Annotated in this window: 60 protein-coding genes and 2 tRNA genes (2 of these 62 only partly in view); 35 read left to right on the forward strand and 27 right to left on the reverse strand. The window is 70.0% G+C overall.

The genetic code is table 11. The features are described 5' to 3' along the window. The 12 genes from VNG13_09765 to VNG13_09820 form a co-directional block, all read right to left on the reverse strand. Positions 1-1,945: the 5' portion of a glucosidase gene (locus VNG13_09765; GenBank protein HVA60803.1), read on the reverse strand. It extends 746 nt beyond the left edge of the window; 1,945 of the gene's 2,691 nt are visible here — the first part of the coding sequence; its start codon is at positions 1,943-1,945; the stop codon falls past the left edge of the window. Between the two features lie 10 nt (positions 1,946-1,955). Next, positions 1,956-2,840, reverse strand: coding sequence for a site-2 protease family protein (locus VNG13_09770; protein HVA60804.1), 885 nt, complete (start codon positions 2,838-2,840; stop codon positions 1,956-1,958). Positions 2,841-2,900: 60 nt separating this feature from the next. Continuing rightward, positions 2,901-4,274, reverse strand: a complete 1,374-nt coding sequence (gene dnaB / locus VNG13_09775; protein HVA60805.1) for a replicative DNA helicase — start codon at positions 4,272-4,274, stop codon at positions 2,901-2,903. Between the two features lie 347 nt (positions 4,275-4,621). Further along, entirely contained in the window at positions 4,622-5,071 is a 450-nt protein-coding gene (rplI, locus tag VNG13_09780; GenBank protein ID HVA60806.1) for a 50S ribosomal protein L9, read from the reverse strand. An 11-nt stretch (positions 5,072-5,082) separates the two neighbouring features. Continuing rightward, positions 5,083-5,319 (reverse strand): 30S ribosomal protein S18, encoded by a 237-nt coding sequence (gene rpsR / locus VNG13_09785; protein ID HVA60807.1) that lies wholly within the window; start codon positions 5,317-5,319, stop codon positions 5,083-5,085. 44 nt (positions 5,320-5,363) lie between these two features. After that, the gene (locus VNG13_09790; protein HVA60808.1) at positions 5,364-5,870 is read right to left on the reverse strand and encodes a single-stranded DNA-binding protein; all 507 of its coding nucleotides are present in this window, start codon (positions 5,868-5,870) and stop codon (positions 5,364-5,366) included. Positions 5,871-5,883: 13 nt separating this feature from the next. After that, on the reverse strand, positions 5,884-6,174 hold the full coding sequence (rpsF, locus tag VNG13_09795) for a 30S ribosomal protein S6 (protein ID HVA60809.1): 291 nt from the start codon (positions 6,172-6,174) through the stop codon (positions 5,884-5,886). Positions 6,175-6,253: 79 nt separating this feature from the next. Beyond that, a complete protein-coding gene (locus VNG13_09800) occupies positions 6,254-7,003 on the reverse strand; it encodes a hypothetical protein (GenBank protein ID HVA60810.1) in 750 nt (249 codons plus the stop codon). A 73-nt stretch (positions 7,004-7,076) separates the two neighbouring features. Beyond that, positions 7,077-8,261 (reverse strand): hypothetical protein, encoded by a 1,185-nt coding sequence (locus VNG13_09805; GenBank protein ID HVA60811.1) that lies wholly within the window; start codon positions 8,259-8,261, stop codon positions 7,077-7,079. Then, on the reverse strand, positions 8,252-9,604 hold the full coding sequence (locus VNG13_09810; protein HVA60812.1) for a glycosyltransferase 87 family protein: 1,353 nt from the start codon (positions 9,602-9,604) through the stop codon (positions 8,252-8,254). Before VNG13_09810 ends, VNG13_09805 begins: the two co-directional genes overlap by 10 nt. A gap of 45 nt (positions 9,605-9,649) precedes the next feature. After that, on the reverse strand, positions 9,650-11,806 hold the full coding sequence (locus VNG13_09815) for a transglycosylase domain-containing protein (protein ID HVA60813.1): 2,157 nt from the start codon (positions 11,804-11,806) through the stop codon (positions 9,650-9,652). Between the two features lie 43 nt (positions 11,807-11,849). After that, positions 11,850-12,272 (reverse strand): DUF5318 family protein, encoded by a 423-nt coding sequence (locus tag VNG13_09820; protein ID HVA60814.1) that lies wholly within the window; start codon positions 12,270-12,272, stop codon positions 11,850-11,852. A 328-nt stretch (positions 12,273-12,600) separates the two neighbouring features. Between VNG13_09820 and VNG13_09825 the strand changes: the two genes are divergently transcribed. The 3 genes from VNG13_09825 to VNG13_09835 all read left to right on the forward strand — a co-directional run bounded on the left by VNG13_09825 (position 12,601) and on the right by VNG13_09835 (position 15,738). Continuing rightward, a complete protein-coding gene (locus VNG13_09825; protein ID HVA60815.1) occupies positions 12,601-13,161 on the forward strand; it encodes a PadR family transcriptional regulator in 561 nt (186 codons plus the stop codon). 50 nt (positions 13,162-13,211) lie between these two features. After that, complete coding sequence (locus tag VNG13_09830; GenBank protein ID HVA60816.1) at positions 13,212-14,279, forward strand: inositol-3-phosphate synthase; 1,068 nt, start codon at positions 13,212-13,214, stop codon at positions 14,277-14,279. A gap of 76 nt (positions 14,280-14,355) precedes the next feature. After that, positions 14,356-15,738, forward strand: coding sequence for an MFS transporter (locus tag VNG13_09835; GenBank protein ID HVA60817.1), 1,383 nt, complete (start codon positions 14,356-14,358; stop codon positions 15,736-15,738). Here VNG13_09835 and VNG13_09840 read toward each other — a convergent pair. Further along, positions 15,668-16,858 (reverse strand): hypothetical protein, encoded by a 1,191-nt coding sequence (locus VNG13_09840; GenBank protein HVA60818.1) that lies wholly within the window; start codon positions 16,856-16,858, stop codon positions 15,668-15,670. The genes VNG13_09835 and VNG13_09840 overlap by 71 nt on opposite strands. Positions 16,859-16,906: 48 nt before the next feature. After that, positions 16,907-18,346: a CCA tRNA nucleotidyltransferase gene (locus tag VNG13_09845; GenBank protein ID HVA60819.1), complete on the reverse strand. Its 1,440-nt coding sequence runs from the start codon at positions 18,344-18,346 to the stop codon at positions 16,907-16,909. A 174-nt stretch (positions 18,347-18,520) separates the two neighbouring features. Here VNG13_09845 and VNG13_09850 point away from each other — a divergent pair, with 174 nt between their 5' ends. From VNG13_09850 to VNG13_09890, 9 genes are all read left to right on the forward strand, one after another. Beyond that, positions 18,521-19,072 carry a YbaK/EbsC family protein gene (locus VNG13_09850; protein ID HVA60820.1) on the forward strand — a complete coding sequence of 184 codons (552 nt, stop codon included), beginning with the start codon at positions 18,521-18,523 and terminating at the stop codon, positions 19,070-19,072. A 60-nt stretch (positions 19,073-19,132) separates the two neighbouring features. Then, positions 19,133-19,600, forward strand: a complete 468-nt coding sequence (locus VNG13_09855; protein HVA60821.1) for an NUDIX hydrolase — start codon at positions 19,133-19,135, stop codon at positions 19,598-19,600. Continuing rightward, positions 19,597-21,837 carry a DUF6049 family protein gene (locus tag VNG13_09860; GenBank protein HVA60822.1) on the forward strand — a complete coding sequence of 747 codons (2,241 nt, stop codon included), beginning with the start codon at positions 19,597-19,599 and terminating at the stop codon, positions 21,835-21,837. Before VNG13_09855 ends, VNG13_09860 begins: the two co-directional genes overlap by 4 nt. Positions 21,838-21,844: 7 nt before the next feature. Further along, positions 21,845-23,458: a murein biosynthesis integral membrane protein MurJ gene (gene murJ / locus VNG13_09865; protein ID HVA60823.1), complete on the forward strand. Its 1,614-nt coding sequence runs from the start codon at positions 21,845-21,847 to the stop codon at positions 23,456-23,458. A gap of 78 nt (positions 23,459-23,536) precedes the next feature. Then, a complete protein-coding gene (locus VNG13_09870) occupies positions 23,537-23,926 on the forward strand; it encodes a hypothetical protein (protein HVA60824.1) in 390 nt (129 codons plus the stop codon). Beyond that, complete coding sequence (locus VNG13_09875; protein ID HVA60825.1) at positions 23,926-25,092, forward strand: NlpC/P60 family protein; 1,167 nt, start codon at positions 23,926-23,928, stop codon at positions 25,090-25,092. Before VNG13_09870 ends, VNG13_09875 begins: the two co-directional genes overlap by 1 nt. 194 nt (positions 25,093-25,286) lie before the next feature. After that, positions 25,287-26,765, forward strand: a complete 1,479-nt coding sequence (locus VNG13_09880) for a protein kinase family protein (protein HVA60826.1) — start codon at positions 25,287-25,289, stop codon at positions 26,763-26,765. A gap of 17 nt (positions 26,766-26,782) precedes the next feature. Beyond that, positions 26,783-27,439: an RNA polymerase sigma factor SigM gene (sigM, locus tag VNG13_09885; protein ID HVA60827.1), complete on the forward strand. Its 657-nt coding sequence runs from the start codon at positions 26,783-26,785 to the stop codon at positions 27,437-27,439. Continuing rightward, positions 27,426-28,325 (forward strand): hypothetical protein, encoded by a 900-nt coding sequence (locus VNG13_09890; protein ID HVA60828.1) that lies wholly within the window; start codon positions 27,426-27,428, stop codon positions 28,323-28,325. Before sigM ends, VNG13_09890 begins: the two co-directional genes overlap by 14 nt. Here the strand turns inward: VNG13_09890 and VNG13_09895 are convergent. Beyond that, a complete protein-coding gene (locus tag VNG13_09895; protein HVA60829.1) occupies positions 28,289-28,891 on the reverse strand; it encodes a hypothetical protein in 603 nt (200 codons plus the stop codon). The genes VNG13_09890 and VNG13_09895 overlap by 37 nt on opposite strands. 75 nt (positions 28,892-28,966) lie before the next feature. Here VNG13_09895 and trxB point away from each other — a divergent pair, with 75 nt between their 5' ends. The 3 genes from trxB to VNG13_09910 all read left to right on the forward strand — a co-directional run bounded on the left by trxB (position 28,967) and on the right by VNG13_09910 (position 31,594). After that, on the forward strand, positions 28,967-29,899 hold the full coding sequence (gene trxB / locus VNG13_09900) for a thioredoxin-disulfide reductase (protein HVA60830.1): 933 nt from the start codon (positions 28,967-28,969) through the stop codon (positions 29,897-29,899). A gap of 84 nt (positions 29,900-29,983) precedes the next feature. Next, entirely contained in the window at positions 29,984-30,289 is a 306-nt protein-coding gene (gene trxA, locus VNG13_09905) for a thioredoxin (protein ID HVA60831.1), read from the forward strand. A gap of 195 nt (positions 30,290-30,484) precedes the next feature. Next, positions 30,485-31,594: an N-acetylmuramoyl-L-alanine amidase gene (locus VNG13_09910; GenBank protein ID HVA60832.1), complete on the forward strand. Its 1,110-nt coding sequence runs from the start codon at positions 30,485-30,487 to the stop codon at positions 31,592-31,594. Between the two features lie 39 nt (positions 31,595-31,633). Here VNG13_09910 and VNG13_09915 read toward each other — a convergent pair whose 3' ends face one another. Beyond that, positions 31,634-32,254: a GNAT family N-acetyltransferase gene (locus tag VNG13_09915; GenBank protein HVA60833.1), complete on the reverse strand. Its 621-nt coding sequence runs from the start codon at positions 32,252-32,254 to the stop codon at positions 31,634-31,636. Positions 32,255-32,435: 181 nt separating this feature from the next. On the opposite strand from VNG13_09915, the gene VNG13_09920 reads away from it, so the two are divergent. Continuing rightward, the gene (locus VNG13_09920) at positions 32,436-33,749 is read left to right on the forward strand and encodes a PLP-dependent aminotransferase family protein (protein ID HVA60834.1); all 1,314 of its coding nucleotides are present in this window, start codon (positions 32,436-32,438) and stop codon (positions 33,747-33,749) included. Between the two features lie 47 nt (positions 33,750-33,796). Next, on the forward strand, positions 33,797-34,744 hold the full coding sequence (locus VNG13_09925; GenBank protein ID HVA60835.1) for a D-alanine--D-alanine ligase: 948 nt from the start codon (positions 33,797-33,799) through the stop codon (positions 34,742-34,744). An 11-nt stretch (positions 34,745-34,755) separates the two neighbouring features. On the opposite strand, the gene VNG13_09930 is transcribed toward VNG13_09925, so the two are convergent. From VNG13_09930 to rpmH, 8 genes are all read right to left on the reverse strand, one after another. Further along, positions 34,756-35,658 (reverse strand): ParB/RepB/Spo0J family partition protein, encoded by a 903-nt coding sequence (locus VNG13_09930; GenBank protein ID HVA60836.1) that lies wholly within the window; start codon positions 35,656-35,658, stop codon positions 34,756-34,758. Further along, positions 35,655-36,458, reverse strand: a complete 804-nt coding sequence (locus VNG13_09935) for a ParA family protein (protein ID HVA60837.1) — start codon at positions 36,456-36,458, stop codon at positions 35,655-35,657. Before VNG13_09935 ends, VNG13_09930 begins: the two co-directional genes overlap by 4 nt. Positions 36,459-37,035: 577 nt before the next feature. Then, positions 37,036-37,665 carry a 16S rRNA (guanine(527)-N(7))-methyltransferase RsmG gene (gene rsmG / locus VNG13_09940; GenBank protein HVA60838.1) on the reverse strand — a complete coding sequence of 210 codons (630 nt, stop codon included), beginning with the start codon at positions 37,663-37,665 and terminating at the stop codon, positions 37,036-37,038. A gap of 128 nt (positions 37,666-37,793) precedes the next feature. Beyond that, positions 37,794-38,246, reverse strand: a complete 453-nt coding sequence (locus VNG13_09945; protein HVA60839.1) for a R3H domain-containing nucleic acid-binding protein — start codon at positions 38,244-38,246, stop codon at positions 37,794-37,796. Positions 38,247-38,448: 202 nt separating this feature from the next. Then, positions 38,449-39,465 carry a membrane protein insertase YidC gene (gene yidC, locus VNG13_09950; protein HVA60840.1) on the reverse strand — a complete coding sequence of 339 codons (1,017 nt, stop codon included), beginning with the start codon at positions 39,463-39,465 and terminating at the stop codon, positions 38,449-38,451. Beyond that, positions 39,459-39,776: a membrane protein insertion efficiency factor YidD gene (yidD, locus tag VNG13_09955; GenBank protein HVA60841.1), complete on the reverse strand. Its 318-nt coding sequence runs from the start codon at positions 39,774-39,776 to the stop codon at positions 39,459-39,461. The genes yidC and yidD overlap by 7 nt, the downstream gene beginning before the upstream one ends. Then, positions 39,773-40,114, reverse strand: coding sequence for a ribonuclease P protein component (gene rnpA / locus VNG13_09960; GenBank protein HVA60842.1), 342 nt, complete (start codon positions 40,112-40,114; stop codon positions 39,773-39,775). The genes yidD and rnpA overlap by 4 nt, the downstream gene beginning before the upstream one ends. Positions 40,115-40,130: 16 nt before the next feature. Further along, entirely contained in the window at positions 40,131-40,268 is a 138-nt protein-coding gene (gene rpmH, locus VNG13_09965; protein HVA60843.1) for a 50S ribosomal protein L34, read from the reverse strand. Positions 40,269-40,456: 188 nt separating this feature from the next. On the opposite strand from rpmH, the gene dnaA reads away from it, so the two are divergent. The 12 genes from dnaA to VNG13_10025 all read left to right on the forward strand — a co-directional run bounded on the left by dnaA (position 40,457) and on the right by VNG13_10025 (position 53,033). Further along, entirely contained in the window at positions 40,457-42,082 is a 1,626-nt protein-coding gene (dnaA, locus tag VNG13_09970) for a chromosomal replication initiator protein DnaA (protein HVA60844.1), read from the forward strand. Positions 42,083-42,385: 303 nt separating this feature from the next. Then, the gene (gene dnaN / locus VNG13_09975) at positions 42,386-43,504 is read left to right on the forward strand and encodes a DNA polymerase III subunit beta (GenBank protein ID HVA60845.1); all 1,119 of its coding nucleotides are present in this window, start codon (positions 42,386-42,388) and stop codon (positions 43,502-43,504) included. Positions 43,505-43,517: 13 nt separating this feature from the next. After that, positions 43,518-44,645, forward strand: a complete 1,128-nt coding sequence (recF, locus tag VNG13_09980; protein HVA60846.1) for a DNA replication/repair protein RecF — start codon at positions 43,518-43,520, stop codon at positions 44,643-44,645. After that, positions 44,635-45,156: a DciA family protein gene (locus tag VNG13_09985; GenBank protein ID HVA60847.1), complete on the forward strand. Its 522-nt coding sequence runs from the start codon at positions 44,635-44,637 to the stop codon at positions 45,154-45,156. Before recF ends, VNG13_09985 begins: the two co-directional genes overlap by 11 nt. Positions 45,157-45,433: 277 nt before the next feature. Continuing rightward, positions 45,434-47,362, forward strand: a complete 1,929-nt coding sequence (gyrB, locus tag VNG13_09990) for a DNA topoisomerase (ATP-hydrolyzing) subunit B (protein HVA60848.1) — start codon at positions 45,434-45,436, stop codon at positions 47,360-47,362. 28 nt (positions 47,363-47,390) lie between these two features. Continuing rightward, positions 47,391-49,871, forward strand: a complete 2,481-nt coding sequence (gene gyrA, locus VNG13_09995; GenBank protein HVA60849.1) for a DNA gyrase subunit A — start codon at positions 47,391-47,393, stop codon at positions 49,869-49,871. Positions 49,872-50,070: 199 nt separating this feature from the next. Further along, the gene (locus tag VNG13_10000) at positions 50,071-50,559 is read left to right on the forward strand and encodes a DUF3566 domain-containing protein (GenBank protein HVA60850.1); all 489 of its coding nucleotides are present in this window, start codon (positions 50,071-50,073) and stop codon (positions 50,557-50,559) included. 66 nt (positions 50,560-50,625) lie between these two features. Then, a tRNA-Ile gene (locus tag VNG13_10005) sits at positions 50,626-50,699 on the forward strand. A 26-nt stretch (positions 50,700-50,725) separates the two neighbouring features. Next, positions 50,726-50,845 carry a DLW-39 family protein gene (locus VNG13_10010; protein ID HVA60851.1) on the forward strand — a complete coding sequence of 40 codons (120 nt, stop codon included), beginning with the start codon at positions 50,726-50,728 and terminating at the stop codon, positions 50,843-50,845. Between the two features lie 24 nt (positions 50,846-50,869). Then, positions 50,870-50,943: transfer RNA gene (locus VNG13_10015), tRNA-Ala, on the forward strand. A gap of 1,404 nt (positions 50,944-52,347) precedes the next feature. Next, positions 52,348-52,599, forward strand: coding sequence for a ribbon-helix-helix protein, CopG family (locus VNG13_10020; GenBank protein ID HVA60852.1), 252 nt, complete (start codon positions 52,348-52,350; stop codon positions 52,597-52,599). Next, positions 52,596-53,033 carry a type II toxin-antitoxin system VapC family toxin gene (locus VNG13_10025; protein ID HVA60853.1) on the forward strand — a complete coding sequence of 146 codons (438 nt, stop codon included), beginning with the start codon at positions 52,596-52,598 and terminating at the stop codon, positions 53,031-53,033. The genes VNG13_10020 and VNG13_10025 overlap by 4 nt, the downstream gene beginning before the upstream one ends. Positions 53,034-53,118: 85 nt before the next feature. Here VNG13_10025 and VNG13_10030 read toward each other — a convergent pair whose 3' ends face one another. Then, the gene (locus tag VNG13_10030; protein ID HVA60854.1) at positions 53,119-53,643 is read right to left on the reverse strand and encodes a hypothetical protein; all 525 of its coding nucleotides are present in this window, start codon (positions 53,641-53,643) and stop codon (positions 53,119-53,121) included. Between the two features lie 89 nt (positions 53,644-53,732). Between VNG13_10030 and VNG13_10035 the strand changes: the two genes are divergently transcribed. Further along, positions 53,733-54,263: a peptidylprolyl isomerase gene (locus tag VNG13_10035; GenBank protein HVA60855.1), complete on the forward strand. Its 531-nt coding sequence runs from the start codon at positions 53,733-53,735 to the stop codon at positions 54,261-54,263. Positions 54,264-54,291: 28 nt separating this feature from the next. Further along, positions 54,292-55,269 (forward strand): rhomboid family intramembrane serine protease, encoded by a 978-nt coding sequence (locus VNG13_10040; protein ID HVA60856.1) that lies wholly within the window; start codon positions 54,292-54,294, stop codon positions 55,267-55,269. On the opposite strand, the gene VNG13_10045 is transcribed toward VNG13_10040, so the two are convergent. Beyond that, complete coding sequence (locus tag VNG13_10045) at positions 55,203-55,625, reverse strand: hypothetical protein (protein HVA60857.1); 423 nt, start codon at positions 55,623-55,625, stop codon at positions 55,203-55,205. The two genes, VNG13_10040 and VNG13_10045, sit on opposite strands and share 67 nt — an antisense overlap. Positions 55,626-55,683: 58 nt before the next feature. Continuing rightward, entirely contained in the window at positions 55,684-55,935 is a 252-nt protein-coding gene (locus tag VNG13_10050) for a cell division protein CrgA (protein ID HVA60858.1), read from the reverse strand. 94 nt (positions 55,936-56,029) lie between these two features. On the opposite strand from VNG13_10050, the gene VNG13_10055 reads away from it, so the two are divergent. The 4 genes in view from VNG13_10055 to VNG13_10070 are tightly spaced (at most 8 nt apart) and all read left to right on the forward strand, a layout consistent with a single transcriptional unit that may run on beyond the window. Beyond that, positions 56,030-56,779 (forward strand): DUF881 domain-containing protein, encoded by a 750-nt coding sequence (locus VNG13_10055; GenBank protein ID HVA60859.1) that lies wholly within the window; start codon positions 56,030-56,032, stop codon positions 56,777-56,779. Further along, positions 56,776-57,441, forward strand: a complete 666-nt coding sequence (locus tag VNG13_10060) for a class E sortase (protein HVA60860.1) — start codon at positions 56,776-56,778, stop codon at positions 57,439-57,441. The genes VNG13_10055 and VNG13_10060 overlap by 4 nt, the downstream gene beginning before the upstream one ends. A 4-nt stretch (positions 57,442-57,445) precedes the next feature. Continuing rightward, a complete protein-coding gene (locus tag VNG13_10065) occupies positions 57,446-57,658 on the forward strand; it encodes a hypothetical protein (protein ID HVA60861.1) in 213 nt (70 codons plus the stop codon). An 8-nt stretch (positions 57,659-57,666) separates the two neighbouring features. Next, a protein-coding gene (locus VNG13_10070; GenBank protein HVA60862.1) for a hypothetical protein crosses the window boundary here: on the forward strand, positions 57,667-57,671 show its start. It continues 244 nt past the right edge of the window; only the first 5 of its 249 coding nucleotides appear in the window; the start codon lies at positions 57,667-57,669; the stop codon falls past the right edge of the window.

Consider the following 57,671-nt stretch of genomic DNA (forward strand, 5'->3'; position numbering starts at 1 on the left):
CGCATACCGGGATTAGCCCGACCATCGATCGCGCTCGCAGGGCCACCGACTCCCCGTCGGGGGTATGTAGAACGTCGTAGTAGAACCCGTCCTCCTCGTCCCACAGCCCGGCCTGGTCCAGCGCAGTGGCGATGTAGCAGTAATGCTCGAAGAATTTGGTGGCCACGTCGCTATAGGTCGGATCCTGGATCGCGAGTTCCAGGGCCATCTCGAGCATCTCGAGGCAGAACATCGCCATCCACGCGGTGCCGTCGCTCTGCTCGAGGTGCCCAGCCACCGGCAGCATCGAGCGGTCGAAGGGGCCGATGTTGTCGAGACCGAGGAACCCGCCCTGGAACAAGTTGTTGCCCTCGACGTCCTTTCGGTTGACCCACCAAGTGAAGTTGATCATCAGCTTGTGGAACATCCGCTCGAGGAAGTCGTAGTCGCGACCGCCGTCGGTGTGGAATACCCGCAGCGCGGCCCATGCGTGCACCGGCGGGTTGACGTCGGAGAAGTTCCACTCATACGCAGGGAGCTGTCCGTCCGGATGCATGTACCACTCCCGGCAAAGCAACAGCAGCTGCTCCTTCGCCAGCGCCGGGTCTACATGCGCCGCGACGGTCGCGTGGAAGGCCAGGTCCCAGGCGGCGAACCAGGGGTACTCCCACGTGTCCGGCATGAGGATGATCTCGTGGGCGTTGACGTGCGGCCAGCCGTTGTTCCGCCCGTCGAGCCGACTCTGCGGCGGCGGGGCAGCTGACGGGTCACCGCTCAGCCATCTTTCGACGTCGTACGGGTAGAACTGCTTGCTCCAGAGCAGACCGGCGATCGCCTGCCGGACGATGAGTTCCTCGTCCGTGGACGCGTCCGCTGGAAGCAACCCGGCATAGAACTCGTCGGCTTCACGCCGTCGATCGGTTAGAACCTGGGCCCATCCGGCGCCGAGATCTGACGGCGCATCGTCGAGCGTGAGCCGAAGTCGGATCTCCCGGGTCTCCCCCGCGGCCAGCTCGAATCGGTACCACAGGGAGCCTTTGGTTCCGACCTGGTCGGGATTGACCGTCGAGGTCCCGGCGACCACGTGGTCGCCGATCCCGTCCTTGGGGTAGCGGGACCGGCCGGCATGGCCGTCGAGCAGCTCCGAGTTGGTCTCGTTGTCGCAGAGCAGCGGTGTGGGGTCACCGTCTCCGGCCAGGACCAGCCGGCCGAGCCGGTGGTGGTCCCCGACCAGGCGCGGTCCATCCCCCCGGAGCTCCGGTGGTGGGACCGTCGCCGGGCCCCAGGCCCAAGTGTTGCGGAACCACAGCGTGGGGAGCACGTCGAGTCGCGCTGGGTCGGGGCCGCGGTTGGTCACCGTGAGCCGAATGCAGTAGTCGGTCGGATCGGCCTTGGCGTAGTCGACGTCGACGACGAAATAGCGGTGCTCGTCGAAGACCCCGCTGTCGACCAGCTCCCATTCCGGATCGTCTCGGCCGAGCGAGGCGTTGACCGAGCGGAGCTCGTTATAGGGAAATGCCGCCTGCGGGTAGTGATAACGCCAGCGCATCCAGGAGTGGGTAGGTGTCGAGTCGAGAAACCACCAGTAATCCTTGACGTCCTCGCCGTGGTTGCCTTCCCCGTTGGTCAGCCCGAAGGCGCGTTCCTTGAGCTCGCGGTCGTTGCCGTTCCAGAAGGCGAACGAGAGGCAGAACGACTGATCGACGTCGCAGAGCCCGCCGAGCCCGTCCTCGTTCCATCGGTAGGCGCGCGACCTGGCGTGTTCGTAGGGGAAGTAGCTCCACGCGTCCCCGTCCGCGCTGTAGTCCTCGCGAACCGTGCCCCAGGCCCGTTCGGCAAGGTAGGGCCCCCACGCCCGCCAGGGCGCGGTCCCCGCGTCAGCCTCAGCTAACCGGCGGGATTCCGCGATCGGCTCGGATGCCCGTGCAGAACGGCGGCGCGGCGGCCCACCTTTGCCTTGGCCCATCCGTCGGCGCTCAGAAATGCCGCGGCACGTAGGCCGCGTGCAGCCCGAGGAGCAGAACGAGCACGAGCCCGAGATAGCCGGCGGCGACCGTAGCCCGCTGGCGGCCGGACAGCGCGTGGTAACTCTGTTCGGCGGGGGTGTTCCGGCGGCGCCAGCGCCGGTAGAGCTCGAAGCCGCCGAGCAGGAGCAGGATCGGGATGACCGGGCTCGGCCGGTAGATCTCGAAGCCGAGCAGCCCCAGCAGACCGGCCAGCCAAAGAGCCGGATGCAACGCTCCGGCGGCCCGGCCCCCGTCCAGGGGCAGCGCCGGCATGAGGTTGAACAGGTTGATGAAGAAGCCGGCGAATGCCAGGGCCCGGATCAAGGGGGATCCGGTGGCGTGCGCCCAGTACAGCAAAGCGAGCGAACAGAGCGCCCCGGCGAGCGGCCCGGCCAACGCGGTCTCCGCCTCCTCGTACACGCTGCGCGGACGCGACTTCATCGAGACAAAGGCGCCGAGGAAGGGCAGGAACACCGGCGCGCCGGCCTTGATCCCACGCAGGCGGAGCGCCACCACGTGACCCATCTCGTGGACGAAGATCATGAGGACCAGGCCGACCGCGAACTGCCAGCCGAAAAGCGTCGCGTAGGCGGCGATCGAAATGAACATCGTGCCAACCACGACAAGCACCTTGAGCTTGATCAGGATGGCGCCGTACTTGACGATCGCGACCCCGGCGGCGGCCAGTGGGCCCAGGACCCGCTGGCCCCGGCGTCGGGGTGGCGTCGCAGCGGGCGGCTGTGGAGCGAGCCCGGGCGGGTCGGGGTAGGTCGGGTGGACCCCGGTCGGGGCGAGCCCGGGCACCGCGCGCTCCCACGGCGCTGGTGCCGGGGGCATGGGCATCTCGTCACTCACCCGTCCATCATCGGGCATGCTCGTCGCAGCGCACTCCCGGACGTCGGTTTGCACGGCCGGTCAGCCGGATGGCGCCAGGTCGACGAACCGGCTGTAATGGCCCTGGAACGCCACGGTGATCTTGCCGGTCGGACCGTTGCGGTGCTTAGCGACGATCAGGTCACCCTCCCCGGCCCGCGGCGACTCCGGCTCGTAGAGCTCCTCCCGGTGCAGCAGGATGACGATGTCGGCGTCCATCTCGATCGCCCCGGACTCCCGGAGGTCGGAGAGCTGCGGGCGCTTGTCCTGACGCTGCTCGGGGTTGCGGTTGAGCTGGCTGATCGCGACGACGGGCACCCCGAGTTCCTTCGCGAGCAGCTTGAGCGACCTAGACATCTCGGCCACCTCCTGCTGGCGGCTCTCGACCCGGCGGGCCGAGCTCATGAGTTGCATGTAGTCCACGACGACGAGCCGGAGGTCGTGTCGTTGCTTGAGCCGACGGGCCTTGGCCCTGATCTCCATCATGGTGAGGTTCGGGGAGTCGTCGATGAACAGCGGCGCCTCGGCCACCTCGCCCATTCGCCGGGCCAACCGGGTCCAGTCCTCGTCGCGCATCGTCCCTGAGCGCATGTTCTGCAGGGGCACGCGGGCCTCCGCCGACAGCAACCGCATCGTGATCTCACTGCGGCTCATCTCCAGCGAGAAGACCACCGAGGTCATGCCGTGCTTGATCGAAGCGCTGCGCGCGAAATCCAGGCCCAAGGTGCTCTTTCCGACCGCCGGGCGGGCGGCCACGATCACCATCTGCCCGGGGTGCAGGCCGTTCGTCAGATCGTCGAGATCGCGGAATCCGGTCGGCACGCCGACGAGCGCACCGCCGCGGCTGCCGATGGCCTCGATCTCGTTGAGCGTCTCCTGGAGAATGTCCTCGAGGCGCGCGTAGTCCTCGCTGGTCCGGCGCTCGGTGACGTCGTAGACCGCGGCCTGCGCCCGGTCGACGACGTCGTCGACCTCGCCGCCGGCGCCGCTCGCCGCGCCGTAGCCGAGCTGCACGATCCGGGTACCCGCCTCGATGAGCCGGCGCAGAACGGCCCGCTCGCTGACGATCCGCGCGTAGTACCCGGCGTTGGCCGCGGTCGGGACCGAGGACACCAGGGTGTGTAGGTACGGAGCGCCGCCGAGCCGGCCGAGTTCGCCGCGCCGGGTCAGCTCGTCGGCAACGGTCACCGGGTCCACGGGGACGCCCCGGCCGTACAGCTCGAGCACGGTGTCGTAGATGGTCTGGTGCGCTGGGCGGTAGAAGTCCCCTGGCCGAAGGGCCTCGACGACGTCGGCGATGGCGTCCTTGGACAGCATCATCCCGCCGAGCACGCACTGTTCGGCGAGGATGTCCTGCGGCGGCTGCCGCTCGTACTCGGGGCCGGCGGTAACCGGGGCGATGTCAGCGACGCTCACGTCTGCACACCCCTCTGGTGGACCGTCCGGCTGCCATAGCGCTGTCTAGCCGATGGGACCGACAATTTCGTCGCCGGGCGTGACCCTAGGCGCCCTGCGCCGGCCCGGCTATCGGACGCGAGGTGTCGATCTCCGGGCCGGTGGACAGCTGTGGGGACGCGGTGTGGGCAACTCCGCCAGGCCGGTGCACAGCGTGTGGATGACCTGTGGAGGCCGCGCGCTCCCGGCCGCCGGCGACCCAGGTGAGCAGGGACGACCCGGCATCGGGGTTGTGGAGACAAAATAATCCGGTCCGAGCCCGGCCCGGGGTCCTCCCAGCCGGGCCCCTGACCGTCGCCGGCCGGGTATCAGCTGGCGGCGACGACGTCGATGCTCAGCTGGACGGTGACCTGCGGGTGCAGGCGCACCTCGACGGTGTGCGAGCCCACCGTCTTGATCGGACTGGCGATATCGATGCGACGCTTGTCGAGCACCGGTCCACCGGCCGACTGGACCGCCTGGACGATGTCGGCCGCCGTCACCGAACCGAACAGCCGGCCGCCCTGACCCGCCCGGGTCGGCAAGCTCACCTCGAGGGCCGCCAATCCGTCCGCCACCGCCTGGGCTTGACCGCGATCCGCGATCTCACGGACCTCCCGGCCCCGCCGAATGCTCGACACCTGGGTCTCCGCACCGCGGGTCCAGAGCATGGCGTCGCCCCGGGGCACCAGGAAGTTGCGGCCGTACCCGTCGCGAACCTCGACGATGTCGCCGGGCGCGCCGACTCCCGGCACGTCACGGGTGAGGATCAGCTTCACGAAGAACCCTCCTACCGCGCGGTGCTCGTGTAGGGGAGCATGGCCATCTCGCGGCTGTTCTTGACCGCAGTCGCCACGTCACGCTGATGCTGGCTGCAGTTGCCCGTCACCCGACGGGCCCGGATCTTGCCGCGGTCGGAAACGTATTTGCGCAGCAGCCCCGTGTCCTTGTAGTCGACATACGTGACCTTGTCCTTGCAGAACACACAGACCTTCTTCTTCGGCTTGCGGGCCGGGGGCTTGGCCATCGAAGTGCTCCTCAACTGATGTCCTGTGGCTCGTGACACGGCGGCTAGAACGGCGGTTCGTCGGAGAGCCCACCGGCGGTGGACGCCCAAGGGTCGTCGCCACCCGGTGTGCGCGCCGGAGCCGTCCAGGCGTCGTCGCCGCCCGGGGCGGCGCCCGGCCCCGTGCCGCCGGCCCCCCCGCCGGAGCGGCTGGTCCGGTTCACCTTGGCGGTCGCGCTGCGCAATGACGGGCCGACCTCGTCGACCTCGATTTCGAAGACCGTGCGCTTCTCGCCTTCCTTGGTCTCGTAGGAGCGCGACTTGAGCCGGCCCTGAACGATGACGCGAGTGCCGCGATGCAGCGACTCGGCCACGTTCTCCGCCGCCTGTCGCCACACATTGCATGACAAGAAGAGGCTTTCGCCGTCCTTCCACTCGTTGGTCTGACGGTCCATGTAGCGGGGCGTCGAGGCGATCCGGAACTTCGCAACCGCGGCGCCACTCGGCGTGAACCGCAACTCCGGGTCGTCGACGAGGTTTCCGACGATCGTGATCTGGGTGTCACCAGCCATGACAGCGCCTCCCTTACCGGGCGTCCGGACGGATGAGTTTGGTCCGCAGCACCGACTCATTCAGGTTGAGCTGGCGGTCGAGCTCCTTGACGGTGTCCGGCTCGGCGGTGAGGTCGATCACCGCGTAGATGCCCTCCACCTTGTGCGTGATCTCAAAGGCGAGCCGACGCCGGCCCCAGATGTCGATCTTCTCGACACTGCCCCCGCCCTGGCGGACCACGCTGAGAAACTGCTCGAGGGACGGGGCGATCGTGCGTTCCTCTAGATCAGGATCGAGGATGACCATCAACTCGTAGTGACGCATGCGTAACCCCACCTCCTCTGGACTCGGCGGCCACGGGCATTCCGTGACAGGAGGGATCTCGCGTCGCGAGGGGGACAGGCTATCGCACCGGCGGCACTGTGGGTTCGGCGAGCAACACCCGGACCTGACCGACGGCCAGCCCGGCGAGCAGCACGGCGGCGACGACGGCCGCGAGGCCGAGCGCGCGGGGCTGCGGCTGCTCGGTCGACGCGGCCGGGCCCGCTGCATTGGGTACCGCGCCCCCGGAACTGGGCGCGCCGAGCACCGGCGGGCTGCCCGGACCGTTCGGTGCGACGGACGTTCCCGGCGGCCCGGGAATGAGCCCGGGGAACGACGGCTCGGGGCTGGTCGGCGCCAGACTCGGCGGGACGGAGTTGGCGGGGCTGGTCGATGCTCGCGGCGTGACCGTTGGCGTCGGCGTGACCGCGGACCGGCTGGGAGCAGGCGTCGGCGACGCCGACGCCGGGTCGGCCTCGATGCTCATCGAGACCGTGTTGTCGATGAGCGAGGTCCCGGTCACCCGGTGCGTGCCGGCCAGCGGCCGGTAGTCGGTGGGCGAGGTCCCTCCGGTTGGGATCGAGCCGCTGCTGTAGCCCTGGGCGGTGACCGTGTAGCTGAAGCTGGTGTGGTTGGCGAACATCACCGTGGTGCCCACGGGGACCCGCAGCAGCTTGGTGTCGAACGTCGCCGGGTTGACTCCACTCTGCTCGATCGTGACCGTCTTCGACTGGGGCGCCGATGCGTGTGCAACACCCAGGCCGGCCACCGCGAGGCAGCAAAGGACGCCCCCCAGCGCAGTCGCGATCGTCCGAACCCGGTGTAGCGGCACAGGTCATCGTCGCATCCGTGCCGCGGTCGGGCGGCCCGAGGCGGCCGGTGATCGGGCCGTTCAGAGCGGAAGTTCAGCCCACCCAGTGGCCCTGGGTGAACGCGATGACGAGCACCGCCCCAAGCGGGGCGGCGAGCGCCAGGTAGGTAACGTGCACGGCCGGTCTACGCAGGGCGGCGCCCGCCAACATGACCCAGAGTGGCCACCACAGCAAGGTGGCCCGACCGACCGAGAGGTAGAAGCTCGAGGTGGCGAAGGCGGCAACCTGGGCCCCCACGTAGCCGGCCTCACCCCAACGTCTCCGGTACAGCAACACGAGGCTGAGCACCACGCCCAGCGCGACGGCCAGCAGCTCTGTGCGAAACGACCACGCGTACGCGGCCCCTTGATTCGGGTTCCACGCGGCATGCCACGTGGTCAGGAACGACTGCCACGGGCTGGTGAACGACCGGCCCCAGCCGAGCGCCTGGGCGTGTTGCCAGGCCAGCCAGTCGCCGGTCCGCGCCCGCAGATAGCCGAAGTAGCCGCCGACCGCCAGCCAGGGGGCGAGCAGCCAGCCGGCCCCGGCATCCACCGGACGAGGGCGCGAGCGACGGGTTGCCAAATACTCGATCGCAAGGGCCAGCGCCAGGAACACTCCGGTGATCCGGACCAGGCTCGCCCCGGCGGCAAGCAGCCCCGCCGAACGCCAGCGAGCGTGCCGCCCGGCGAGCCACGCCGGCAGCGCGAACGCCAGGAACAGCGACTCCGAGTACCCGGCGAAAAGAAAGACCGCGAACGGCGAAGCGACGAGGTAGAGCACGCTTCGTCGGCCCTGCTCGGGGCCGCCCTCGATGGCCGCGATCCGGGCCAACGCCACCGCCGCAACCGCTCCGGCCACCGCGGAGATGGCCAGCCCCGCGAGGATCCAGCTGGGGATCACTACGTGTACCGCCCGGAGCAGCAAGGGCTCGCCCGGGAAGAACGCCGCGACCCCCTGGTCGGGATAGTGCCGGGGATAGCCGAAATACCCCCAACGGGCGATCTTGTCGAAGAGCCCGACGTCCCACCGGTTCCACAGCGCCGAGAACGAGGGCATCCGCCCGGCCGATACGTCGCCCACGGTCCAGGCACCGGCAACTGCGAGAACGGCGACCGATGCCCGGCTGGCGATCCAGACGGTGAGCGCGTCGCGGGTCAGCCGGGGCCCACCGGCCGCGGGTCGAGGGGAGCGCCGCGTGCTCCGCCGGACGCCGGCACCGGTCTCGGTCAGGCCCACGACGCCAGGGGGCCGGCCATCGGGTCGTCGACCTCGGCGGTCCGGACGACGTCGAGCTCAGGGTGCAGGATCTCCCGGACCACGAGTCCGGCAAGAACCAGCAGGACGGCGTCACGGGCCAGGACCGACCAGAGGAACACCCATTCGGGCACGCCCTGCCCCGCCTTGTCGTTGCCGACGAAGAAGTAGAAGCGGGTGAACAACAGCCAGACCTCGCTGGCTTGCCAGAGCAGGAAGGTCCCCCACCGAGGCCGGGCGAGGACTGCGAGCGGGAGCAGCCACAGGCTGTACTGCGGTGACCAGACCTTGTTGCCCAGCAGGAAAGCCAGCAGCACGAGGAACGCAACCTGGGCGACCCGCGGCCGGGTTGGCGCCGCCAGGGTGAGCGCCAGCACCGCACCGACGAGGACGACGAGCAGAACGGCGACGGAGATCGAGAACGCGGTTCCGGTCCAGGGTGTGTTCTGTCGGCCGACTGCGTACTGCAATCCGAACCAGAGGGAATCCCAGTCGGCGAGCCGGTGGAGGTTCCCGGAGTAGAACCGTCCGAACGACGCCGGATAGAGCAGCCAGATCGGCAGGTCGACGACGAGCCACGCCACGGCCGCGGAGCGGAGCGCCGCGAGTGCGGGACCCAGCCGGCGTGACCGCAGGGCCAGCGGAGGAAGCACCAGCACGAGGATGAGCAGCGGGTAGAGCTTCGCCGCGACCCCGAGGCCCAGGGCCGCCCCGGCCCAGCCGGGGCGGTTACGGCTCCAGGCCCACAGCCCGGCACCGGTCAGCGCGACCGCCAGCAGGTCCCAGTTGGTGAACGCCTGGAGCACGAGGACCGGGGCGACCGCGACCATCATGGCGTCCCACGGCCGTCGCCGTCCGGCGAGTCGAACCGTGGAGGCGACCAGGACCAATGCGCAGAGCGTCAGCAAGATCGCAGTGACGTCGAAGAACCCTTGCGGGCGGTCGCCGGGCGGAAACAGCCGGGCACCCTCCATGGCCACCGCCATCACCCCGCCGGTGAGGACCGGGTACTCGACGGCGTGATCCCGGTAAGGCAGCTGACCCTGATCGAGACGCTCGGCGTAATAGAGCGCGACGACGTCGGAGTAGCACATCGTCGTGTACTGGCGCTCGTGCACCCAGTTGGACGGGTCGCGACAGTAGTACTTCTGCGCCCAGCCCAGGGCGCAAGCCGCCACCGTGACCAGCAGCAGGATTCGGACCGGCCACCAGAACCGCTGCCGGGGGCGGGTCGCGTGTCGACCCCAGGGACCACCGATGAGCTCGCTCATCCCGTGCGCGAACGGGTCGGACCGGGTCGGCGCGACCTCGGACGGGGTGGTCACGGGGCCCATGGTGCCGCATCACCTGGGCCGCTACGCCAAGCACTCCTAGGGCGGCGCCGGGGTGCTCCCCGCGCCGCCGGCCGGGGCAGCCGTCGGCGGGGGCGTCGAGCTCGACGGTGTGGGACTGGAACTCGGGTTGAGCGACGGGGTCACGGACGGACCCACGCTGACCGTAACCCTCGGGGTCGGGGGTGGGGAGGGCAGCGTGGCCGAAGCGGTCGGGGTAGGGGTCGGGGAACGCGTTTTCGAGGGCGTCGGACTCGCGCTAGCCGGGGTGGGAGTGCCGATCGCGCTGGGTGCGGGGAACTGCACGATCGGCGCTTTCGCGAGTGCCAGGTTCATGAAGGTCTGCCACGCCGCGGCCGGCGGTCCGCCGCCGAACACCTCACCGTTGCCGCCGGTGGGAAGCGGCGAGCCGTTGAGGTTCCCGAGCCAAACGGCACCGCAAAGCTGAGGGGTGTAGCCAACGAACCAGGCGTCCCGGTTCGCGTTGTTGTTGCCGCTGGAGGTCCCGGTCTTCCCGGCGGCCGGCCGGCCGTTGGCCAACGACTTCCCATAGGCGGTTCCGAGCGGGTTGTCGAGCACCTGCTCCAGTGCGTACGTGGCGTCGGCGGCGACCTTCGGGTCGATGACCTGGTGGACCTTCGGGTGGGCCGTGTAGACCACCTGCCCGGCCTGGGTCGTCACCTTCGCGACGAGGTAGGGGGACGCCTCCACCCCTTGCGCCGCGATGGTCGCGTACCCAACCGCTTGGTCCAGGGGTCGGACGTCGTAAACACCGAGTGCGATCCCCGCACTGGTATAGCCGTTCGGATCCGCCAGCACGTCGGTGGCGGGAATCCCCGCGGCGTGTGCGGTCGCGGCAATCTTGTCCGGGCCGACCTGGATGGCGAGCGGAACGTAGACCGTGTTGATCGATCGGGCGGTCGCATCGATCAGGCTGCACCGAGGGCACTGCTCGCCCCCGGCGTTGGACAGGCCACCCGGATACCCAGGGATCGCCTTGGGCGAGGTCCCGTCGAAGACCTGGTCAAGGCTGACCCCCTGGGCGAGCGCGGTCATCAGCACGTAGGGCTTGAAGCTCGACCCGGGCTGGGTCTTCGCCTGAACCAGGTCGTCGAAGGCCCCGGGAATCTTGGGATCGCCGAAATTCGCACCGCCGTAGTAGGCCCGGACCGCCCCGTCGCCGGGCTGGACCGCGACCAGGGCGCTGACCGGCCCGGGCACTGCCGCATGCAGCTGGTTCTCGGCGGTGACAGCCGCCCGCTGGTCGCGGGCGTCGATCGTGGTCGTGATCCGGTAGCCGCCCGCCTCCAGCTGGGCGCCGGAGATCCCGTGCGCCGCGAGCTCGGCCCTGACGGCGGCCACGATGAACCCGCCTGGGCCCTGTCCGACGGCCGCTGAATGCGGCTGGAGGACCGGCGGGTAGCGCAGCAGCGCGGCCTTGTCGGCCGGTAGCCAGCCTTTGATCACCATGCCGTGGATTACGTAGTGCCACCGATTCACAGCGGCGGTGCGGTCCTCGGCCGGATCGAAGATCGCCGGCGCGTCGATAACCGCCGCGAGGACCGCGCCCTGCGCAACATTGAGCGCGCCGACGTCGACCCCGAAGTACGCGCGGGCCGCGGCCTCGATCCCGTAGGCCCCCCGGCCGAAGTAGATCGTGTTCAGGTAGTCCTCGAGGACGGTGTTCTTCGACCTGGTGCGGTCGATTTTGATCGCCAGGAAGACCTCACGGATCTTGCGGGAAAAGGTCCGGGCCTGGGTGAGATAGGCGTTTTTCGCATATTGCTGAGTGATCGTGGAGCCGCCCTGCTGACTACCCCCGGTGATGTCCACGAACATCGCGCGGGCGATCCCAGGGATCGAGATGCCCGGCTCCGAGTAGTAGTTCCGGTCCTCGGCCGCGAGCACCGCGAACCGCACCGCCGCCGGGACCCGGGAGAGCGGGACGTCCACCCGGTCGACGCTGCCCAGGCGGCCCAGCACGGTGTGCCCGTCGGAGGCATACACGTAGGTGGTCTGCGCGCTGGCCACCGCGCTCGGGTTCGGAATCGTCGTGGTGGCATAGCCGACGGCCACGAGCGCGATGACCAGCCCAACCGCGCCGAGCAGACCAACCAGCACCTGCCGGCGGGTCGGGACGGCCCGGCGCCAGCCGCGGGCGACCGACCGGCGGCGCCCGGCCGCGACTTTTCCCACGGCTGCACTGTGCCCCCTGACCGGGGGCGATCAAACCGGGGGGTTACTCCTCGGCCGCGCGGCGGGTCCGACCGGACCGGCGCCCACGGCCCGGCTCGGCTCGGCCGGTCCCCAGGACGTAGGAGGTCGTGAGGTGATTCCAGCCACAGGACCGACACACCTCGACGACATAAACGGTGAACTCCGGAAGTTCGCGGGCCAGTTCCGCGAGGTCCCCCCGCACGCGAACCCGGCCGTTCGTCTCACCCTTGAAACAGTCGCCGTAGGTGTAGGTGACGTGGATCAGCCGTTCTTTCCGGCAGACCGGGCACGAAGTGTCCGTGGGCTCGCCGTGGTACTTCGCGGCCCGCTTCAGGTATGGGTGGGCGTCGCAGACGTCGAGCACCGAGGCCCGGCCGGCGAAAAGGTCGGCGAGCACCGCCCGGCGCGCGAGCGAGTAGTCGATCACCGACCTAGGGGACAGCACGCGCACCAGGGTACGCCCGATGTCCGGTATCGCGCGGGGCAAGAGTTGGGCCGGCCGCTTCCCGCTTCCCTGCGAGTGTGCAATTTTCGACGCGGTCCCCGCGTGCCTCATGTCGGAAATTGCACACTCGCCGATCTGACCGGACCGGCAGCCAGCCGGACGGCACCCCACGGTGGCACTGCCTGCCCAGGCTTGCGACCGCAACGACACTGAGGTATCTTCCCGATGTATCGCGACGATACATCGGGAATCGCGTCAGGGGCACCGGAAAGGTCTCGGGCCCACGCGCGGAGAGAACTCGGAGGCAGGGGTGAGCAACCGTACCGGCGTGCTGGAGCTCGCCGTACTCGGGCTCCTGCACGAGACCCCACAGCACGGCTACGAACTGCGCAAGCGGCTGGCCACGCAGCTCGGCCCGTTCCGGGCCATCTCCTACGGCTCCCTGTACCCCTGCCTCAAAAGCCTGCTGATCCGGGGCTGGATCTGCGAAGACGGGCCGGCGGCGCCGAGACCTGCCCTGACCGGTCGCCGGAGCAAGATCGTGTACAAGCTCACCGCCGAAGGCAAGGAGAGGCTTCAGGAGCTGCTCGCCGAAAGCGGTCCGGCTGCCTGGGAGGACGAAACGTTCGGCGTGCACTTCGCTCTGTTCGCGCACACCGACGCTGACGTGCGACTCAAGATCCTCGAAGGGCGGCGTACCAGGCTCGAGGAACGCCGCGAGGGGGTCCGCTCGACCCTGGGCCGGGCCCGGGAACGGCTCGACCGGTACACGCTCGAACTGCAACAGCACGGCCTCGAGTCGGTCGACCGCGAGGTCCGCTGGCTCAACGAGCTCATCGCCACCGAGCGGGGCGGGCCAACCGGGCAACCCCACTCGAGCGCACCGTGAGCCCGCACATCCCACCGTTCGAACATCAAACGAGACAAGGAGTGGCCGGAATGGGTTCGGTCCGCGTAGCCATCGTCGGGGTTGGAAACTGCGCCGCCTCATTGGTCCAGGGCGTCGAGTACTACCGCCACGCCGACCCATCGGCCCGGGTCCCCGGCCTGATGCACGTCCAGCTCGGGGACTACCACGTCAGCGACATCGAATTCGTCGCAGCGTTCGACGTCGACGGCAAGAAGGTGAACCGGGACCTCTCCGAGGCGATCTTCGCTAGCGAGAACAACACGATCAAGATCGCGGACGTGCCGCCGCTCGGGATCACGGTCCAGCGTGGCCCCACGCTCGACGGGCTGGGGCGCTACTACCGCGAAATGATCCAGGAGTCCTCCGAGGAGCCGGTAGACGTCGTCGGGGCGCTGCGCGAGGCCCGGGCAGACGTGCTCGTCTGCTACCTGCCGGTGGGCTCCGAAGACGCCGCCCGGTTTTATGCAGACTGTGCCATCGAAGCTGGCGTCGGCTTCGTCAACTGCCTTCCGGTGTTCATCGCCGGGACCCCGGAGTGGGCGGCCCGCTTCGCGGCGGCGAACGTTCCGATCATCGGTGACGACATCAAGAGCCAGGTCGGGGCGACGATCACCCATCGGGTGCTCGCCAAGCTGTTCGAGGACCGTGGCGTGGTCCTGGACCGGACGATGCAGCTGAACGTCGGCGGCAACATGGACTTCATGAACATGCTCGAGCGGGAGCGGCTCGAGTCCAAGAAGATCTCGAAGACGCAGGCGGTGACCTCCCAGCTTTCGCACGAGATCGGCAAGAAGAACGTGCACATCGGACCGTCCGACTACGTCGGCTGGCTCGACGACCGCAAGTGGGCCTATGTACGCCTTGAAGGCAGGGCCTTCGGTGATGTGCCGCTCAACCTCGAGTACAAGCTCGAGGTGTGGGATTCCCCCAATTCGGCCGGCGTGGTCATCGATGCCGTTCGCTGCATCAAGATCGCCCAAGACCGGGGGGTCGGCGGACCGCTGCTGGGCGCGTCCTCGTACTTCATGAAGTCGCCGCCCGAGCAGTACCGCGATGACGAGGCCCGTCGTGCGGTGGAGGACTTCATCGCCGGCTGAGATCGCCGGCTGAGCCGAACCCGGGCCGGTGGATAACCGGTCCGGCTGCCGTGGAACGCGGCCGTACGCTGGTCCGGTGTCCGTCCTCGGCGAGTTGCGGGGGTTGCTGCGCAACCGCCGGTTCGCCCGTCTCTATGCGGTGCGGCTCACGTCACAAGCCGCCGATGGCGTCTTCCAGGCCAGCCTCGCGGCCGCTGTTCTGTTCAACCCCGATCGGCAAACCGATGCGACGGCAGCGGCGATCAGCTTCGTAATCGTGCTCCTTCCGTACAGCCTGGTCGGACCGTTCGTCGGGGTGTTCATCGACCGCTGGAGCCGACAGCGGGTCCTCGTCCGGGCCAACCTCATCCGGGCCGGCCTGCTCGTGTTCCTTGCGGCCTTCGTCGGCTGGCACGGCCCCACCGGGCCGCTGTTCTACCTCACGGCGCTCTGCGCGCTCAGCGTCAACCGCTTCCTCCTGGCGGCGCTGTCCGCGGCGCTGCCACATGTCGTGGAGGTCGGGCAGCTAGTGACCGCCAACAGCGTCTCCACCACATCGGGCAGCGTCGCGACGGCGGCCGGCGCCGCGCTGGCCCTGGGGCTGCGGTCTCTCGCCGGCCGAGGGGATCGAGGCAGCGCGCTAACCGCGCTCGCCGCCGCCGTCGTCTACGTGGTCTCGGCCGGATTGGCCCGCGCCTTCGACCGGCGGTTGCTCGGCCCGGACGCCCAGACCCTCGCGCCCGCCGTTCGCCATGCCTTCGCCGCGGTGCTCGTCGGCTTCACGGAAGGCGCCCGGCATCTGCGGCGGCGGCGGGATGCCACCGCCGCCATGCTGGCGGTCACCTCGCACCGGCTCTACTACGGGCTCTCGACGGTGGCGACCCTGCTGTTGTACCGCAACTACTTCCACGATCACGGCTTCTACCGGGCCGGCCTCGGTGGGCTTGCGCAGGTCGTGGTCGCCATCGCGATCGGCACCATCGCGGCGGCGGTCCTGACCCCGCCTCTGGTGGCTCGGATCGGTAAGCCGGCCTGCATCGTCAGCGTGTTCGCGATGGCCTCCGGCGTCGAACTCGCCTTCGGGCTGCCCTACACTCAGCCGAGCTTCCTGATCGCCGGCGTCTTCCTGGGCCTGGCTGCCCAGGCGTCCAAGATCTGCGTCGACACGATCCTTCAGGAACGCATCGACGACCGATTCCGCGGCCGGGTCTTCTCGCTCTACGACATGGCTTTCAACGCCGCCTTCGTCCTCGCCGCGGTGATCGGAGCATTCACACTTCCGCGCAGCGGGAAGTCCTATCCCGTCCTGGGCGGGATCGCCGCGGGGTACGCCCTCACGGCCCTCGGCTACGGCTGGTTCGTGCGCCGGGAGTCGGTCCGGGGCGGTGCGGGCCCCGACCACGCCGAGGTTACGGCAGCCCGAGCGGCAACGTCGGCGCCGGCGTCGGCAACGCCGGGAGCAATCCGGTCACCGTCGTGATCAGCTGATTGACCGAACCGGTCGGGCTCGGGCTCGGATGCGGGCTGGAAGCCGGCCCCGGTCCGGACGACGACGAGGGCGAGGGCGAAGGCGGCGGCGGACCGCCCCGGACTCCGGACGGTCGCACCGACGGCGCCCCCGGCGCCGGCCCTGACCCAGGCACGGCCAAAGGCCCCTGCGCGGCGCTGACCGTGCTCACCCCGGCGGTGCCGAGCAGGGCCTGCAAGGCGGCGCCAGCTCGCAGCGCGGTCGTCCCGAACAGGTGCGCGATGACCCCCCAGGATCCGTTGTCGGAGCGCAGCACCAAGGCCGCCGCGTAGCGTTGCGCCAACCCCCCCGCCCCCGTCGCCGCGGTCTCCGCCACGAGTAGCGGCAGGACCGTCTCGCTGGCCTGGCTCGGCACGACCGTGACGAAGCCGACCGGAAGCAGACGGCCCGCCGCCGTCTCGACCCCGGTACCGGTACCCCCGGCATCGATGGCCTGCGCCTCCTGCCCGAGCAACAAGTCGTCGGCCACCAGCTGCGGCGCGACGGTCCGCTCCGCAGCGTCGTCGGTCAGCTGGAGAGGGAACGGCGGGACTGCCGGCAAGGTGAGCCCGGGGGCGGTGATCTGGTGGAGGGCCGGGACGGTGACCTCCCGGCCGGAGCCGCTGGTGACCGTCGCGCTGCCGACGAGGACTCCGATCCGGATGGCGTAGCTACGCTCCACCCGCACACCCGACCCGGTGCCGGTGACCACGTGCAGGTCGCCGACGCCGACGTCGAGGGTCGGGCCGGCCCGGCCGTCGACGAGGACCGTGCCGTGATCGAGCAGCTGGTCGGCTCCGTCGAGGACGGAAAGCTCGGCGTCCGGACCGAGCCAGACCTGGCGTCCGCCGGTGGCGAGGATTGCCGCTCCCCCGGGACCGGTCTCGACCGCGTCCCCCGGTGAGAGCAGCTCCCCGGTGAAGGCGGCGGATACATGCCCGGCCCGGTCGAGGATCCGGGTCGCGCTGACGTGCGCGAGCCGGGTCGGGAGGTCACGGGCCGGGGTGGCGCAACTCGTCAGGGCGGCGCCGGCCAGCAGCCCGGCGAGGGTGAACCGGGTCGTCCTGGGCCCGGCATGCCTGCTTTGCCCCATCCGTCCATGATCGACCCCCGGAGGCGCCGTCTCCATGGCCCGAAATGACTAATCCGAGGTAGTCCCGGTCGGGGGGATTCCGCGCGCCTCGGCCCACTCCAGCAGGGCCCGGATCGCGGCCTCCCGACCGAGCGGCCCGTGCTGGATTCGGAGCTCGAGCAGAGCGGCCAGGGCTTCGCCGACGAGTGGCCCGGGCGGGATGCCGAGGATGTCCATGACCTGCTGGCCGTCCAGGTCGGGCCGCAACCGGGCCAGCTCCTCGCGTGCCCCGAGCTCCGCGATCCGGGCCTCCAGCGTGTCGTACGTCGCGGCCAGGGCAGCGGCCTTGCGCCGGTTGCGGGTCGTGCAGTCGGAGCGCACGAGAGCGTGCAGCCGGTCGAGCATCGGTCCAGCGTCGCGCACGTAGCGGCGGACGGCCGCGTCGGTCCATTCGCCACTGGAGTACCCATGGAACCGCAAGTGCAGCTCGACCAACCGGGCGACGTCCTCGACCAGCTCCTTGGGGTAGCGCAGCGCGGTGAGCCGGCCGCGGGCCATCGCAGCCCCCACGACCTCGTGGTGATGGAAGGACACCCGCCCGCCGGGTTCCAGGGATCGGGTTTTGGGCTTGCCGATGTCGTGCAGCAGCGCGGCCAGACGAAGCGTCAGGTCAGGACCGGAGGGCTCGCGGCCGATCACCTGCTCGAGCACGGTGAGGGTGTGTTCGTAGACGTCCTTGTGGTGGTGATGTTCGTCGATCTCGAGGCGGAGCTTGGGAAGCTCCGGCAGGATCCGCTCGGCCAGCCCCGTCTCGACGAGGAAGGTGAGGCCGAGCCGCGGGTTCGCCGCCTGCATCAGCTTCGACAGCTCGTCGCGGATCCGTTCCGCACTCACGATCCCGAGTCGCTCGGCCATGGCTGAGGCGGCCGCGGTCACCGCCGGGTCCACCTCGAACCCGAGCTGGGCGCGAAACCGGGCCGCGCGGAGCATCCGGAGGGGGTCGTCGCCAAAGGAGTCCTCCGGCGCCCCCGGGGTGCGCAACCGACCGGCCAGGAGGTCCCGGATGCCGCCGAACGGGTCGATCAATCCGGCGCCGAGCGGGATCGGCAGGGCCATCGCGTTCACGGTGAAGTCGCGGCGGAGGAGGTCCTCCTCCAGTCGGCTGCCAAAACGAACGGTCGGCTTGCGGCTGGCCGGATCGTAGGCGTCGGCCCGGAACGTCGTCACCTCGAGCGTGTGGGCGTGTTTGGTCAGTCCGACCGTGCCGAACGCGATGCCCACCTCCCAGGTCGCCTCCGCCCATCCGCGGACCAGTTCGAGGATCACGGGGGGCTCGGCGTCCGTGGTGAAATCGAGGTCCGGGCCGAGCCGCCCCAGGAGCGCGTCGCGTACCGAGCCGCCCACCAGGTAGATCTCGTGCCCGGCGGCCGTGAACCGCTCGCCGAGCTCGCCGACCACCGGGGCGACCCGGAGCAGCTCGGCGAGCCCGCGGCGTTGAGCGGCGCTCAGCGCAGGCGGCAGGTCGTCGGGCACGGGGCACAACCTATGTCCGGAGCGCGTTGATGTGGTTCGGGGTTGTGGCGGACGGCTCGCGGGTATTCACCGTTTCGGGGGTATCCAGCCGCCTCCGATCGGCCTAGTGTGACCTGCTGGGACGACCGGATGTCGTTAGAACGGAGACCGGTGAAAGGCACACTCGATATCCACCGAGAGCTGCTCGTGCGGGACGTCCCGCACGAGGTGGTCCGGCTGCCCCGACTCGTCCTGGCCGCCGACGAACTGCCGGAGGCGCTCGGGCTGCCGGCGGACCGATGCGTCGCGGTGCGGGTGTACCTCGCCGACGAAGATCTGGTCGCCGTCCTGGTCCGGGCCGGCGACGTCCCGGACCCGGCCAGGTTGCTCACGCTGCTGCGGGCCCGAACGCTGCGCGTCGCCGACGCGGACCTGATCAACGCGAGCACCGATTACGCCGCCGGCCTCGTCGCACCGCTGCTGCTGCCGCCGGAGGTCACCGTGCTCTGCGACGCGGCCGTACCCCGGGCAGCGGTCGTATACGTCCCGACCGGGGAGAGCGGCACGGCGGTGGGTATCCCGACCGAGGATCTGCTGGCGGTGACCGGGGCTCGCGTCGCCGAGCTCTGCAACGCGTCCGAACCGCTGATCGAGCTGCCGGATCTAGACGGCGACCCGGTGGCGGGCCCACCGGCGTCGATCCTGCTTCCCAGGCCCGGCTAGGCCCGGCTAGGCCCGGCTAGGCCGCCCGGCGTCCCCCGATCCTCGGTCTACGATCGCGGGGTGTCCGAGCGCCGCCCCTCTCCGCGCCGGCGGCTGCGCAAGGTCGAGGAGATCTCCGCTGGGGGGCTGGTCGTCGACGGCCCCGGGCCCAGCCCTCGCGCCGCGCTCATCGGCCGGCTGGATCGGCGCGGCCGGCTTCTCTGGTCGCTGCCCAAAGGTCACGTCGAGGCGGGCGAGAGCACGGCCGACGCCGCGGTCCGCGAAGTAGCCGAGGAGACCGGGATCACCGGGCGGGTCCTGGCCCCGCTCGGGACGATCGACTTCTGGTTCGTCGCCGACGACCGGCGGGTGCACAAGACCGTCCACCATTTCCTGCTCGTCGCCGAGACCGGGGAGCTTTCCGACGCCGACGTCGAGGTGACCGAGGTCCGCTGGGTACCGCTCGCCGACGTCCGGGACCAGCTCGCCTACCCGACCGAGCGGCAACTCCTCGACCGCGTCCCGGAGCTGCTGTCGGACACCGCGTGACGCCTGCCGGTTTTCGGCTCGCCGTCGGCACGGCCGCCCTGCTCTGCGTCGTAGCGGCCGGAGCGCGCGGCGGAGACCCGGGGCCACCGGCGTCCCCCGGACCGGTGAACACGAGCGCGTCACCGAACCCGACCGCGGTCGCCGCCCCGCCGGCGACTCCGCTCGAGCTCACCATCACCAGCCTTACCCCGGCCATCCCGCAGCCGGGACAGACGCTCGTGCTCGCCGGCCGGGTCACGAACCGCTCCGCGACTACGGTCACCTCCGTGTCCGAGCTCATGCTGTTCAGCCCGGACCGCTTCTCCACACGCAGCCAGCTCGACACCTTCGCGGTCACCGACGACCAGTTCGGAGCCGTCGTCGACGGAAGCTTTCACCAGGTCGCCCCCAGCCTCGCCCCGGGTGCGACAGCCGCGTTCCGGCTCGGCACACCCGTGAACGCCCTCGGCCTCACCGGGGTCGGCAGCTATCCGATCGGCATCGAAATCCAGGGCAGCGCGAGCGATGGCAGCCCGGAGGTCTCGGTGTTGCACACGTTCCTTCCCTGGTGGCCGGTGGGCCTCACCTACCCTCCGCGCACCCCGCTGGGCTGGGTGCTCCCGGTCACCGACCGGCCGCACCGTGCGGCTGCCGGGTTCCTCGACGACCAGCTCGCCGCCGAATTCTCCGCGGGCGGGCGGCTGGGCGGCCTGGTCGCCGCCGGGGTCCAGGCGGAGCAGTTGCCAACCAGGCCCGGCCAGCCGTTCCGGGCCGCTAAACCTGCCGCCGGAACCGGTCAGCCGGCAACCCCGGCCCGGGCGGCCGTCCTGCCCTCGCAGCCGGTGGCGCTCACCTGGGCGGTCGACCCGATGCTCGTCGACGACGCCAAAGCGATGTCCGCCGGATACCAGGTCGCCGGCCGACCCGGCCGGGGTCGGGCCGCGGCAGCCGGATGGTTGCACGCCCTGAGCCAGGCGTTGACCGGCGGGGACCTGCTCGGTCTGCCCTACGCCGACCCCGACATCGTGGCCCTCGAGCACGCTGGACTCGACAGCCAAATCGCCGCCGCCGAGCGGATAGGCGGCTCGGTGTGGTCCAGCGCGTCAACGGCCGAGCCGCTCCCGGGCACCAGCTGGCCGCCGGCCGGTGCCCTCGACGGGGCCACCTTGGACGCCCTGGCCGCCACCGGGACGCGGACGGTCCTGCTTTCCACCAACGCCCTCCCCCCCGCCTCCGAGCAGTACACCCCGAGCGCCGCGAGCCCTCCGCTGGCCACCCCGACCGGCCCGGTGAACGTCCTCGTCGCCGACGACACTCTCGATGCGATTGTCACCGAGGGCGCCGCCGGGTCCGCGTCCACGGCGCGGCTCGCGGAGCAACGCTTCCTCGCCGAAACGTTGTTCATCAACTACGAGTTCCCCAGCCTCCTGCGCGCGGTGGTGATCGCGCCGGACCGGCAGTGGGATCCCAGCCCGGCCTACGCGGCGGCGCTGCTCGAGGACACCGGGCACGCACCGTGGCTCGTTCCGATGAATATTTCCGAACTTCTCGCCGACGGATCCATCGCCAGGACCGCCCGCCAACCGTTGAGCTATTCCGCGTCCGCTCGGAGCGAGGAGCTCAGCGCCGGCTACCTGGCGGCCGTCGGCGGTCTTCAGGCGCAGCTCGACGAGCTCGAGGCGATCCTCACCCGCCCACGGGCGACCGACCCGTTGGTCCGCGCCTTGGAGACCGGCTTGCTGCGCAGCGTGTCGTCAGCCTGGCAGTCCGACCCCGGCGGCGGGCTGCGCGTCCGCTCGGCGGTCGCCGGCGATCTCGCGGCCGACATCGGCGGTGTGCGGGTCACCACGACCGGACAGGTGACGCTCACCAGCCACCGCGGCACGGTCCCGATCTCGATCCGCAACGCGCTGCCCGAGCCGGTCATCGTGGGGCTGTTCGTGGACGGCGGACTACAGGCGCAGGTCACCCAGGTCGGGGCGATCCCGGCGATCCCGCCCGGCGACGAGACCCAGGTCCAGGTAGGGATGACCCTGCAGACGACCGGTGTGTTCCCGGTCCGGGTGCAGCTCAAGACGCCGACCGGAAGGCCCTACGGTCCGCAGACCGAGCTCCTCATCGACTCCACCGCGTACGGCGCCTTAGCCCTCGGCATCACCGGTGGGGCGTTCGCGGTCCTGCTGCTCGCGGTCGCGATCCGGCTCACCCGTCGGGCGCGGGGCGCCCGGCGCGGCCGCCCGGTGGCGGGCGGCGGGTGATCCGCCGGTGAGCCGGGCGGCACTGCCGTCCACGCTGATCCGCTCGAGCGGGAGCATGGCGGTCGGCACCCTGCTCTCCCGAGGCACCGGATTCCTCCGGACCATCGTCATCGCCGCCGCGATCGGGACGACCATCGGGGACGCCTACAACACGGCGAACACCATCCCGAACATCGTCTACGAGCTGCTGCTCGGCGGGGTGCTCACCAGCGTCGTCGTGCCGTTGCTCGTCGCCGCCGCACGCCGAGACGGCGACGGTGGCGACGGTTACGCCCAGCGTCTGCTCACGGTCGTCGTCGTCGGGCTGACCGTCACCACGGCGCTCGCGATCGGGCTCGCCCCGTGGATCATCCGGCTCTACGTCGGCGGAACGCGCGAGGTTGCCGCCGCACGGCTGGCGGTCACCTTCGCGCGCTACTTCCTCCCGCAGATCCTCTTTTACGGGGTGGGTGCCCTGCTCGGCGCGATCCTCAACGTGCGGGGAAGTTTCGCCCCTCCGATGTGGGCCCCGGTCCTCAACAATGCCGTCGTCATCGTCACCGGCGGGCTGTTCATCGCGGTAACCCGCGGCCGGGACGTGGTCGCGGGCCGGGTGTCCGGCGGGGCCACACTCCTGCTGGCACTGGGCACCACGCTCGGCATCGTCGCCCAGACCCTCGCCCTGTTCCCCGCCCTGCGCCGGACCGGCTTCCGGTTCCGGCTGCGCTGGGACCTGCGCGGTGCGGGCTTGCGCCCGGCGGCCGCGCTCGGGCGATGGGTGCTCGTCTACGTGCTGGCCAACCAGGTGGCCTTCCTGGTCATCACCCGGCTCGCTTTCGCGGCGCGCTATCCGGGCACCTTCACGATCTACGTCTACGCGTTCGTCCTCGTGTCGCTCCCGTACGCGGTGGTCGCAGTCTCGGTCATCACCGCGCTGCTGCCCCGGATGAGCGCCAGCGCGCTCGACGGCCGGCTCGGTGACGTCTCCGCCGACCTGTCCCGCGGCCTCAAGCTGGCTGCGGTGGTCCTGGTCCCGGCCGAGCTCGGCGCGATCGCCCTCGGCCCGCTGGTCGGCGCCGTGCTCTTCGCCCACCACACGCTGAGCCTCGGCACCGGCCGGCTGATCGGCGCCACCCTCGCCGCGTACGCCGTCAGCCTGGTGCCGTTCGCGGGATTCCAGATGCAGCTGCGAGCCTTCTACGCCCTGCGCGACACGCGGACGCCCGCGCTGGTCAACATCGGTGTCAACTCGGTCAACCTGCTCGCCGACCTCGTCCTGTTCGTCGCGCTGCCCCCCAGAGAACGAGTAGTCGGGCTGGCGCTCGGCTACTCCCTGTCCTACATCGCCGGATATGCCTGCTTCGCCGTACTCCTCCGCCGCCGGCTCGGGATCACCCGGCCGGCAAGGCTGACCCGGACCCTGGTGCGCCTCGGCGTGGCCGGGGCGCTAGCCGCGGGGCTAGGTTATGCGGTCGCGCACCTGCTGACCAGGGTGGCCGGCGACGGCGCTGGTGGCTCGGCGCTCGGCCTGCTAGCGGGCGCCGGGGCGGCGACCCCGCTCTACGTCTGGCTCGTCCTGCGGATGCGCATACCTGAGGTCCGCGAGATCGGCGGACTGGTCGGCGGCCGGATCCGCCCCTGACTCGAGGCCATAGCCGGCGCGGCGCCTCAAGAACGCACCGGGAACAGCCGACTCGGGACTGTGGACCAATCTTCCCGGGTGTGCTGGGCATCCGACGCGGGCGACGTCGTCCTCGGCTGGTTCACGAAGATCGTCGTCGGGTTCGCCATCGCGGCCGTCGTGCTCTTCGACACGATCTCCGTCGCCGCGGCCGCCCTGGGCACCTCCGACGACGCAGACACGGCCGCCTTGGCTGCGAGCAACAGCTGGCACTACTCCCACGACCCGGTGGCCGCCCTCAACGCCGCCACGGCGGTCGCCGCGGAGCACGGCGAGACGCTGATCGCTTCCTCGTTCTCGATCGCCTCGGACGGAACTGTCACTCTCGCCCTGCGCAAGACCGCAGTCACCGTCGTCCTCCAGCATCTCGGGGGGCTGCGCAAGTACGCCACCGTCACCGAAACGGGCCATGGGGGGCCGACCAACTGATGACGGTTCCCCCGACCGCCCGGCGGCGTGGCAGGCGCCTGCTCACCGGGTCCGCCGTCGTGGGTACCGCGGCGCTGGTCCTGGCCACCGCGGCGCTCGTCCTGCCCGGCGTCGCCGCCGCCGATCCGGTGGGGTCCGCCCAATCCCGCGCCGCCGCGCTGGCGGCCCAGGTGGGCCGGCTCCAGACCCAAGCCGAGGTCGCCGTCGAGCACTACGACGAAATCGAGACGGAGCTCGGGCAGGCCGTCACCGACCATCTGCTGGCCCAGACCGAGCTCGAGCAGATCCAGCAACAGTCACGAAACGGCCAGTCCGCCTTCCAGGACCAGATCCGTGCGCTCTATCAGGACGGTGGCCAGCTCGGACTGATGGCGACCGTTCTCAGCGGGGACAGTTTCGGCGACGTGGTCACCCGCTACCAGGACGCGGTGTCCGTACTGCACCACGCGCAGGTCTCGAACGCCGGAATCGGATCGGCGGTGCTGTCCGCCGCCACCGTCGCGCACCAGTTGGCGGTGGCCGCCGCCACCGCGACCACCCTGCAACAGGCCGCTCGTCAAGCGGCCGCCGTGGTCGAGGCCGACCTGGCCCAGACCCAGCAGCTCCTGGCGGCCGCGACGAGCCAGGTCCGCGAGCTGGAGGCCGAGGCGGTGGCCGCGGCCGCCGCCCGGAGCGCGGCCCAGGCATCCGCGGCCCTCATCACGGCCCAGGGCGCCACCTTCAGCAACACGGTCCCGCCGAACTCGGTTGCCGCCGCCGCCATCGTCGCGGCGCGCAGCCGGCTCGGCGACACCTACGTCTGGGGCGGCAGCGGACCGACCGTCTTCGACTGCTCCGGGCTGACCCAGTGGGCGTACGCGCAGGCGGGAGTCGCGCTGCCGCGCGTGGCCGCCGACCAGTACAACGCCGGCCCGCATGTAGCGCTCAATGCACTCGCGCCCGGGGACCTGCTGTTCTGGGCGACCGACGTCAACGACCCGACGACGATCCATCACGTCGGGATGTATCTCGGCGACGGCATGATGATCGACTCGCCGCACACCGGAACCGTCGTCCAGATCCAACCGGTGTGGTTCGACGGCTACATCGGGGCGACCCGTCCGACCGGCACCCTGGCCGGACCCGCGACCGGGCCTGCGACACCCAACTCCGCCCGCATCGGATGACACCGCCGGGGCCGGTCGAGCCGTTCCGGGGAACTACGTCCGACTGACCCAGATCCGGACGTCGAATTTCCTGGTCGGCCGCCTGGGTTGACGCGCCCCCCGGCCGCCCCCCGCCCGTACCATTGGGCAGCGGCCGGGGCCGGACCGGGGTCCTCCCGTCTCGCACAACATCCCGGGACAAGGCGGAGGCCGCGGTGGCAGCGAGGGGACCGGCAGCCGCCGCCCCGCCCCTCCCGGTCCAGGCCGGGGACCTGCTCGGCGGCCGGTACCGACTCGAACGGCTCCGCGCCGAACGGGCCGCGTGCTCGCTTTGGCGGGCGCTCGACGAAGTGCTGGCCCGTTCGGTCGCGGTCAAGGTCGTTCCGGTGAGCGGACGTCGGGCAGCCGGGGGGGTCCAGGCCGAGGAGATCCGCGAGGCGGTCTCCCGGGCGGGACGGGTGACGGATCCTCGGTTGGCCCGGGTTCTCGACGTCGACGAGCTGGAGGTCGGCCGGGGCCGCTACTGCTACGTGGTGAGCGAGTGGCTCGACCTGCCCAGCCTGGGCGCGCTGGTCCGCGCCGAACTACTCTCCGCCGCTCAGGCAACCGATGTCGCCTGGCAGGTCGCCGACACCCTGCACCAGGCGATCCGGGCCGGTGCCTGTCACGGACGGCTACACCCCGGCAACGTCCTGCTCCACCCGGGTGGAGCGGTCAAGGTTACCGACCTCGAGGTGGCCCGGGTCATCGCCCGTGAGGACGCGGAGATCAGCCCCGAGCACCGCCAGGCCCAGGATGCCCGAGCCATCGGTGGGCTGCTCTACGCCGCGCTCACCGGGTACTGGCCGGTGCAGCCGGCCGGCGGCCTGCCGGCCGCACCGATGCGCGCCGGCCGCCTTTGCCGGCCGCGCCAGGTGCGCGCCGCGGTCCCGCGGGAACTCGATTCGGTCGCGGAACGGCTGCTGGGGCTCGACCCGGCACTGCCCGCGGTCGACACGCCGGCGAAGGCGGCTGCGCTGCTTCAACCGCTGCCCCGAACGCCGCCCGGCGTCGGCGGCGGGGCTGCTCCGGAGGACCGGGCCCCGAGCCGCCTCCGCGTCTGGGCCCGGCGGGTCGTTCCGCTGGTCGGCCTGGTGGCGATCGGGCTGGTGTCCTACCTGGTCGGGGTCGAGGTTGGCCGGGTGCCACCGCCGCCGCAGAGCATCCCCGCCTTCACCGCCCCGACCCCGTCCGGGGGTGCGTCGCCGTTCGCTCCGATCCCGGTGTCCGCGGTCAGCGACTTCAACCCGGAGGGAACGGGACCGGAGAATCCGCAGGCCGTCCGGCTCGCCGTCGACGGGGACCCGGCGACGGCCTGGTACACCTCGCGGTACTACGGGAATCCGAACTTCGGTGGGCTGAAGCAGGGAACCGGGCTACTCATCGACCTCGGCTCGCCGCGCCGGATCCGGGCGGTCCGGGTCGCGTTTGTGCTGCCGGGCGCCTCGGTCCAGCTCCGGGCGGCGGACCGGGTCGGCGCGGACGCGCCGGAGTTCCGGCTGGCCGCGGCGATGGAGAACACGCCGCAGACGTTCACCCTGACCCCGGCCCAGCCGGTGTCGGCGCGGTACTGGCTCGTCTGGCTGACCCGACTGCCAAGCGTCGGGAACAACACCTACCAGGAGGGCGTGGCCGAGGTCGCGTTCTACGGCTGACCGGCTACCCTCCGACGGTGCGGGACGTCTCCCCCGACGCCGACCTGCTCGCCCGCCACGTTGCGGGGGACCCGGTGGCGTTCGGCGAACTGGTTCACCAGCACCGGGACCGACTCTGGGCTGTGGCGCTGCGCACCCTCGGGCACCCGCAAGACGCCGAGGACGCGTTGCAGAACGCGCTGCTGTCCGCCTTCCGGTCGGCCGGCTCATTCCGAGGGGACGCGGCGGTGACGACCTGGCTGCACCGGATCGTCGTCAACGCATGCCTCGACCTCGTTCGCCGGCGGTCGACCCGCCCCACCGACCCGATGCCGGAGACGGAGCCGCCGGATCGGCGCGACGCGGTCGCCGAGGTCGACACCGCGATCGACGTGGCGGCCGCCCTCGCGACGCTGCCGATCGAGCAACGTCTCGCGCTCGTCCTCGTGGACGTCACCGGGCACTCGGTAGAGGATGCGGCGCGGATCCTCGAGGTGCCAGCGGGGACGGTCAAGAGCCGCTGTGCCCGCGGGCGGGCCAGGCTCGCCCCGCAACTCGCGCATCTCCGCGGGGGGAACCCGGCCGCCGGCCGCGACGTCGGATCGGTGACGGGACCACTGACCGGCCCGAATGGCGGCGCGGTGACCGACCCGGGCGGCGCGGAGGAGGTGAACCCCGGACATGTGGACGTCTGACGGTCACCTAGATCACGACACCCTGGCCGAGGAGGCCGAAGGCATTCTCCCGCCCGCAGATGTGGCCGCGGTCACCGCGCATCTGCGCTCCTGCTCGATCTGCCAACAGGCCCGCGCCAGCGTCGCGGAGGTCGCCCGCCAGCTCGCCGCGCTCGGGGGCGCCCGCATGCCGGGCCCGGTCAGCGATCGGCTCGACGCCAGCCTCGAAGCGGCTGCCCGCGGGGTCGGTGTGGCAGCGCTCACCTCGGTCCCGAGCACAGGCCGGCGGCGCGGACCGAGTCTCGCCGGGCTGTCGGCCGCCGCCGCCGCCGTGGCCCTGATCGCGGGCATCACCGTTGGTGCCCTCGAGCTCACCGGGTCGAAGCCGGCCGGCGTCGGTTCTGCGCCCCCCGGTTCGGTCACCGCCGGTGCACCGACCACCTTCCGGTTGACCGACAGCGGCCGGGCGTACACCAAGGCCAACCTCGGCCAGCTCCTCCCGAGCCTCGCCGGCGCCCCAGCGGCCGGATCCGGCGGGCTGTCGGGCCTCGGCTCCGGCTCCGGCTCCGGCTCCGGCTCGGGCCCGGGCTCCGGCTCGGCACCGGGGGGCTCCGCCGCCGGAACCGCGGGGCCGGCGCAAACCCGGGCGACCCTGCTGCTGAACCGGCTGCGCACCGACCCGGCGGCGATGACCGCCTGCCTCGACGTCCTCTCGGCGCCGCTGCCGATCATCGAGCCGCTCGCGGTCGACCTCGGCACGTTCGGCGGCGTGCCCGCCGCCATCTTCGTGCTTCCGGTGTCCACCCATCCGCAACTCGTCGACGTCTACGTCGAAGGGGCCGAGTGCGCGGCAGGGCACGACGCGACCCTCTACGTGGCGCGGCTTCCTCGACCGTCGGGGCTTTGAACCTGCCCGGGATCTGGCGCGGCGTCGGACCGCGCCGCCGCCGGCTTGCGCCGGCGGGGAGGCAGCGTCCATAGCCAGGCGCCGAGCGCCGCACCGAGGTACGGGGGGACGACCTGCCCGGCGGGCCCGAACGGATCCTGATGGCCCACAACGAACCGGAAGCCGTAGCCGGTCCCGATCACCGCGTAGAGAACAGCGATCAGCCGGAGCAGGGTGTAGCCGTGCTCCCGCGGCCGAATCCGCCCGGCGGCAATCGCGGCGATCCCACAGGCCACCCCGACCAGAGCTGGGGTGACGATCGAGAACACCTTCGCGCCGACGTACTCGCTGGCGACCTGGCCACCGACCATCCCGGCCACCGACGCCGCGAGGGCTGCCCGGACCGCGCCCTCGAGGCGCCCCGGGCCGGCCCGGACCGACCGGGGTGGGCGACCGGCGCAAACCCGACAGCCGCGCCGCGGGTCCATCGGTCGATCGGCGCCGCACCGGGGCCGGTCGCACACCGGGCAGCGGTCGGCCGCCGGGCGCCCGGGATGGGCGGCGCAGCGCAGCGGCGGATCGAGCACAGCGGCAGCCTTCCATGGGAATCCCCGATCCGTAGACTCGGTTGAGCCGGCAAGCAGATCGGAGGGCGGCGGACGGTGACCGGAGAACGAGATGTGATCATCGTCGGGTCGGGGCCGGCCGGGTACACGGCGGCCATCTACACCGCCCGAGCCGGGCTGAACCCGCTCGTGGTCGAGGGCTCGCAGTTCGGCGGCGCCCTGATGACCACGACCGAGGTCGAGAATTTCCCCGGGTTCCCGGACGCCGTCATGGGCCCGGATCTGATGGATGGCATGCGCAAGCAGGCTGAGCGCTTCGGAGCGACCTTCCTCAGCGACGACGCAACGGCCGTCGAACTCACCGAGCCGGTCAAGGTCGTCCGGGTCGGGGAGCAGAGCTTCACCGCTCGCACCGTGATCCTCGCAACCGGTTCGAGGTATCGCTACCTCGATCTGCCCAACGAGGCTCGCCTGCTCGGCCACGGGGTGTCCGCGTGCGCGACCTGCGACGGCTTTTTCTTCCGCGACCAGCCGATAGCGGTCATCGGCGGTGGCGACTCCGCCATGGAGGAAGCTACCTTCCTGACCCGGTTCGCCAGCTCGGTCACGGTCGTTCACCGTCGAGACACGCTTCGCGCCTCGAAGATCATGGCCGATCGGGCGCGGGCCAATGCCAAGATCGACTTCCGCTGGGACACCGAGGTCACCGACGTCCTCGGCGAGGAGCGACTCACCGGCTTGGCGCTGCGCAACGTGCGCACCGGCGAGGCGTCCCAACTGGCGGTGGGCGGCATGTTCGTGGCGATCGGCCATGACCCGGCCAACGAACTGTTCCGCGACCAGGTGAGCTGCGACCTGGCCGGCTACGTTCGGGTAGACCACCCGTCGACCCTCACGAACCTGGCCGGGGTGTTCGCCTGCGGCGACCTGGTCGACCACATCTACCGCCAGGCGGTCACCGCGGCCGGCACCGGTTGCGCCGCCGCACTCGACGCCGAGCGCTACCTAGCCGCACTCGCCGACCGCTGAGGAATGCGGGCGGGGCCGCCGGGCGTTGCAGCGGCACGGAGCATCGACTCGGGAGGCCCCACGGTGGCAGGCGCGACAAGGACAGTGACCGACGCGACGTTCGCGACGGAGGTACTCGGCAGCGACAAGCCGGTGCTCGTGGATTTCTGGGCCGAATGGTGCGGGCCGTGCAAGATGGTCGCCCCCGTGCTCGAGGAGATCGCCAGCGAGCATGCGGACAAGCTCGTCATCGCCAAGGTCAACGTCGATGAGAACCCCCAGGTCGCCCGGACCTACCAGATCCTCTCGATCCCCACCATGTCGGTGTTCTCCGGCGGCGAGGTGGTCAAGAGCATCGTCGGCGCGAAGCCGAAGGCCGCCCTGCTCAAGGACCTGGAGCCGTTCCTCTAGGTCTTTCGCGATCCGCCGCGAACCGCGGGGGCTGGCCTCTACCGCGCGCCCTGTCCGCGGGACCGGAGCCGTTTGCGCCCGGGGCCGATGCGGAACACTTCCGGGATGGCCCGGGCCGCTAGCCGATCCCCCCGGAGCCGGCGGGGGCTACCATTCGCCGATCCACCTGCCTCCACGCTCCGGGAGCCTTGCCTCGTGCACCTGTACCGCCGGGGGGACGTCGGGCCGGCCATCGCCGAGATGCGGGCCAAGCTGGCCGCGCTCGGCCTGCTCCCGGTCGACGGCAGCGAGGCCTTCGACGACGACTGCGACCGGGCGATCCGCGGCTTCCAACAGGCCCGGGGCCTGCGCGTCGACGGACTGGTCGGCCCGGAGACCTATCGCACGCTCGATGAAGCGCGGTGGCAGCTCGGCGATCGGGTTCTCTCCTTCTCGGTGACCCACCCGTTCGTGGGCGACGACGTGGCCGAACTCCAACACCGGCTTCTCGACCTCGGTTTCGATGCCGGTCGTTCCGACGGCATCCTCGGTCCGCGGACCGCGACCGCGCTCCGCGAGTTTCAGCGCAACGTCGGCCTCGTCGCCGACGGGACCTGCGGTCCGAAGACGTTGCGTGCGCTGCGCCAACTGTCCCGGACGGTCACCGGCGGCCGGCCCGACATGATGCGTGAAGAGATGCGACTACTCGCCGGCGGGGCCGCTCTGGCCGGCAAGGTGGTCGTGATCGACCCGGGCCATGGCGACCGTGACCGCGGCGCCCAGGGACACGGACTCGATGAAGCGGGTGTCGTCGAGGATCTCGCCGCCCGGCTCGAAGGACGGCTCGGCGCAGTGGGTGTCGCGGCGTACCTGACCCGCGGCTCGGACAACGGCCCTGCCGACGAGATCCGAGCCCAGTTCGCCAATAACGCCGGGGCCGACCTGCTCGTCTCGCTGCACTCCGACGCCGCGCCCAGCCCGGGGTGCAACGGCGTCGCGACGTTCTACTACCGCGGCACCCGGGGGGGTTCCGCGGTCGGTGAGCGGCTCGCCGACCTGGTCCGCGGCGAGATCGTCGCGCGGACCGACCTGCTCGACTGCGGGACGCACCCCAAGACCTGGGAGCTGCTTCGGCTGACCCGGATGCCGGCCGTGCGGGTCGAGGTCGGCTACCTGACCAATCCCGGTGACGCGGCCCGCCTTGGCGCCCCGGAATTTCGGGACACGATCGCCGAGGCGATCGTCGCCGGGATCCGGCGCCTCTACCTGCCGCGCGACCTCGACGTCAGCACCGGACAGCTGGCGCTCCCCGCCCTGGCCAGCTGAGGTCGTCCGGAGCGAACCGACCCACCACCGAGCGCGACGTCATACCGGGCGGAGCGCGCCCTCGGGGGTCATCGAGCCCAGCAGCCGCTCGATCGCGACCTCGACGTCCTCGCGCCAGGAGACCGCGCTCTTGAGCTCTAGGCGCAGCCGGGGGAACCGGTGGTGCGGCCGCACGGTCTTGAAGCCGACGCCGAGCAGGAAGTCGGCGGGGAGCAGGCAATGCCCGAGCCCCCCCCAATGCAGGTCCCCGAACGCCTCGATCGCCTTGATCCCCCGCCGGGTCAGGTCCTTCGCCACGCTCTGGACGAGCATGCGGCCGATCCCGCCTCCCGCGAAGTCCGGGAGCACCTGGGCGGTCATGAGCAGGACCGCGTCGGCGCTCACCGGGCTGGTGGGGAAGGCGACCGAGCGCGGCACGAACGAGGGGGGCGCAAACATCAGGTACGCCGTCGGTACGCCGTCGATGTAGGCGATCTTCCCGCAGCTTCCCCACTCGAGGAGCAGTGCGGAGACCCAGGCTTCCTTCTCGAGCTCGGTGTCTCCGGTTTCCTCGGCTCGGGAGCCGCCGACCGGGTCGAGCTCCCAGAACACGCAGCGCCGGCACCGCCGGGGCAGGTCGTCGAGGTTGTCGAGGGTGATGTTCACCACGCGCCGGGCCATCCGTAGCCTCCGCCGTGGTCACGGCACCTGGGCATCTCCCCGGTGCCGGCCGCGCCCCGCACCCCGGGACCGGCCGCGGGTCCGCCGGCTGGGCCGGCCCGACCGCAAGATCGTACCCGCGGGATTAACCGCTGCCTAGAGCCGGCGAGCCCGGCTAACCTGGGCGTCGCGAGGAGGCCGCATGACCGTCCCGACTGGGTCGCCGGGAAACCGGCTCGACCCGTACGTCGACAGCTACGCCAGCCGGACCCGGGGCATGACCGCGTCGGAGATCCGCGCCCTGTTCGCGGTCGCGTCGCGGCCCGAGGTCGTTTCGCTCGCCGGCGGGATGCCCAATCTGGCGGCGCTGCCGCTGGACGCGGTCGGTGCCATGATCGCCCGGCTGGTGGCCGGCCAGGGCACGGCAGCGCTTCAGTACAGCTCCGCGCAGGGGGACCCGCGGCTGCGATCGCGCATCTGCGACGTGATGTCCCTCGAAGGGATCCACGGCGATCCCGACGACATCGTCGTCACGGTAGGGTCACAGCAGGCGCTGGACCTGGTCACGCGGGTGTTCTGCGACCCCGGCGATGTAGTGCTCACCGAGGCCCCCAGTTACGTCGGGGCCCTGGGCGTCTTCTCCTCCTACCAGGTCGAAGTGGTTCAGGTGCCGCTCGACCCCGACGGGCTTGCGCCGGCCGCCCTCCGCGAGGCGCTCGACCGGCTGCGACGGGCCGGCCGACGAGCCAAGTTCCTCTACACGATCCCGAACTTCCACAACCCCGCCGGGGTGACGCTTTCCGCGTCGCGCCGCCCGGAGATCATGGAGATCGCCGCCCAGGGCGACCTGCTCGTCGTCGAGGACAACCCGTACGGGCTGCTGGGTTTCGACGGCGATCCGGTGCCTGCTTTACACACTTTTGACCCTAAACGAGTGCTCTACCTCGGCACGTTCTCGAAGACCTTCGCCCCCGGTCTTCGGGTGGGCTGGGTACTCGCTCCGGGCGCCGTGCGGAGCAAGCTCGTGCTTGCCAACGAGGCGGCCACCCTGTGCCCGCCGACGTTCTCCCAGTTCATCGTCGCCGAGTATCTCGCCAGCCAGCCGTGGTTCGAACAGGTCAAGACGTTTCGCGAGATCTACCGGGAGCGGCGCGACGCGACGCTCGACGCGCTGAGCCAGCTGATGCCGGCCGGCGTGACGTGGACCCGCCCGGCCGGGGGCTTCTACGTCTGGGTCAGCCTGCCCGCCGGGCTGGACGCCAAGGCCATGCTGCCGCGCGCGATCGCCGACCGGGTTGCCTATGTCCCGGGAACCGGGTTCTACGCCAACGGCGAGGGAGCCGGCCACCTGCGGCTGTCCTACTGCTTCCCGGAGCCGGACCGGATCCGGGAAGGGATCCGGCGCCTCGCTGGGGTGCTCGAGGCCGAGCTCGACCTACGCGCCACCTTCGGGGCGACCCCGGTCCGGCCGGACCCGGGCTCCCGGGCCGAGGGACCGGGACCGGACCTCATATGAGGCCGGGCCTATGACCGTTGCCGACCATGCGGACGGGGAGGTGTCAGATGGCTGATGTCGAGCGGGTCGTGGTGCTCGCCGGCGGCCTGTCCTACGAGCGTGAGGTGTCGCTGCGCTCTGGGCATCGGGTCGCCGAGGCGCTGCGCGAGATCGGGGTGGAGGCGACCGTCCACGATGCCGATGCCGGTCTCCTCCCGCTGCTACGCGCGGAGCCGCCGTCCGCCGTGTTCGTGGCGTTGCACGGCGTGGCTGGGGAGGACGGGGCGATCCGGGACGTCCTCGACCTACTGGGGATTCCTTTCGTCGGGGCCGCGGCGGCAGCCTGCCGACTGGCCTTCGACAAACCGACCGCCAAGGCGGCCCTGGCTGCCGCCGGCGTGGCCACCCCGGCGTCGGTGGCCCTTCCGCACGCGGCATTCCGCGAGCTCGGCGCGAACGCCGTGTTGGATCGGATCGTCGGGCGCCTCGGCCTCCCGCTCATGGTCAAACCGGCCCGCGGCGGCTCCGCTCTCGGCGCCACCGTGGTGCGCGACCCCGCGAACCTACCCGCGGCGATGGTGACCTGCTTCTCCTACGGGGAGCTGGCCCTCGTCGAACGCTACGTCACCGGTGTCGAGGTGGCGGTCAGCATCCTCGACACCGGCAGCGGACCACGGGCCCTTCCCGCAGTCGAGATCGTGCCGGTCGAGGGGCCGTTCGACTACGCCGCCCGCTACACGGCCGGCATGACGACCTACCACGTCCCCGCTCGGCTCGACCCGTCGGCAGCCGCCGCCGCCGCCGACGCCGCCCTCACCGCGCACCGGATACTCGGGCTGCGCGACCTTTCACGCACCGACTTGGTGATGACACCGGACGGTCCGGAGTTCCTCGAGGTCAACGTAGCGCCCGGAATGACCGAGACCAGCCTGCTGCCGATGGCGGTCAGCGCCGCCGGTCTCGAGATCGGCACCCTGTGCCGCGACCTCCTCCAGCAGGCCGCCGCCCGGGATTGAGCGGCAGCTCGTCAGACGGGTACGTCCGTGTTCATGCCCTGCTGGGAGATATCGACCCCCATCATGGACACGATCCGCTGAAGGTCGTCGATCGAGCCGAACTCGACGGCGAGCTTGCCGCGGCGTCGGCCGATGGCCACCGTGACTCGGGTTTCGAAGTGGTCGGACAGTCGGGCGGCAAGCTCCGTGAGACCCGGCGCGACCGGCCGTGCCCCGGCCCGGCCCCGCCGAGCGCGGATCGACGTGTCGCCGACGGCGACCAACTCCTCGACCGCTCGGACGGACAAGCCTTCGGCAATGATCCGCGCCGCCGTCTGCTCCTGAGCCTCGGCACTGTCCAAGCCAAGCAGCGCGCGGGCATGCCCGGCGCTGATCGTCCCCGCCGCCACCCGACGCTGGACAGCCGGTGGCAGGTTGAGCAGGCGCAGGGTGTTGGTCACCTGGGAGCGCGACTTCCCCAGCCGCTCGGCGAGCTCCTCGTGGGTGGACCCGAAGTCCCCCAGCAACTGCCGGTAGGCCGCAGCCTCCTCCAATGGGTTCAGCTGCTCCCGCTGGAGGTTCTCCAGCAGGGCCTCGCGCAGCAGTTCACTGTCCTCGGTGTCCCGGATGATCGCCGGGATCGCGGTTAGTCCAGCTCTCCGGCTGGCCCGCCATCGCCGCTCGCCCATGACCAGCTGGTAGGCCCCCGGGGATGTCTCCCGGACGACGATCGGCTGGAGCAGGCCGACCTCGAGGATGCTCGCGGTCAGCTCGGCGAGGGCGTCCTCATCGAAAACTTCCCGCGGTTGCCGAGGGTTCGGGACAATCGCGTCCGGCGGGATTTCCTCGTACCGGGCCCCGATCGCATCGGCTTCGGCCGGGCTGGCGGGCAGCAGGGCACCGAGGCCCCGGCCTAGACCACGGTGCACGTTCACAGGCTCTCCCTAGGCTGACGGTGGGCTAGTTCTGCGGCCGCGCTGAGGTAGGCCAGCGCGCCACGGGATTCAGGGTCGTAGGTGAGCACCGATTGACCGTAGCTGGGTGCCTCCGACACTCGAACGCTGCGGGGGATGACGCTGGCGAGGACCCGTGGGCCGAAATGCGCACGCACCTCGGCGGCAACCTGCTCGGCCAGTCGGGTTCGCCCGTCGTACATCGTCAGCAGGACCGTGGAGACGACCAGTTCCGGATTGAGGTGGGAACGGATGAGCTCCACGTTGTGCAGCAGCTGTCCGACGCCTTCCAGCGCGTAGTACTCGCACTGGATCGGGATGAGCAGCTCCTCCGTCGCGGTCAGCGCGTTGACCGTTAGCAGGCCTAGCGACGGCGGGCAGTCGATCAGGACGTAGTCGTAGGGCTCCCGAACCGCACCGAAAGCCCGTTTCAGCCGGTTTTCCCGCGCCACCGTCGAGACCAGCTCGATCTCGGCGCCGGCCAGGTCGATCGTCGCGGGGACGCATCGCAAGCCCGGGAGACCCTCGACGTCGACCGCGACGTCGTCTAGACCGCGGTTCCCCACCAGCACGTCATAGATCGACGGGGTGCCCGCCCGGTGCTCGACCGACAACGCGGTCGAGGTGTTTCCTTGCGGGTCGAGGTCCAGAACCAGCACGCGGCAACCGCCTAGGGCAAGCGCGGCGGCCAGATTCACCGTCGTCGTCGTCTTGCCGACGCCTCCCTTCTGGTTGGCCACGGCGATGATGCGGCGCTGACCGGGCCGCGGGAAGGGGGTGATGGCGGCCGCACCGGCGGCCGGGCCATCCTCGGGCGTGGACTCCTCGGCGGCGGCGTGCGCCCCGTGAGAGGGAGGGGTGGGGCGCCACGCCAGTGGGGCGGCGTCGGGTGCCAGCGGGGGCGTTTCACGTGAAACGGTTGCCGGGGGAGCCGTAGAAACGTCGGCTTCGCCACCCTCGGTTTCACGTGAAACCGGCGGCAACAGCGCTGGCGCGCCTGGCACTGTCAGTGGCACCGACAGGCTGAGCGAGGCCGGCGGATCGGGCGGGACCACCGGGGCGCGGAGCCGCGGCACGGCCGCCGGGTCGAAGACTGGCAGCTCCGGCCCCGATCCCGCGATCGACGAACCCGGCTCGGACTCGCCGCTGGGCGCTCGATCCAGCTCGGCGTCACCGTTCGGCGAGGCCTCCGCCCCGGGTTCAGCCACGGCGGGGCGCACGACCTGTGGCTCTAGCCGGCTCAGCTCGGGATCCGGCGTCGGCCAGCCGAGCGCAGATTCTGCTCGGACGACCTGATGGGGGATCACCGGCGGGCTGTCCGCCGAATGCTCGACAATTCCATCGGGGGGCCAGCCCAACTCATCGGTCACGGTCGTCCCCTCCCCCCGCGGGGCCGCTTCGCGGCATCCGGATGCGTACGACCAACGTCGCAGCCCCCTCCATCGCATCCCCACAGGTCTCCACCGTAGCCTCCGTCAGGCCGAGCTGCTTCAGAATCCCGCCGGCCGCCGCCAACTCGGAGCGGGCTCGCTCTCCCTTGATGGCGAGCAGAACACCGCCCGGGCGGGTCAGCGGCACCACTTTCGGAAGGAGTTGCGCGAGCGGGGCGACAGCCCGGCTGATCACCGCATCACCGAAGAGCCTTCCGTGGACATCTTCGGCACGCGCCCGCACAACCTCAACCCGGTGCAGCCCGAGGTCGTCGCGACACGCAACCAGGAATCGGCAGCGACGAAGGTTCGGCTCGAGCAGCGTCACCTGCAGATCAGGCCGGAGGACGGCCAGAACCATCCCCGGAAGCCCGGCTCCCGATCCCACGTCGACGAGCTCTCCACGAGCCGGCAGCAGCGGCGCGACTGCCGCGCAGTTGAGCAGGTGCCGCTCCCAGAGTCGGTCGAGCTCGCCCGGCCCGATCAGTCCCCAGGCAACTCCGATCTCGGCCAGCCAGTCGGCGTAGCGCCGTACCCGGCCGATCCCGGTTCCGAACATGTCAACCGCCCGACTGGGCGGTGGCGGCGCCAACCCCCGCAGCTCGGCCGGAACGAAGGGGACGGCCGGAACGAAAACTGGCGCGGGAGCCCCGAAAGGTGCCTGCGGCGCCCCTGCTGTGTGTCGGGTCACCGAACGCGGATGACAATCCTGCGCGTCGGTTCCTCGCCTTCGGATTCGCTGAGGACACCTTCGACGGTCGCCACGGCGTCGTGCACCACTTTGCGCTCGAACGGGGTCATCGGTTCCAGCGTTTGCGCGGCCCCACTCGCCAGGACCTCTTCGGCGATCCGGCGACCGAGGGCGCGAAGCTCCTCACGGCGACGGGCTCGAAAGCCCCCGACGTCGAGCATGAGGCGGCTGCGCACCCCCGTCTGTTGCTGCACGGCGAGCCGGGTGATCTCTTGAAGAGCCTCCAGAACCTCGCCGCCCGGTCCTACCAAACGGTCGAGTCGGGCCCCGACGATCGAGACGCTGGCTCGCTCGCCCTCCACGTCCATGTCTATGTCACCGTCGAGGTCCGCGATGTCGAGCAGCCCCTCGAGATAGTCAGCCGCCGCGTCTCCCTCGCGCTCGAGCAGCGCCGCCCCGTTGACCCGCTCGCTGACCTCGGGGGGCCCCGAGTCGACTACAGCCGGCTCGGCCCCTACAGCCGGCTCGGCCCCTACAGCCGGCTCCGCCTCCACAGCCGGCTCGGCCTCGAGTTTCGGATCTGGGGTTTCGGTCTCGGTCACGCCGTGCTCCTCGTCCACTGGACGTAGCGGGCTTCGCTGGGCATCGCGATCAACGTCGCCGACCGCGTCGATTTCGGTTTTTCCGTCCACCGCCGGGACGGCGAGCGCCGACGGATGCCACCGGCGGCGCACTCGGCGGCGCCGCGGGTGGACCGATCGGGCGCTGTCCGGGTCGGGGCCCGAGCGCCGCAGGTCCGGGCGTGGCGCCATTCTCCCGCGCCGACCCCGCGCCTTGGGCCCGGCCGACCGCCGGCTTGCCGGCCGCCGCCGCCGCGGGTTCCATCCGCCGGATAACGAAGTGCTGCTGAACCAGCGCCCAGACGTTGCTCGTGACCCAGTAGAGCAAGACGCCCAGCGGGAAACGGAAACCGAACGCGACGAAGAACACCGGCAGCACATACATGATCATTTTTTGCTGCTGCGGCATCTGGGTGCCGGTGGCGCTGTTGCGAGCCATCAACTGTCGCTGGGTCAGGAATGTCGTGGCGGCCATGACCACGATGAGAATGGCGACCAGGATCCGGGTGCTCGCCTGGTTGGCCGACAGGTACTTGAGCACGTTGGCACTGGAGGTGAAGGCCGCGGCCACCGGAACGCCGAAGATCCTGGCGTGCGCGGCGCTCTGAATCAGCGTGTGGGAAAAGCCGGGCACGGTGCGATAGGTCCCGACCAGCTTCCCGCTGACCACGGTGACCTTGGGTTGGATCGAGCTGAGCACATGGAATAGGCCGATGAAGATCGGGAACTGGAGCACCAGCGGCAGGCACCCGGTGAGCGGGTTCGCCCCGTGGTCGCGGTACACCGCCATGATCTCTTTGTTGAGCCGCTCCTTGTCGTTCTTGTACTTCGCCTGCAGTTCCTTGATCTTCGGCTGCATCACCTGCATCTGGCGCTGCATCCGGATCTGCTTGACGAACAACGGAACCAACAGCAATCGCATCGCCAACGTGAGCAGGACGATCGACAGGGCCCACGAGGCACCCGTGCCCGCGCCAAGAACCGGGCTCAACCCGGCATGGATGTGGACGAGCAGGAATGCGACGGCCTGGTAGAGCGGGTTCAGCACCGCACGGCTCCTGACGATGGGACGGTTGGGGAGGAACCGGGCGAAATTGTCGGCTCGGGTCGCGCCGCGTCCTGCCGTGACACCGGATCAACCCCGCCCGGATGGAACGGGTGGCACCGGGCCACCCGCCGGAGGGCCAACCAACTGCCGCGTCGAGCTCCGTGCACGGTGAGCGCCTCCACCGCGTAGGCACTGCATGAGGGGTAGAACCGGCAACGATTGCCCAGGAACGGGCTCACGAACCGGCGGTACCCGAGGATCGGCGCCCGCAGCAGCCGGGTCGGCCAGCTCACCGCGATCATCCGACTCATCCCGCCGCTCCCGTCGCCCGTCCGAGTAACGCGTCGAGATCGTGGCCGAGCTCGGCGGAACTGCGGCCCGCGGCCGCCGGTAACCCGCGGACGACGAGCCGCGTCCCGGCCGGCAGCCGGGGCAGACGCTCGCGGAGCAGGTGCCGCAGTTGGCGCCGGAGCCGGTTGCGGCTCACCGCGGGACCGACGGTACGCCCGACGATGAAACCGACCCGGGCCGGGCCCGAGCCGTCCCGCGCAAGGTGGACGACGACGGTCGGCCCACCGAGGCGCCGGGCGTGGCGCAGCGCACTCTGGAACTCGGATCGGGTCCGGAGCCGGGCACCGGTGGGCAGCAACGCGCCCTCCGCTGGCTCAGGCCGAGAGCCGCTCGCGGCCCTTGCGCCGGCGGGCAGCCAGGACGGCCCGGCCCGCTCGGGTGCGCATGCGCAGCCGGAAGCCGTGGGTCCTCGCACGCCGGCGATTGTTCGGCTGGAAGGTGCGCTTGCTCACGACAAAGACTCCTGGCGAGTGGCGCTCGGGGCATGGGAAACACCGCCCGGAACGGACGGCTGCTCCTACGGTACGGCGCGGCCCCCAGCCGGGTCAATCCCGGGTACCCGTCCGACCGGTGGCTGGACCGCGGGTCAACAGCGACACGCCGCGTGGACAGAATCGGATGTGGAGAACTCCTTGAAGGGATGGGCGGCGGACTGTTAGCGTCGGCTCGCCGGTCTTCCCCCGCGCTCGTCATCGCCCTCAGCGCGCTGCTGCCCACCGTCGGTGGGCACCGCACCGGCAGATCCACCGTCCGCGGTCGTCGCCATGCACAGGCTGTGGACGATGGTGTGGACGATGGTGTGCGCGGCAACCGTCGTGCGGTGAGGGGACTGAGCGTGCCAACAGACACCGAAGTGCCGGTCGACCTGGTCGAGGTCTGGACCCGAGCCCTGGCCGGTCTCTCCGACGAGACGTTGCCGCCCCAACAGCGCGCCTGGATGCGCCTGACCCAGCCGCTGGCGCTCGTTCAAGACACGGCACTGCTTGCGACGCCGAACGAGTTCACTCGGACCCTCCTCGAGTCACGGCTGCGTCCGATGATCGTCGAGGCGCTTTCGCGCGAGCTCGGTCGAGAGATCCGGGTCGCCGTCACCGTCGAGGCGCTGCCGGACCGCGCCGCGGAACTCGCTGAACCCGAGCCGGAACCGCCGGTCCGGGCCGCCCCGGAATCGGCACCGCCCCCGATCGCCGGAACGGGGCGCGACCCGGTGGCGGCGGGGCCGCCGGTTCCCACCCGGCTCAACCCCCGCTACCTGTTCGAGACCTTCGTGATCGGCTCGAGCAACCGGTTCGCCCACGCCGCCGCGGTCGCCGTGGCCGAGGCGCCGGCGAAGGCTTACAACCCGCTGTTCATCTACGGCGAGTCTGGACTCGGTAAGACACATCTACTGCACGCGATCGGTCACTACACGCACCATCTGTACGCCAACGCCCGGGTTCGCTACGTCAGCTCGGAAGAGTTCACCAACGACTTCATCAACTCGATCCGTGACGGCAAGGCCGACGGGTTTCGTCGCCGCTACCGCGACATCGACGTCCTACTCGTCGACGACATCCAATTCTTGGAGAACAAGGAGCAGACCCAGGAAGAGTTCTTCCACACCTTCAACACGCTGCACAACGCCAACAAGCAGATCGTCATCAGTTCGGACCGTCCGCCCAAGCAGCTGGTCACGCTCGAGGACCGGCTGCGTAACCGCTTCGAGTGGGGCCTGCTTACCGATATCCAGCCGCCGGAGCTGGAGACCCGGATCGCGATCCTGCGCAAGAAGGCAGCGCAGGAGGGGCTCTCAGCTCCGCCCGAAGTCCTCGAGTTCATCGCCGGAAAGATCGCGAGCAACATCCGCGAGTTGGAGGGCGCGCTGATCAGGGTTACGGCCTTCGCCAGCCTCAACCGGCAGAGCGTCGACCTCGGCCTGGCCGAGGTGGTCCTCAAGGACCTCATCACCGACCGGATCGGGCCGGAGATCACCGCAAGCACGATCATGGGAGCTACCGCCCAGTACTTCGGGGTGAGCCTGGAGGACCTGTGCGGCTCCTCCCGGAGCCGCGTGCTGGTCACCGCCCGGCAAATCGCCATGTACCTGTGCCGCGAGCTCACCGACCTCTCACTACCGAAGATCGGGGCGACGTTCGGCGGCCGCGATCACACGACCGTTATCCACGCCGACCGCAAGATCCGAAAGTTGATGGCTGAGCGACGCGCGGTGTACAACCAGGTGACCGAGCTCACGAACCGGATCAAGTCCCAGGCCCGGCAGGGATGACCCGAGGCCTGATCATGCGTCCCCAGGCTGGGGATAAGTCTGTGGATAGCCGGTGGGGCTCGGTGCATTCCGCTGGAACAACCGAGGTTGCGCGTAGCCACGGCCGAATTCTCCACCTATGGTCCACATCCAGGGCCGCTGGGATTCAGGCTCCTGACCTGGGGATGTTCCGGTTATCCACAGTATGCGCGTCCCGATGACGACGGCCGTAGACCTCCTTTACTTAAATTCCATCCCCCACGTCGGGCCGGGTTCCGGCTGGGGACGATCCGCGACACATAACCAGAGGACGACGACGACGCCATGAAGATCAGAGTCGACCGGGACGCCCTTTCCGACGCCGTCACCTGGGTATCTCGGACCTTGCCGCAGAAGCCGCAACTGCCGATGCTGTCCGGCGTCCGCTTGGACGTCGCGGGCCACGAGCTCACGCTGTCCGGGTTCGACTACGAGGTGTCGACCGAAGTCAAGGTGGAGGTGAGCGCCGCGGAGGGTGGCCAGCTGCTGGTCTCCGGTCGGCTTCTCGCCGAGATCGTCCGGAGCCTCCCCGGCCAGCCGGTGGAAATCGTTTCCGAGGGTCCGCGCACCGTTCTCACCTGCGGCTCGACCCGGTTCACCCTGGCCACGATGCCGCTGGACGAATACCCAGCGCTCCCCGCGATGCCAGAGCAGAGCGGGACGGTCGGCAGTGACGCGTTCGCTGCGGCTGTCGGGTCGGTCGCGGTGGCCGCCGGCCGCGACGACACCCTGCCGGTCATGACCGGGATCCGGGTGGAGATCGAGGGTGACTCGTTGACGCTGGCAGCCACCGACCGTTACCGGCTCGCGGTCCGTCAGCTGCGCTGGCAACCTGAGGATCCGCAGATCTCGACGGTGGCGCTGATCCCGGCCCGGACCCTTGCCGAGGCGGCCAAGGCGTTGACCACCGGCGCCCACGTCTCCCTTGCCTTCGCGGCCGGGGGCGTAGGCGAGGGGATGGTCGGGCTCGCCGGCGCGGGACGCCGACTCACCAGCCGGCTGCTCGACGGGGAGTACCCCAAATACCGCTCCCTGTTACCAGCCGAGTCCCAGGCAACCGCACAACTCGAGACCTCGACCCTCGTCGACGCGGTGAAGCGAGTTTCCCTCGTTGCGTCACGAAACTCTCCCATCCGGCTCAGTTTCGACTCCGAACAGGTCGTGCTCGAAGCCGGTGGCCTCGACGACGCTCAGGCGTCGGAGGCTATTCCGGTCACCTACGACGGTGAACCCATGACCATCGCCTTCAACCCCGGTTACCTCCTCGACGGCCTCGGCGTTCTCGACAGCGACGAGACCCGGATGTCGTTTACGACGCCGAGCAAGCCGACCTTGATCACCGGCAAGCCGGTCGGGGAGAGCGACTACCGGTACTTGCTGATGCCGGTCCGCCTGTCCGGCTGAGCGCTGTTCCCGCGTGCACGTCAGCCGCCTCGCGGTCACCGACTTCCGGTCCTATCCGGCGGTGGATCTCGCCATCCCCCCCGGCGTGAGCTCGTTCATCGGCCCGAACGGGCAGGGCAAGACGAACCTTCTCGAGGCCGTCGGATATATCGCGACCCTGAGCAGTCATCGGGTGGCCTCCGATGGGCCCCTGGTTCGGCTCGGGGCGGAGCGCGCCGTGCTCCGGACGGTAGTCGAGCGGGACGGCCGGTCGATTACCGCGGAGCTGGAGATTAACCCGGGTCGCGCGAATCGAGCCCGGGTCGGTGGCGCGCCCCTTCCCCGGCCCCGGGAGCTCCTCGGCTTGTTGCGCACGGTGCTCTTCGCGCCCGAGGACCTGGCCCTCGCCAAGGGTGATCCAGCGGAGCGGCGGCGATTCCTAGACGACCTGCTGGTGGCTCGGGCCCCGCGCTACGCGGCGGTCCGGGCTGACTATGACCGGGTCCTCAAGCAGCGCAACGCCCTACTGAAGTCCGCCGGCGTCACCCGGCACAGCAGCGGCGCCGACCTGCGCACGCTCGACGTCTGGGATGCGCACCTGACTACGGCTGGGGCGGCCCTACTCGCCGCCCGCATCGAACTGATCGAGGCATTACGCCCACTCCTCGACAAGAACTACGACACCGTCTCCCGCGGGGGCGGCCCGACCGGCATGGACTACCGCAGTTCGCTCGGCCCGGACGCCCCGCTCGTCCCGGACCGCGACCTGCTGGCGGCGGCATTCACCGCTGCGCTGAGCGAGCAGCGGTCGGCGGAGTTGGCCCGGGGGGTGAGTTTGGTGGGCCCGCATCGGGACGACCTGTGGCTGCGGATCGGCGAGCTCCCGGTCCGGGGCTACGCGAGCCACGGCGAGTGCTGGTCGCTGGCGCTCGCGCTGCGGTTGGCCGGATATGACCTGCTCCGGGCGGACGGTGGCGAGCCGGTCCTTCTCCTCGACGACGTTTTCGCTGAGCTGGACTCCGAGCGACGGGAGCGCCTGGCCGAGCTCGTCGGGCCGGCCGAGCAGGTTCTCATCACCGCCGCGGTTCCGGACGATGTGCCGGCGGCGCTGGCCGGGGCACGGTTCGACGTGGCCGGTTCGGAGGTGCGGCGTGTCTGCTGAACGGCCGGATGAGCCGTCCGGTACCGAAGCCGGCCCGGATGTCGCCCGCGAGGCGTTGGCCCGTGCCCGGGCCGCGGCCCGTGGCCGTCGCCCGCCCGCCCGGTCCCGACGCGCCGACGGGCCCCCGCCCCCGACCGGACCGGGGGTGGATCCGCGGGACCCGCAGCCGCTCGGGATGGCGGTTCGTCAACTCGTCAACGACCGCAGTTGGGATGCGACCGTGGCCTCGGCGACCGTGCTCGGCCGGTGGACCGAGATCGTCGGCGAGGAGCTGGCCGCACACTGCCAACCGGAGTCCCTCGCGGACGGTCGACTCGTCCTCGTCGCCGAATCCACGGCCTGGGCGACCCAGGTCCGGTTGCTGGCCCGTTCGGTCCTCGCCCGGATCGCGGCCGCGGTGGGGGACGGCGTGGTCGGGAGCATGCAGGTGCACGGCCCGACCGCGCCCGACTGGCGGCACGGACCTCGCCGGGTGGGCGGCGGCCGCGGGCCGCGGGACACCTACGGGTGACCCAGGCGAGCGCCCTCAGGGGCGGCGGGGACCCAAACGTCCCGTGGGGGGACACCGACCCCACCGTGACGACGCGCTACCGGCATACACAGCCGTCGCCAATCGGCCATTTTGACGGTGGAGGACGATAGACTGAAGGCAGTTGCTCCGGGTGGGGGCCACTGAGGTGGTCACTGGCCCGCGGGCGACGCAACGGATTCTCGCACGGCGCCGGCGGGGGCACGAGTGCACCCCCCTCGTCCGCCGCGCCTCGGCACCCGCTCGCGGGAGAAGGCAGTTGTCGGTGTCCTACGACGCTCGGTCCATCACCGTCCTCGAAGGATTGGAGGCGGTACGCAAGCGCCCCAGCATGTACATCGGCTCCACCGGAGAGACCGGCCTGCACCATCTCGTCTACGAAGTCGTGGACAACGCGGTAGACGAGGCGCTGGCCGGATATTGCGACACGATCGATGTGACCCTGCTGGCGGACGAAGGCGTCAGGGTCCAGGACAACGGCCGGGGCATCCCGGTCGACCGGCACCCGATCGAGAAGCGTCCGGCGGTAGAGGTCGTCCTCACCACCCTGCATGCCGGCGGAAAGTTCGACGGCAAGTCCTACGCCGTGTCCGGCGGCCTGCACGGCGTCGGCATCTCGGTTGTCAACGCCCTGTCGCGTCGGCTCGCGGTCGAGATCCGGCGGGACGGGTTCACCTGGACCCAGGAGTACCACCGGGGCGGGACGCCGGCCGGACCGCTGACGAAGGGTGCGCCAACGCGGGCGACCGGTACCACGGTGACGTTCTGGGCCGACGAGGCGATCTTCGTCGAGACCACTCATTACTCATTCGAAACCCTGTCCCGGCGATTGCAGGAGATGGCCTTCCTGAACCGGGGGCTCACGATCACGCTGCGCGACGAGCGGCCGGAGGTCCCGACCGAGGTCACCTACCAGTACAAGGGCGGCATCGCCGACTTCGTCCGGCACATCAATGCGACGAAGGAACCGATCCACAAGTCGATCGTGAGCTTCGAGCTGCAAGGGGATGGGATGGCGCTCGAGGTCGCCATGCAGTGGAACTCCAGCTATGCCGAGTCGGCGTACACGTTCGCGAACACGATCAACACCCGGGAGGGCGGTACCCACGAGGAGGGCTTCCGGGCGGCCCTGACCTCGGTGGTCAACCGTTACGCGAGGGACAAGGGGCTGCTGAAAGAGAAGGACGACAACCTCACCGGGGACGACATTCGGGAGGGACTCACCGCGATCGTCAGTCTCAAGCTCGCCAATCCCCAATTCGAGGGCCAGACGAAGACCAAGCTCGGCAACACCGAGGCCAAGACGTTCGTCCAGAAGGCGTGCAACGACTGGGTGCGGGACTGGCTCGACCGCAATCCGGGCGAGGCGAAAACCGTCATCCAAAAGACCGCCCAGGCCGCCCAGGCCCGCCTCGCCGCCCGCAAGGCCAGAGACCTGACCCGGCGCAAGGGGTTGCTCGAATCCGGCGGTCTGCCGGGCAAGCTGGCCGACTGCCAGTCGACGAACCCGGAGGAGTCCGAGGTTTACATCGTCGAGGGCGATTCCGCCGGAGGGTCGGCCAAGGGCGGCCGCAACTCGATGTTTCAGGCCATCCTCCCGATCCGGGGGAAGATCATCAACGTCGAGAAGGCGCGCATCGACCGGGTGCTCAAGAACCAGGAAGTCCAGGCACTGATCACCGCCCTCGGCACCGGGATTCACGACGACTTCGATCTCACCAAGCTGCGCTATCACAAGATCGTGTTGATGGCCGACGCCGACGTGGACGGCCAGCACATTCGGACCTTGCTGCTGACCCTGCTCTTCCGGTTCATGAAGCCGCTGATCGAAGCCGGCCATGTCTTTCTCGCCCAGCCGCCGCTCTACAAGATCAAGTGGCCCCGTGACGACCCGCAGTACGCCTACTCCGATCGGGAGCGCGACGGCCTGATCGCACTCGGCCTCGAAGCCGGTAAGAAGCTGCCGAAAGAGGACTCGATCCAGCGCTACAAGGGGCTGGGGGAGATGAACGCCAACGAGCTGTGGGACACCACGATGGACCCGGCGAAACGGATCCTGCTCCAGGTGACCTTGGAAGACGCGGCCACCGCCGACGAGCTGTTCAGCGTTCTCATGGGTGAAGACGTCGAGGCCCGCCGCAGCTTCATCACCCGCAACGCCAAGGACGTCCGTTTCCTCGATATCTGACCCACCGAACCGAGTCCGAGAGGTTCCCTTGACCGAGGTCACCACCCCACCGCCGTACGACCGGATCGAGCCGGTCGACCTCCAGGTAGAGATGCAGCGCAGCTACATCGACTATGCGATGTCGGTCATCGTCGGACGCGCATTGCCGGAGGTGCGCGACGGGCTCAAGCCGGTGCACCGCAGGGTGCTCTACGCCATGTTCGACGGGGGCTACCGCCCGGACCGCGGCTACTCGAAGTGCGCCCGGGTCGTCGGCGAGGTCATGGGGGCCTACCACCCGCACGGTGATACCGCGATCTACGACACGCTCGTCCGCCTGGCCCAGCCCTGGTCGCTGCGGATGCCGCTCGTCGACGGGCAGGGCAACTTCGGCTCGCCGGGCAACGACCCGCCGGCCGCTTACCGGTACACAGAGTGCCGGCTTCAGCTACTCGCCATGGAGATGCTCCGCGACATCGACCAGGACACCGTCGATTTCGTCGCCAACTACGACGGGCGCTCCCAGGAGCCGCTTGTTCTGCCGAGCCGCTTCCCCAACCTGCTGGTCAACGGGGCCGCCGGGATCGCGGTCGGAATGGCGACCAACATACCGCCGCACAATCTGCGCGAGGTGTCCTCCGGGGTGCAGTGGTACCTCGAGCATCCGACCGCACCGGACGACGAGCTGCTCACCGCGCTGCTCGAACGGGTCAAGGGACCGGACTTCCCGACGGGGGCCCTTATCGTTGGCCGCGACGGCATCGAGGATGCCTACCGGACCGGCCGTGGCAGCATCCGGATGCGAGCTGTGGTCGAGGTCGAGGAGGACCCCCGCGGGCGGCAGACCCTCGTCGTCACCGAGCTTCCCTACCAGGTGAATCCGGACAACCTCGCGGAAAAGATCGCGGATCTGGTTCGCGAAGGCCGGGTGGGGGGGATTTCCGACGTTAGAGACGAATCAAGCGCCCGGCTCGGTCAACGGCTCGTCATCGTCCTCAAACGGGATGCGGTCGCAAAGGTCGTTCTGAACAACCTCTACAAGCACACCCAGCTTCAGGACACCTTCGGCGTCAACATGCTCGCCCTGGTCGACGGGGTTCCACGCACGCTGACCATCGCCGAAATGGTCCGGCACTACGTGACCCACCAGGTCGAGGTCATCGTCCGTCGGACCAGGTACCAGCTGCGTAAGGCCGAGGAGCGGGCGCACATTCTGCGCGGGTACCTCAAGGCCCTCGATGCGCTCGACGAGGTGATCGCGCTGATCCGGCGCAGCGACACGGTCGAGGACGCGCGCACTGGACTGATCGGGCTGCTCGACATCGACGAGGTCCAGGCCAACGCGATCCTCGACATGCAGCTGCGTCGGCTCGCAGCGCTGGAACGCCAGAAGATCATCGACGAGTTCGCCGAACTGACCGCCCGGATTGCCGAACTCGAGTCCATCCTCGCCAGCGAAGAGCGTCAACGGAGCATCGTCTCGACCGAGCTAGCCGAGATCGTGGAGCGACACGGCGACGATCGACGGAGCCGAATCATCGCCTACGAGGGCGACATGTCCATGGAGGACCTGATCGCCGACGAGGAGGTGGTCGTCACAATCAGTCGCACCGGCTACGCAAAACGGACGAAAAGCGACCTCTACCGCTCGCAGCGGCGGGGCGGTAAGGGCGTGCAAGGAGCCACCCTCAAGCAGGACGACATTGTCGAGCACTTCTTCGTCACCACGACGCATCACTGGATCCTGTTCTTCACGAACAAGGGCCGGGTGTACCGGGCCAAGGCGCACGAGCTGCCGGAGACGAGCCGCGTGGCCCGCGGCCAGCACGTCGCCAACCTGCTCGCCTTCCAGCCGGACGAGCGCATCGCGTCGGTCATCGACATCACCGACTACCGGGTGGCGCCGTACCTCGTTCTGGCGACGAAACGGGGACTGGTGAAGAAAACCCCGCTCCTCGAGTTCGACTCGAACCGCACCGGCGGTGTGATTGCCATCAATCTGCGCGACGATGACGAACTCATCTCCGCAGCGCTGCTCGGGCCGGCCGATGATCTTCTGCTGATCAGCCGGCAGGCCCAGGCGATCCGGTTCCACGCGACCGATGAGGCGCTGCGCCCGATGGGGCGGGCCACCAGCGGCGTCATCGGAATGCGTTTCGGTGGCGCCGATGAGTTGCTCGCCATGGAGGTGGTGCGCGCCGACGCCGACGTGCTCGTCGCCACCGACGGCGGATATGCGAAGCGGACGAAGGTGGAGGGCTACCCGCTGCAGGGCCGGGGGGGCAAGGGGGTGTTGACGGCGAAGATCGTCAGCAAGCGTGGGCAGCTGGTCGGGGCGCTGATCGTCCGCCCCGAGGAGGAGATCTACGCGATCACCTCGAACGGCGGGGTGATTCGCACCCCGGTGCGAGAAGTCCGCCGGGCCCAGCGTCAAACGATGGGGGTCCGTTTGATCAACCTGGCCGGGGGTGACACCGTCGTGGCCATTGCACGCAACGCCGAGCCCGACCAGGAGAACGGAACCAGCTGACGTGACCGACGAGTGGACCCGCCGGGCCGCCGCGGGGGTGGGCCAGCCCGGGGGGCGCGCCGCTGACCCGCCTGGCGCGGATCAGCCGGTAGCTGGGTCGCCGGATGGCGAGCGCCGGGCCGACGAGGTTCACCTCGGTGCGGGGGAGGCGCCCGAAGCGCGGCCGCGCGACGGCGGAACCGGCGAGCGAGGGCCGGACGTGTCGCCCGGCGCCAGGCCTTTCCAGAGCGGGCAGCCGAGGCGCGGTCCCTCGGCGACGGCCCGCCGCCCGCCGGGTTCTCCACCGCGCGGTACGGCCGTCATCACCCCGGCTCCGGGCACCGCGCGCCGACCCACTCGACGGGCCCGTCTGGTGCTCAAGCGGATCGACCCCTGGTCGATCCTCAGGCTGACCTTCGTCTACTCGCTCGCCCTCTACCTGATCATCCTGGTGGCGGTCTCGGCTCTCTACGCGCTCCTCGCCGCGATGGGCGTCTTCCACTCGCTGGACACCTTCTTTCACGACGTCGGCTCCACCTCGTCGGCGAGCTCCTACTTCGGATTCGGCCGCGTCTTCCTGGTGGCCCTGGTGATCGGCGCGGTCAACGTGGTGCTCCTAACCGCGCTCGTCACGCTTGGTGCCTTCCTGTACAACCTGTGTGTCGACCTGGTGGGCGGTGTCGAGCTGACGTTGACCGAAGCCGAGTGATCCGCTCCGCCGCGTGGGGTAACCTGCTGCGGCCCGGTCGGTCGTCGCCGGCCAGGCCGAGCGCTGGGGCCTGTAGCTCAGTCGGTTAGAGCGCATCCCTGATAAGGATGAGGCCGGAGGTTCAAGTCCTCCCAGGCCCACGGTTGTCGACCGGGAAGGTTCGCGGATGAAGAAGGCCGTGCTGGTTGTGCTCGCGGTGCTGGCTGGCCTGAGCGCCGTCCGGCGCTGGCGCGGCGATCGGGCCGAGGCCGATCTCTGGCACGAGGTGACCACCGGCGGTCATTGATCCGGCCGGCGCCGCCGAGCCGTCGGGGACGTAGCTCAATTTGGCAGAGCACCGCCTTTGCAAGGCGGGGGTTAGGGGTTCAAGTCCCCTCGTCTCCACGTGATCGTTTGACGTTCGGGGGCGGTATAACCGCAGGTCAGGGGCGGTTTTGTGGGAGGCCCGAGGTTATTACCTAGTCTAGCCCAAGGGGTCGAGGCCATTCGAGCTGTTCAGCGGACCGGTGATCACGTAACGCCGCGCGGCGACTTTTCAGGTCGAAGTAATTTAGGACGCCTGGATTGTCACGTAGCCTAGCCGCGTAGTGACCAGTTGCGTGATCTGCTGACCGCAACTATTGGTACCCGTTTCTAGTGCGCTGAAGTAAACCTCGTACGTGCCCGCCGGAATCGCGGTTCCGTCATCGCCGTTATCGCCTAGGTGCGCTGTGAGAGTTCTGCCATCAGTCATGGCCGGACCGAAGCTTTCAACGTGCCAGGTTGCCGTACTGGTCCAGGGCACCGGCCCCTGACTCGAACCTGATTGCGGCGAAGGAGGCGGGGCGTAGACGCTGGCATGCGACCGCATCACCATCACGCGAACTTTTGCCAGAGACACCCCAGACGCGGTAGCCAAGTGAGCGGGTAACGCCGTCGGCGAACTTCCACGCACGCGATCAATGACCCCTGCGTCCGAGTCGGCATTGAAACCAGCAACCGGGGCCGGAAGGTTGCACGCGGGAAGCCAGCTGTTCGTCACCGCCGACGACGAGCTGAGCGGGGCTCCAGCTCCGGCTCGGCTATGGGTCGCGGCAACTCGATTCGTAAAGGACGGACCACTCGACGATCTCAAGCTCAAGCCATATGCCGATACCAGTCCGAGCAGCGTCAACAACGCGACGCCGCCGGCGAGCGCTCCGCCACGACGCAACCGAACTCGATGGCGAACACGGTCTAACGCTGCGTCAGGACCAGCCGCTTCGGGCGCGAGACGGAATAGGGCATCGCGCAACTTGGCGAACTCATCGGCCTGGTCACTCACGATCGTCCTCCTGTGTTTGCGCTGGTTCGAGCGGCAACTCGTAAGGTCCGGAGCGCGTCGGAAAGCTGGCTCTTCACGGTCCCTTCGGAGCACCGCATTCGAGCTGCAACCTCGCGCACTGAGAGGTCACCGCACACATGGAGAACCACGACCGCGCGCTGCTTCGCGCCAAGTCTGGCAAGCCAGCGACCAACCTGATCCCGGTCATCGACCTGACCGGCTGCGTCGGGCGATGCGAATTCCGGTCCAGCTGACCCGGGCCCTCTACGCCAGACGGATTTCTGTGACCGCGCATGGATGTGGCTCATAACCGTGACCGTATAGGCGTGGGGATTGCCCGCCGCGATCTCGCGGCCCCAGCGACGCCAGACTTGCAGAAGGGCCGACTGCACACGTGGCCTGGGTTCGTCGATCTTGTTGCTGGCAGCGCACGAGCACCGCAGTTCTGATCGCAGCCGGGTCTGATATCGTGCTATCATTCTGTCGTGGCGCAGATCCTCGTCCGGCAACTCGATGACGACGTCAAAGCGGCACTGCAGAATCGTGCTCGGGCGCATGGCCGCTCTACGGAGGAGGAGGTGCGCGAGATCCTCCGCGACGCCGTCCGTACCGACCACACGGCGTCGGCCCCGCTCGGTTCGACGATTGCGGACCGGTTCCGTGGCCTCGGCCTGGCCGGCGGCATTGCCGAGTTGCGCGGCCACCCGGCCCGCGCCGCCGACCTCGCCGAGCTGTGATCATCCTCGACACGAACGTGCTCTCCGCCCTGATGCGCGACGAGCCGGACCCGACCGTCGTCCGCTGGTTGGATGCCGAGCCGGCCGAGTCGATCTGGACTACCGCGATCACAGTGTTTGAAGTGCGGACCGGTCTGGACTTGCTGGACGCCAGCCACCGCCGGCAGCGCCTTGAGTCGGCGTTCGAACGGCTCCTCGCCGACGATCTCGATGGGCACGTCCTGGCCTTCGACACGGCCGCAACCCAGTCGGCCGGCGCCATCGTCGCCCACCGCCAGCGCGCCGGACGCTCGGTCGAGATCCGCGACGCCCAGATCGCCGGGATCAGCCTGGCCCGGAAAGCCAGCCTCGCCACCGGCAACACCAGGCACTTCACCGAGCTCGGTGTTCGCCTGGTCGACCCGTGGAGTCCGACCACCCGTCGCACCCGCTAACACGCTCCAGCACAGCCACGTACGCCAACGGCACCCGGCGAGGTCGCGAAGGAGGCCGCCGGTGTGGGGGGCCCGGCACCTTGGATCAGGAGCGCGGATAGACCTTGTCGGGAGCCTCCGCGGCCTCCGGAAGCGTCACCTGCTCCGGATAGGGCGTACCGCCAGTCAGTATTGGTGCGGCAGGTCGGGTCATCCAGGCAACCGCCGCGCCGACCGCCGCGCCGACCGCTAGGCACCCGATGGCGAGCGGCCAGCGGCGCACCGGACCCGAGGGTTCGCCCCGCAGGGCCGACAGCGCGCGATGTCCGCGCCGACGGGCTTCCCGACGGGCCGGGGCGGAGCGGCCGAGTGCGGTGCCGACCGCTCCCACGACCGCCGGTGCGACCGTACCGCGGAGCTGATCGCGGGCGGTCTCCAACGCCGGCGTGAGTCTCTCCCGGGCGGTCTCGAGGACCGGCCCGATCTGATCCCGGGCGGATTCGAGCTTAGGGGTGGCAGCCTTCGCGGCCGCGCTCGCGCGCTGTGCCTGCGCTTGTGGCACGGCCAGGGACATTCCGAACACGTCGACCTCCGAGGGTGTGGTCCCCTTGAGCCTTCCCCGCCCGCCCACCAGGCAACCCTGGGGTCGGCGGCCCCGAACGGTGCACGGGCCGCATGCGAGGATGGCGGCCCAGCCGATCCCCCGAGGTGGACCCGATCGTGGCCGAACAGCTCTTTGCCACCCTGCACACGTCCGAGGGCGACATCCGCCTCGAACTTTTCCCGAATCACGCGCCGAAGACCGTGCGCAACTTCGTCGACCTCGCCGAGGGAAGCCGCGAGTGGACCGATCCGCGCAGCGGCGCTACCAGTACCGCCCCGCTCTACGACGGCACGGTGTTCCACCGGGTGATCAGCGGTTTCATGATCCAGGGCGGTGACCCGCTCGGCACTGGCACAGGTGGCCCGGGCTACCGGTTTCCGGACGAGATCCACCCCGAGCTGTCCTTCACCCGCCCGTATCTGCTCGCCATGGCGAACGCCGGCCCGAACACCAACGGTTCGCAGTTCTTCATAACCGTTGCGGCGACCGCATGGCTCACCGGAAAGCACACGATCTTCGGTGAGGTCGCCGACGCCGACGGTCGATCGGTCGTCGACCGGATCATCGGATTGCCGACCGGCCCCCGGGACCGACCGGCCATCGACGTGGTCGTCACTTCGGTGAGCGTCGAACGCACCGGCGCCTGAGGACCGCGGGGGCAAGGGCGGGAATGGGGTGAGCGCCGACGGTCCCACTGGCACCGGGAGGGACGCGGCCGACCCGGGGCTGGGTGCCGAGACCACCTGCTACCGGCACCCGAGGCGTCCCGCATCGGTCCGTTGCGTGCGCTGCGACCGCTACATCTGCCCGGACTGCATGCGACCCGCCGCGGTCGGATTCCAGTGTCCCGAATGCGTCGCCGAGGGCAGCCGAACGATCCGGACGCCGAGGACGGTCTACGGCGGGCGGGTCGCCGCCGGTCCGCCGATCGTCACCTACGGCCTCATCGGCATCAACGTCGCCATTTTCCTCGTCACCGCCATCGGCGGGACCAGCCTGGGCTTCTCCGGCGGAGCGTCGCCCCTGTACGGGCGACTGGCGCTGATCCCGTACGACGTCGGGGTTGCCGGGCAGTACGACCGGCTGCTCTCCTCGATGTTCCTGCACTACGGGTTGGTGCACATCGCGGCCAACATGTACGCGCTGTACCTCGTCGGCCCGACCCTCGAGCGAATCCTGGGCCGAGTGCGCTACCTCATGCTGTACTTCGGGGCCGGCCTCGGCGGGAGCGTTGCGGTCTACCTGTTCAGCGGGCCCGGTCAACCAACCGCGGGCGCCTCAGGCGCCATCTTCGGGCTGTTCGCGGCCTTCGTCGTGTTCGCCCGCCATCAGCGCCGGGACGCCACCGCGATGGTCGGTGTCATCGTGCTCAACCTCGTGCTCACCTTCACGATCTCCGGCATCAGCATCTGGGGTCACGTCGGCGGGCTCGTCATCGGTGCGGCGATCGCGGCGCTGCTGGCCTACGCGCCGGCCGGGCGATGGCGTAGCGCGGTCCAGGCCGGCGGCCTGCTCGTGCTCGCAGTCGTCCTGGTGGCCGCCTGCGCGGTCCGCACGCATGACCTGCGTCAGACCTACCTCCCGGCTCAGCTCGCCGGCCTGGCCGCTTCGATCGCCGCGGCGACCCTGGGGGTGTCCCCGCCGACCCGGTAGCCGGCGAGCACGATGATCCGGTCCACGGTCTCGATCTCCAGTGCCCGGGCCCGGGTCAGGTACCCCAGGGTGACGGCGCGGACGGCGGTGACCTCCGGCCAGGGCAGAAGCTCCCGGCGCCAGGTCGCCACCACCCAGATCCCGCTTCGGGTGAGGGCGATCGTCGGCCGCAGGGCGCGCGACCGGGCACCCTCGCCGATGAGGAGGATTCCGCCGGCGCCCGCGAGCACCCGTCCGGCCGGGTCGGTGAAGATGGCGGCGGCGATCAGCGCGAGCGCGCCAGCCCAGAGCGCGGCCAGCAGCACCGGGCGCGGTGACCAGGACGCGGTCAGCTCAGGCTCGATGGGCGGCGCCATTCCCGTCATCCCCATTGTGGACAAAAGCTGTGGGTAAATGACAGCGGTGAAAGATCGTTCAGCGCCAGCGGGTGGCCAGCCCGAAGCCGCCGAGGATCCAGAGGAACCCGATGAGCAGATTGAAATTGTGCAGTGGACGAAGCAGCACGAACGATCCGTCGGTGACGTAGAAAAGCGCGAGCCAAGCGATGCCGATGAGGAAGGAGATGACCATGAGTGCGCCAACCCACGGCGGGCTCTGCTTCTTCTTCGGTGACTGGCGTGGCGGCGGGGTATAGGCCGCCTTCTGCCGGACCCGCGACTTGGGCACGTTTCCCTCCGTCCGATGGCCACCGCCCCCCGGGAGGCGGCGCGTCCCTTAGCGTAGACGCCGAGACCACCATCCCGGCGAGGAAGGACCCGCGGTGCACCTGCCCTGGCGACCCCGCGGCGGCGCGTGGAGCGCCGCGGTGCCGGTCGTCCTGGCGTTGGCCGGGGTGCTGTTCGTCGCCTCCGGGCGCACCGCGCAGGGCACCGATCTGCAGGCCAGCCGGACTACCGGGCTGTCCGGCCTGATCGTCGCCGAGCAACTCCAGGCGAGCCGGCTCGCCGCAACCGAGCGGTCCCTTGCGGACCGGGTCGCCGCGCTCACCGCGAGAGTGGGGGCCGGGGAGCAGGCGGTCGCCACCCTTCAGGCGCAGGCGGAATCACTCGGCAGCCTGGCCGGCCTGGATCCCGTTTCGGGTCCGGCCGTTGTCGTTACCTTGAACGACGCCCCCCGCCCCACCGCGGGTCGGACCCCGCCGGGCAATCCAACGCCAGACGATCTGGTGGTTCACCAGCAAGACGTCCAGGCCGTAGTGAACGCGCTCTGGGCGGGGGGCGCCCGGGGCATGTCGATCATGGATGACCGGGTGGTGGCCACCACCGCGGTGCGCTGCGTGGGGAACACGCTGCTGCTCGACGGCATCGTTTACTCCCCGCCCTACGTGGTGACCGCCATCGGGGATCCGTCGCGGCTGCAACTCGCCCTCGACGAGTCGACCGACGTGCAGATCTATCGGGAGTACGTCGCTGCCTTTGGGCTCGGCTACGCCGTGACCACCCCCGGATCGACGACCCTGCCCGGCTACCGCGGTCCGCTCGAGCTCTCGTCCGCCGTGGCCGCCCCGTGACGGTCGGCGACACGATTCGCACCGGGCTACGCGGCCTCGGCCAACTGCTCATCACCAGCGGCATAGTCATCCTGCTGTTCGTCGTCTACGAGCTCTTCGTCACCAACCTGTACACGAACCGGGAACAGCATCACCTGTCTGTGCAGCTGCACGAGATCTGGACCCAACGGCACGCCGAGGCGCCGCTCATCCTCGGCGACGGCATCGCCGAGCTGTTCATCCCCCGGTTCGAGCGCGATTACGACAAGATCATCGTGGAGGGGGTCCTCGAGGAGGACCTGAAGAAGGGACCCGGGCATTATCCGGGGACCGCGCTACCGGGGCAGATCGGCAACTTCGTCGTATCGGGGCACCGGACCACCTACGGCGCGCCGTTCAACCGGCTCGACGAGCTCCGGGTCGGCGATCCGATCGTCGTCGAGACCTACACGTCCTACTACGTCTACCAGGTGCTGTCCGAACAGACCGTGCTCCCGGACGATCTCGCGGTCATCGCCCCGGTTCCCAACCACCCCGGGGAGCGCCCTACCGAGGCGATGATGACCTTCACCACCTGTACCCCCAAGTATTCGGCGAGCCATCGGCTGATCCTGTACGCGCGATTGGCGAGCAGCCAACCGCGGCTCGAAGGTCCACCGGCTGTGCTGGCACTGGGAGGCTGAGCCGATGTACGTGTGGATCTGGCGGCGGCTCCCCGGGGGCCTGCCCGGCAAGCTGGCCGGGACTATCGTGCTGCTCGCCGGAGTGGTGGCGCTGCTGTTCTTCCTTGTGTTTCCCTGGGTCGAGCCGAGGTTGCCGTTCAATCACGTGAACATCGGTCCGGCCTCACCCACCGCGCCGCCCGCCTCGACCCCGGCAACGCCGGGCACACCGAATTGAGCCGGCCGATGCC

The sequence above is a fragment of the Mycobacteriales bacterium genome (assembly GCA_035533475.1).
Classification (GTDB): Bacteria; Actinomycetota; Actinomycetes; order DATLTS01; family DATLTS01; genus DATLTS01.

What these genes read in the sequence shown, in the direction of transcription:
- VNG13_09890 (HVA60828.1), top strand. Translation starts at nt 27,426, where the DNA reads ATGTGGACGTCTGACGGTCACCTAGATCACGACACCCTGGCCGAGGAG.
- VNG13_09830 (HVA60816.1), top strand. Translation starts at nt 13,212, where the DNA reads ATGGGTTCGGTCCGCGTAGCCATCGTCGGGGTTGGAAACTGCGCCGCC.
- VNG13_09925 (HVA60835.1), top strand. Translation starts at nt 33,797, where the DNA reads ATGGCTGATGTCGAGCGGGTCGTGGTGCTCGCCGGCGGCCTGTCCTAC.
- VNG13_10045 (HVA60857.1), bottom strand. Translation starts at nt 55,625, where the DNA reads ATGGCGCCGCCCATCGAGCCTGAGCTGACCGCGTCCTGGTCACCGCGC.
- dnaA (HVA60844.1), top strand. Translation starts at nt 40,457, where the DNA reads ATGGGCGGCGGACTGTTAGCGTCGGCTCGCCGGTCTTCCCCCGCGCTC.
- VNG13_09920 (HVA60834.1), top strand. Translation starts at nt 32,436, where the DNA reads ATGACCGTCCCGACTGGGTCGCCGGGAAACCGGCTCGACCCGTACGTC.
- rpsR (HVA60807.1), bottom strand. Translation starts at nt 5,319, where the DNA reads ATGGCCAAGCCCCCGGCCCGCAAGCCGAAGAAGAAGGTCTGTGTGTTC.
- dnaN (HVA60845.1), top strand. Translation starts at nt 42,386, where the DNA reads ATGAAGATCAGAGTCGACCGGGACGCCCTTTCCGACGCCGTCACCTGG.
- VNG13_10065 (HVA60861.1), top strand. Translation starts at nt 57,446, where the DNA reads ATGTACGTGTGGATCTGGCGGCGGCTCCCCGGGGGCCTGCCCGGCAAG.
- VNG13_09875 (HVA60825.1), top strand. Translation starts at nt 23,926, where the DNA reads ATGACGGTTCCCCCGACCGCCCGGCGGCGTGGCAGGCGCCTGCTCACC.
- rsmG (HVA60838.1), bottom strand. Translation starts at nt 37,665, where the DNA reads ATGTTCGGAACCGGGATCGGCCGGGTACGGCGCTACGCCGACTGGCTG.
- yidD (HVA60841.1), bottom strand. Translation starts at nt 39,776, where the DNA reads ATGAGTCGGATGATCGCGGTGAGCTGGCCGACCCGGCTGCTGCGGGCG.
- rpsF (HVA60809.1), bottom strand. Translation starts at nt 6,174, where the DNA reads ATGCGTCACTACGAGTTGATGGTCATCCTCGATCCTGATCTAGAGGAA.
- VNG13_10010 (HVA60851.1), top strand. Translation starts at nt 50,726, where the DNA reads ATGAAGAAGGCCGTGCTGGTTGTGCTCGCGGTGCTGGCTGGCCTGAGC.
- VNG13_09915 (HVA60833.1), bottom strand. Translation starts at nt 32,254, where the DNA reads ATGGCCCGGCGCGTGGTGAACATCACCCTCGACAACCTCGACGACCTG.
- VNG13_09790 (HVA60808.1), bottom strand. Translation starts at nt 5,870, where the DNA reads ATGGCTGGTGACACCCAGATCACGATCGTCGGAAACCTCGTCGACGAC.
- VNG13_09840 (HVA60818.1), bottom strand. Translation starts at nt 16,858, where the DNA reads ATGGGGCAAAGCAGGCATGCCGGGCCCAGGACGACCCGGTTCACCCTC.